Below are 44,769 nucleotides of genomic sequence, written 5' to 3'. Positions count from 1 at the left end.
CTTCGATGTGCCCGCCACCCGCACCGACCCCGACGGCGCCACCTACACCTTCACCCACGACACCGAACTCCGCCTCACCCAGGTCACCAACCCCCTGGGCGAGCAGTGGCGTTACGCGTACGACGGCGCCGGCCGCCTCATCGCCGAAACCGACTTCAACGGCCGGACTTTCACTTACACGCACGACGCAACGGGTCGCCTGACATCCCGCACCAACGGCGCAGGGGAAACCCTCACCTACACACGCGACACGCTAGGCCGCTGTGTCGCCACGCGCACGGCGGACGGTACAGAGACCACATTCACCTACGACGAGGCCGGCCGCCTGACGCAGGCAGCCAACCCGGATACGGACCTGTGCCACACCTACGACGCGCGAGGTCGAGTGCTGACCGAGACGGTCAACGGCCGTACGACAACGTATGGGTACGACGCGGCGGGTAACCGCTCCGAGCGGATTACGCCGAGCGGCCTGCGGTCGGAATGGACGTACGACGCGACCGGTCGCCCCGTGACACTCACCACGGCGGACAACTCCCTGCGCTTCGCGTACGACGCGGCGGGCCGCGAGACCTCGCGCACCTTCGGCGAGAACGTAAGCCTGGCCCAGACCTGGGACTCCCTGGATCGCCTCACGGCCCAGTCCCTCATCCGTGCCCCCGGCACCGCCGAGGTGTTGCTCCAACACCGCGCCTATACCTACCGCGCGGATGACTACTTGACCGAAATCCGCGAGCTGACGTCCGGCACCCGCCGCTTCGACCTCGACCCGGTCGGCCGTGTCAGGGCCGTCCACGCCCACGGCTGGACCGAGACCTACGTCTACGACAGCGCGGGCAACCTCACCCACGCCACCGCCCCCGACCACGAGGCCCCCGGCGAACGCCAGTTCACCGGCACGATCATCCACCGCGCCGGCCGCACCACCTACGAACACGACGCCCAAGGCCGCCTCGTCCGCCGCACCCGCAAACTCCTCAACGGCCAGACCCGCACCTGGACCTACACCTGGAACACCGAAGACCGCCTCACCCACGCCACCACCCCGGGCGGCGAACACTGGCACTACACCTACGACCCGCTCGGCCGCCGCACCACCAAACAACGCCTCACCGAGGACGGCACACCCGCCGACCAGATCCGCTTCACCTGGGACGCCACCCGCCTGGCCGAACAGACCACAACGGACGGCGCCACAACAACCTGGGACTACGCCCCGGAAACCCACCAGCCTCTCACCCAAACCGAGCACCACACTCCGCCGGAGCCGATGGACGACACCTCATCCATCCTCCAATCGGAGTACGACACCCGCTTCCACGCCATCATCACCGACGTCGTCGGCACCCCCACCGAACTCATCACCCCCGACGGCACCCTCGCCTGGCAACACCGCACCACACTCTGGGGCACCCCACTCCCCACCCCACCCGACGCGACGGACTGCCCCCTCCGCTTCCCCGGCCAATACGCCGACCCCGAAACCGGCCTCCACTACAACTACTTCCGCCACTACGACCCCGAAACCGCCCGCTACACCACCCCCGACCCCCTCGGCCTCGAACCCGCACCCAACCACCACGCCTACGTCCACAACCCCCACACGTGGGTCGACCCGCTGGGGCTCGCGGGCGGCAGCAATGCTCCGCTCAATCTGGGTGAGGGGTATCGAGGAAGACTCGACCAGATCAAAGAGGGCCCACGGGGTACCGACTTCGAAATCCATGTTTACGATAAGCGAGGACGAGAGGTCGGCCTGTTCGGAAGCGATGGCTTTTTCAACAAGCATGGAACGAAAGCCGCCGATGTCGTTGTACCGGAGCGAGTGGAAGATGCGCTGAAAGGCACAGCGGTTAGATTCATGCGAAAAACAGGGCGCATCGGCGATAAGGGAACTGAGGACATATCCGGGGATAAGTGGAAACGCCCACGTCTCTCCTCGGACGGAACAGGATGCAAGAAATGAAGTTCGTGAAAGTGGAATGGGATTCAGAATTCTCTGGATTCAGCATCGATCCCACCGCATACCAGGAAGCCCTCCCTGACCTCCTTGAACTGCTGCCGCCAGGTGCGCGCGGCTTCGCCTCCGAATCAGGGCACTATGACTTCGGCAGCCTTCGATGCGTCAAGGATCTGCAACTGTCGGAGATCTCCACTCCGGCGAACAAGAGCGATGTGTTGTCCATTCAGTTCGCACCGAATCAATGGAAGCACGAGGAGGGGCTACTGATCAGATACTTCAATGTCACCCGCTTTGAGCTGGACTTCAAGCGGAAGGCTGACTGGATGCACGACGAAGCGGTACTCATGGACGAAGTACTGCCGCGCGACGGTCGCTGCTCTCACGAGATCGAATTGACCGACTCTCGCATCTATGTCGAATGCGAGGACATGACGGCGATCTGGGGTTGACGTAGGGCGCTCCCGACGGAGTGGTAGCCGCCGGTGAGCACGATTGGCGCCGCGGCGGCCGTGAGCGTCGCGTCCTGCCCCCGCTCCCTCGCCCCCGGGCTCAACCGGAATTAACCGCACCCCAGGCGTACCGGCGTGATTCACTGCCGACGGACGCACACCGAACCACCGACGAAGGGGAGTCGCCCGTGCCGCATGAGATCGATCCGTCCTTCCTCGCGCTGCCGCTGCGCGCGCTCGCTGACGCGGCGCTCGCGCGCGCTCGCGCGCTGGGGGCCGATCACGCCGACTTCCGTTTTGAGCGGGTGCGCAGTGCCGCCTGGCGGCTGCGCGACGGTAAGCCCGCGGGGTCCTCGGACACCACCGACCTGGGGTACGCGGTGCGGGTGGTGCACGGCGGGAGTTGGGGGTTCGCGTCGGGGGTGGACCTGAGCATGGACGCGGCGGCGCGGGTGGCCTCGCAGGCGGTGGCGATGGCGAAGCTGTCGGGGAAGGTGATCCAGGCTTCGGGGTCCGAGGAGCGGGTGGAGCTGGCGGACGAGCCGGTGCACGCGGACCGGACCTGGGTCTCGTCCTACGAGATCAACCCCTTCGATGTGCCGGACGCCGACAAGACCGGGCTGCTCACCGACTGGAGCGAGCGGCTGCTGAGGGCCGACGGGGTCGCGCACGCGGACGCGTCGCTGCTGACCGTGCAGGAGAACAAGTTCTACGCGGACACCGCGGGCACCACGACCACCCAGCAGCGCGTCCGCGTGCACCCGCAGCTCACCGCGGTGGCGGTGGACCCGGACAGCGGCGAGTTCGACTCGATGCGCACCCTCGCCCCGCCGGTCGGGCGCGGCTGGGAGTATCTGACCGGGGCGGGCGGCTGGGACTGGGACGCGGAGCTGGCCGAGATCCCGGAGCTGCTGGCGGAGAAGATGCGCGCGCCGTCGGTCGAGGCGGGGGCGTACGACCTGGTGATCGACCCGTCGAATCTGTGGCTGACCATCCATGAGTCGATCGGTCACGCGACCGAGCTGGACCGCGCGCTCGGCTACGAGGCGGCGTACGCGGGCACCTCGTTCGCCACGTTCGACCAGCTGGGCAAGCTCAAGTACGGCTCCGAGATCATGAACGTGACGGGCGACCGGACCGCCGAGCACGGGCTGGCCACCATCGGCTACGACGACGAGGGCGTGGCCGCGCAGTCCTGGGGCCTGGTCAGCGACGGCACGCTGGTCGGGTATCAGCTGGACCGCAGGATCGCCAGGCTGACCGGCTTCGAGCGGTCCAACGGGTGCGCCTTCGCCGACTCCCCCGGCCATGTGCCGGTCCAGCGGATGGCGAACGTATCGCTTCAGCCCGCGCCGGGCGGGCCCTCGACCGAGGAGCTGATCGGCGGCGTGGAGCGGGGGCTGTATCTGGTGGGCGACCGCTCCTGGTCCATCGACATGCAGCGCTACAACTTCCAGTTCACCGCGCAGCGGGCGTTCCGGATCGAGAACGGGCGGCTGGCGGGCCAGGTGCGGGACTTCGCGTACCAGGCCACCACCACCGACTTCTGGGGCTCGATGGCCGCGGTGGGCGGCCCGCAGACGTATGTCCTGGGTGGCGCCTTCAACTGCGGCAAGGCCCAGCCGGGCCAGGTCGCCGCCGTCTCGCACGGCTGCCCGTCCGCCCTGTTCAGGAACGTCAACATTTTGAACACCACGCAGGAGGCGGGTGCATGAGCGGCGTGAACAAGCCCCACGAGATCGTCGAGCGGGCCCTGGAGCTGTCCCGGGCGGACGGCTGTGTGGTGATCGCCAACGAGCGCTCCACCGCCAATCTGCGCTGGGCGGGCAACGCCCTGACGACCAATGGCGTGACCCGCGGCCGCACGCTCACGGTCGTGGCCACGGTCGACGGCGGCCAGGGCGCCGCCTCCGGTGTGGTGTCCCGGTCGGCCGTCACCGCCGAGGACCTGGAGTCGCTGGTGCGGGCCGCCGAGGCCGCCGCCCGGGAGACCGGGCCGGCCGAGGACGCCCAGCCGCTGGTGGAGGCGGCCGGCGAGGCGGCCGTCTCGGCCGCCTACACCGACGCGCCCGACGAGACGTCGTCGGAGGTGTTCGCGGCCTTCGCGCCGGCCCTCGGCGAGTCCTTCGCGCAGGCGCGCGCGGGCGGCCGGGAGCTGTACGGGTTCGCCAACCACGAGGTCGTCACCAGCTATCTGGGCACCTCCACCGGGCTGCGGCTGCGCCACGACCAGCCGACCGGCACGCTGGAGATCAACGCCAAGTCCCCGGACCGCACCCGCTCGGCCTGGGCCGGTCGGGCGACGCGGGACTTCAAGGACGTGGACCCGGGCGCGATCGACGCCGAGCTGGCCCGGCGGCTGGGGTGGGCGCAGCGGAAGATCGACCTCCCGGCCGGGCGGTACGAGACGCTGCTGCCCCCGACGGCGGTCGCCGATCTGCTGATCTACCAGTTCTGGTCCTCGGCGGCGCGGGACGCGGCGGAGGGCCGCACGGTCTTCTCCAAGCCGGGCGGCGGCACGCGGGTCGGCGAGAAGCTGACCGAGCTGCCCCTGACGCTGCGCAGCGACCCGGCGGCGCCCGGTCTCGAGGCGGCGCCGTTCGTGATCACGCACTCCTCCGGGGACGACGCGTCGGTGTTCGACAACGGGCTGCCGCTGACCGCGACCGACTGGATCCGGGACGGTGTGCTCAACCAGCTGATCACCACGCGCCACACGGCGGGCCTGACGGATCTGCCGGTGGCCCCCGGGATCGACAATCTGATCCTGGACGGCGGCGGGCCGCGCTCGCTGGAGGAGATGGTGGCGGCTACCGAGCGGGGGTTGTTGCTGACCTGCCTGTGGTACATCCGCGAGGTCGACCCGGCCACGCTGCTGCTCACCGGGCTGACCCGGGACGGGGTCTATCTCGTGGAGCGTGGTGAGGTCGTCGGCGAGGTGAACAACTTCCGGTTCAACGAGTCGCCGGTGAGCCTGCTGTCCCGGGCCACCGAGGCGGGCCGCACCGAGCGGACGCTGCCCCGCGAGTGGGGCGACTGGTTCACCCGTGCCGCGACGCCCGCGCTGCGGGTCCCGGACTTCAATATGAGCTCCGTCAGCAAGGGCGTGTGATCCGGCCGTACGAATCGGCCGAATAGACTGGTCCACGCCCATTCACCATCCATCGATTCCCGACTACTACCAGGAACGCCATGACACGCCTCGGCGAATCCGTCGCCCGCGCCAGCGCACTGCTCACCGCAGACCTCTCCTCCGACACGACCGTGGAGAAGCTGCTCGAGGAGACGGGCTCCCGGCGCTATCTGGACCTGACGGACCTGTCGGCGAAGGAGCAGGCCGAGCTGATCGCGGCGCGTACGGTCGAGATCCTGCCGGGCGTGGACCGGCTGGCCGAGCGGATCGAGGAGCGCCGGACGGCGGGCCGGGGCCTGCGGCTCAAGCTGGGCATCGACCCGACGGCCGCCGATGTGCACCTCGGCCACGCCGTGCCGGTGATCATCCTCAGCCGCTTCCAGCGGATGGGGCACGACGTCACCCTGCTCATCGGTGACTTCACCGCCAAGATCGGCGACCCCACCGGGCGTACGGCCGAGCGGCCGCCGCTCACCGACGAGGACATCGCCCGGAATCTGGCGGGCTACCGGGACCAGGTCCGGCCCTTCTTCGACTTCGAGAAGGTCAGCTTCCGGCAGAACAGCGAGTGGCTGGCGCCGTACACCTTCCCGGAGCTGCTGGGGCTGCTCGCCCAGGTGCCGGCGTCCCAGCTGCTCCAGCGCGACGACTTCCGCAACCGGCTGGCCGAGGGCTCCGGGCTGACCATGGCGGAGCTGCTCTACCCGATCGCCCAGGGTCTTGACTCGGTCGCGCTGGAGTGCGATGTCGAGCTGGGCGGCGCGGACCAGCTGCTCAATCTCCAGATGGGCCGCAAGCTGATGGAGCTGCGCGGGCAGAAGCCGCAGCTGGTCGTCACCATGCCGCTGATCGAGGGCACGGACGGCACGGGCGCCAAGATGTCCAAGTCCAAGGGCAACTACATCCCGCTGTCGGCGACCGCCGAGGACGTCTTCGGCAAGATCATGTCGATCCCGGACCGGCTGATGGCTCCGTACCTGCGGGCCTGGACGGAGTGGACCGACAGCGAGATCGACCTCGCCAAGGGGCGGCTGGAGGACCGGTCGCTGCACCCGATGGACCTGAAGAAGGTGCTGGCGGGCGAGGTGGTGGCGGCGCTGTACGGCCTCACGGCGGCGATGGCGGCGCGCGCCGGGTTTGTGGCGCAGTTCTCGAAGAAGTCCTTCACGGACGTCGGGACGCTGCCGGAGGTCGACGCGGCGGAGCACGGTGCCGAGTCGGTCGCGAACGTGCTGAGCAAGGTGCTCGGGTTCCAGCCGAGCGCCTCGGCGGCCCGGCGGGTCGCCAAGCAGAACGGGCTGCGCCTGGTCGTCGAGACCGAGGGCGGGCAGGAGTCCGCGGTGCTCACCGAGGCGCAGGCGGTGCGGCCGCTGGCCGAGGTGGCGGCGGAGGTCCTGGCGGGCGCCGGGCTCACGGCCGATTCGGGCAGCGTGTACCTCAAGGCGGGGCGGAAGATCGCCCGGCTGCGGGGGCTGTAGCGCGCCACGGGCCTGAGGCTGCGGGCCTGAGCTGCGGGGCTGAGCTGCGGGGCTGAGTTACGGGTCTGAGTTACTGCCTCAGGCCCGTTCCCGCCGTTTCCGGTCACCGCGGATCGCGGCGTACATCGGCGTGCCCAGCGCGACGATCAGCACCGCTCCGGCGAGCTGGAGGATGTGCCGTACCCAGTCGACGCCCGAGGTGTGCCGGACCCCCAGCCAGCCGGCCACCGCGTTGCCCAGGATGGCGCCCCCGATGCCGAAGATCGTCGTCAGCCAGAGCGGGATGTGCTGTCTGCCGGGCAGGATGCCCCTGGCGAGCACCCCGAGCACCAGGCCTACGATGATCGCCCACAGCCAGTTCATGGTCGCCTCCTCCTGCCAGCTTGCGGGAGATGGAGCTGCGACGCATTCCGTAGTCCGCCGTACGCGATACGGCGTAGCGATATCACCCCTCACGAGGGTGCCCCACTCGCGTACCCCCTGGGCGCCGGGCGTAACGTTGGGTACGTCCGGAAGCGGGGAGTTCCGGTCTGGCGATCGGGTGGTGGAACGTGATGCGGAAGCACAGCGAAACCGAGGTCTTCCGGATCACCGGGGCCCGGCAGGGGCTGGCCGACGATGTGCGGGGCCGGCAGCGGCGCTACATCATCTCGATGTCGGTACGGACTCTGTCCGTCGTGCTGGCCGCGGTGCTGTGGAACGTGGAGCGGCATGTGGCCATCGTGGCCCTGGTGCTCGGTGCGGTGCTGCCGTACATCGCCGTGGTGATAGCGAACGCGGGCCGGGAGAACGCCCCGTCGCTCCCCGGGACCTTCATCCCCGTGCCGCAGCGCCCGATGCTCATCTCCGGCCAGGAGAACGGGCGTTCCAAGTCGGGCCAGGCGGAAGCCTCTTCGGAAGACGCCGGAGCGCCCTCCGAAGATGGACGCTCCGAGCCCGGCTGACCTGCCACGATTCCGTAAGCTCAAGAAAACCTCAGATCAATCGCGCGGTTCCGGTGCACTGGGCCCCATCCCTCGTGACATACTTCGTACGCGCTCCGCATCCCCCGTCGGAGCGATGGACCGACGCCGGGCGGCTCCCCCCGTGGCTGCCCGGCGTCGCCATGTCCAGCGCGGCTTCCGTAGAGTTTGCGGTGTGAACACTCCCGAGTCCGCCTCCGAGCCCGACGCCGTCATCTGCTCCGCGAAGGGTTGCCGTGCCCCCGCCGTGTGGGTGCTGGCCTGGAACAACCCGAAGATCCACACGCCGGAGCGGCGCAAGACCTGGCTGGCCTGCGAGGAGCACCGCGGCTATCTGTCCGACTTCCTCGGGGTACGCGGCTTCCTCAAGGACGTGGTGTCCCTGGAGGAGTGGGCGTCAGCCGCCGATCGCTGACATCGGGCGGTCGGGCTGGAGGAACGAGGGGTCGTCCAGACCGGATCCGGCCTTCTTGCCCCACATCGCCAGCCGCCAGAGCCGGGCGATCTCCTCATCCGGCGCGCCGGAGCGCAGCGCGCCGCGCAGGTCGGACTCCTCGCGGGCGAACAGGCAGGTGCGCACCTGTCCGTCGGCGGTGAGCCGGGTGCGGTCGCAGGCGCGGCAGAAGGGGCGGGTCACCGAGGCGATGACCCCGACGCGGGCCGGGCCGCCGTCGACCAGCCAGCGCTCGGCGGGGGCGGAGCCGCGCTCCCCTTCGCCTTCGGGGGTGAGTTCGAAGCGGGTGCGCAGACTCGCCAGGATGTCCCCGGCGGTGATCATGCCGTCGCGCTTCCAGCCGTGCTGGGCGTCCAGCGGCATCTGCTCGATGAAGCGCAGCTCGTAGCCGTGTCCGATGGCCCAGGCGAGCAGGTCGGGGGCCTCGTCGTCATTGAGCCCGGGCATCAGCACGGCGTTGACCTTGACCGGGGTGAGCCCGGCGGCGCGGGCGGCCTCCAGGCCGCGCAGGACGTCGGCGTGGCGCTTGCGCCGGGTCATGGTCTGGAAGACCTCGGGGCGCAGGGTGTCCAGCGAGACATTGACCCGGTCCAGGCCGGCGCCGCGCAGGGCGGCCGCGGTGCGCTCCAGGCCGATGCCGTTGGTGGTGAGCGACATCCGGGGGCGCGGGTCGAGGGCGGCGCAACGCTCGACGATGGAGACCAGCCCGGGGCGCAGCAGCGGCTCGCCGCCGGTGAAGCGGACCTCGGTGACCCCGAGGTCCGCGACGGCTATCCGGATCAGCCGGACGATCTCGTCGTCGGTGAGCAGGTCCGGCTTGGCGAGCCACTGAAGGCCCTCTTCCGGCATGCAGTAGGTGCAGCGCAGATTGCATCGGTCGGTGAGCGATACGCGCAGGTCCGTGGCGATACGACCGTACGTGTCGATCAGCATGGCGGCCCCTCCGCGGACTGGTGCCCGATCTCGCGTCTTCTCTACGCTTCGGTCAATTCTCCCGCAGCGTACGCGACGCCTGTGACATTCAGGGTTTCGTGAATCTCACCGCGCCATCGGGCCGGTCCGCGGCGGGGCCGCAGCCGGGCGGGGTGTCAGTGCGCGCCGTGGCCGGTGAGCGAGCGCACCTCCAGCTCGGCGTACTTGGCCTTGTCCGGCTCCTCCTTGGACAGCAGGGACCCCAGCCAGCCGAGCAGGAAGCCCAGCGGGATGGAGATCAGTCCCGGGTTCTCCAGCGGGAACCAGTAGAAGTCGGCGTGCTTGAACATGGAGGTCTCCTTGCCGGAGACGACCGGCGAGAAGAGCACCAGGACGACCGAGGAGACCAGCCCGCCGTAGATGGACCACAGCGCGCCCTGGGTGGTGAAGCGCTTCCAGAACAGGCTGTAGAGGATCGTCGGCAGGTTGGCGGACGCGGCGACCGCGAAGGCCAGCGCCACGAGTCCGGCGACATTGAGGTCGCGGGCGAAGACCCCGAGCACGACGGCGACGATGCCGATGCCGACGGTCGCCCAGCGCGCGGCCCTGACCTCCTCCTGCTGTGTGGCCTGGCCCTTGCGGATGACGTTGGCGTACAGGTCGTGCGCGAAGGAGGACGAGGAGGCGAGGGTGAGCCCGGCGACGACGGCGAGGATCGTCGCGAACGCCACCGCGGAGATCACGGCGAGCAGCACCGGGCCGCCGAGTTCCTCGGCGAGCAGCGGCGCGGCGGTGTTCCCGGCCTTGTTCGATGTCGTGATGTCGTTCCGGTCGAGCAGCGCGGCGGCGCCGAAGCCCAGCGCGATGGTCATCAGATAGAACGCGCCGATGATGCCGATCGCCCAGTTCACCGACGTACGGGCGGCCTTGGCCGTGGGGACGGTGTAGAAGCGGATGAGGATGTGCGGCAGGCCCGCGGTGCCCAGCACCAGGGCGATGCCGAGGGAGATGAAGTCGAGCTTGGTGGTGGGGGTGAGCCCGTACTTGAGGCCGGGCTCCAGGAACGCGTGACCGATGCCGCTGTTCTTCGCCGCCTCGCCCAGCAGGTCGGACACGTTGAAGTCGAACTTGAGCAGCACCAGGAAGGTCATCAGCAGGGCGCCCGCGATCAGCATGACGGCCTTGACCATCTGCACCCAGGTGGTGCCCTTCATGCCGCCGATGGTCACGTAGAGGATCATCACCACGCCGACCAGGACGACGATGAGGACCTTCCCCGCCTCGTTGGTGATGCCCAGCAGCAGGGAGACCAGCACGCCCGCGCCCGCCATCTGGGCCAGCAGGTAGAAGATCGACACGACGATGGTGGAGACGCCCGCGGCGGTGCGGACCGGGCGCTGGCGCATCCGGTAGGCGAGCACATCGCCCATCGTGTAGCGGCCGGTGTTGCGCAGCGGCTCGGCGACCAGCAGGAGGGCGACCAGCCAGGCGACGAGGAAGCCGATCGAGTACAGGAATCCGTCGTAGCCGGCGAGCGCGATGGCGCCGGCGATGCCGAGGAAGGACGCGGCGGACATGTAGTCGCCGGAGATGGCCAGGCCGTTCTGGAAGCCGCTGAAGGAGCGGCCGCCGGCGTAGAAGTCGTTGGCGTCCTTGGTCTGGCGGCCTGCCCACACGGTGATGCCGAGGGTCGCGAGGACGAAGACCGAGAACAGTGTGATGATCAGCGGCCGGTTGTCGGACGCGCTGTCGACCGCGAGCTGATGGATGCTCATGCGCCACCGTCCAGAGTTGACTTGATCGCCGCCGACTGCGGGTCGAGCTTGGCGGCGGCGTGCCGGGAGTACCACCAGGCGATGAGGAAGGTGGTCAGGAACTGGGCGAGGCCGAACACCAGAGCGATGTTGACGTTGCCGGCCACCTTGGTGTCCATGAAGCCGTCCGCGTAGTTGGACAGCAGCACGTACAGCAGGTACCAGGTGACGAACGCGATGGTGAGCGGAAAGGCGAACGAGCGGTGGGTGCGGCGCAGTTCGCCGAACTCCGCACTCGCTTGCACCTCGAGATACGGGGGATCTTCTTGCTGTCGCTGATCGTCAGGGCGATCGCTGGCCGGCGCGGTGTCCACGGTCTCTCCCGGTGACTGGCGTTCTGACGGGACGTAAGTACGGTGGTTCTCGTGATCCAGATCACGCATGGTAGGGGGAGGCCGGGCCGTTCGACAGAGGCTGGTAGTTGAAAGGGAGGAATAAGCCGATGGAGTGTTTGACTCCGGGTACTGTGGCGCGATTTCCTCCGGAATGCCTTGATGAGGCCCTTGATCAACGATAGTTTCGCTCGTCATGTACCCGCCTACGCGCGACTCGCGCCGGGCGGTCTGTACGGATGATGTGGAGACCCCATGGCTCATCGCAGACCGGCACATCCGGGCATCAGACGACGGCGCGCCCTGGCGGCGGTGCCGGCCGGGCTGGCGCTCACCGCGTCCCTCGTCCTGCTCCCCCAGGCGGCCTCGGCCATCCCCCGGGGCGCGCCCACCTCTTCGGCCACGGCCGACGGCCCGTCGCTGTCGTACGTGGTCAACACCGCCACCGACCAGGGCACCGTCGGCAAGGTGGAGAAGGCGATCACCGCCGCTCACGGCTCGGTGGTGGCCACCTATGACCGAATAGGAGTCATCGTCGCCCGTTCGGCTGACCCCGATTTCGCCAAGACGATCCGTCAGGTGCGCGGCGTCCAGTCCGCGGGCGCGTCCCGCACCGCGCCGCTGACCGCCGCCGCCACCACCGAGGTCGGCCAACCCGAGAAGGTGGCGGCGCCCCGTACCTCGGAGACCGCCGCGGCGAAGGCGCGGGCCGCCGGGCAGGAGCCGCTGGAGTCCCTCCAGTGGGACATCCCCGCCATCAAGGCCGACCAGGCCGCCAAGGTCAACCCGGGCAGCCGCAAGGTCACCGTCGCGGTCATCGACACCGGCGTGGACGACACCCACCCCGACCTGGCCCCCAACTTCTCGCGCGCCCAGTCGGCCAGCTGCGTCGGCGGCGTGGCCGACACCAGCCCCGGTGCCTGGCGCCCGTGGGACCCGGCCGAGGACTACCACGGCACGCATGTGGCCGGGGAGATCGCCGCCGCGCGCAACGGCGTGGGCGTGGCCGGGGTCGCCCCCGGGGTGAAGGTCTCCGCCATCAAGGTCAGCGAGCCGACGACGAGCCTGTTCTACGCGGAGAGCGTGGTGTGCGCCTTCGTCTTCGCCGCCGACCACGGCGTCGAGGTGACGAACAACAGCTACTACGTGGACCCGTGGAAGTACAACTGCGTGGCCGACCCGGACCAGAAGGCGATCGTCGACGCGGTCGGCAGGGCCACGGCGTACGCGCAGCGCAAGGGCGTGGTCAACGTCGCCTCGGCGGGCAACTCCAGCCAGGACCTCGCGGCCGGCTCGCTCACGGACACCAGCAGCCCCAACGACACCACCCCCGTCGAGCGCACCGTCGACCCGTCGGCCTGCCCGGACGTGCCCACCCAGCTGCCCGGCGTGGTCACGGTCGCCGCGACCGGTGTGACCTCCCTGAAGTCGTACTACTCCAACTACGGCCTGGGGCAGATCGATGTGGCGGGCCCCGGCGGCGACAAGTACCAGGTGCCCGAGCTGCCCGCCAAGGACGGCCGCATCCTGTCCACCATGCCCGGCGGCGACTACGCCTATCTCCAGGGCACCTCGATGGCCTCGCCGCATGTGGCGGGGGTCGCGGCGCTCCTGAAGAGCACGCACCCCAAGGCGAGCCCGCAGGAGATCCAGTGGCTGCTGAAGGTCCAGGCTGACAACCCGGGCTGCCCCACCGGCCCGTACGACCCGGACGGCGACGGTGACATAGACGCCACCTGCGCCGGCACCAAGCACATCAACAGCTTCTACGGCTATGGCATCGTCGACGCGCTGGACGCGGTCACCAAGTGAGCGACCGCAGCGTCACGCCCCACGCCCAAGCCCGCCCGACCATCAGAACCGGAGTACCCATGACGTCACGCTCCTCCGCCCTGCCGCCGCGCACCGCCGCCATACCGGCCGCCCTGGCGCTGACGGCCGCCCTGGCCTTCCTGCCCACGACCGCCACCGCCGCCGGCGGCTCCGGCGACGGCCCGGCCACGGCCTCGGGCGCCACGGCCGACGGCCCGTCGCTGAGCTATGTCGTCAACACCCGGCCCGGCCACGGGAACGCGGCCCGGGTGAAGAAGGCCATCGCCGAGGCCGGCGGCAGCGTGGTCATCTCGTACGACCGGATCGGCGTCATCGTCGTCCACTCCGCCAACCCCGACTTCGCCAAGACCATCCGCACCGTGCGCGGCGTGGCCTCCGCGGGCTCCACCCGCACCGCCCCGCTGTCGGCCCAGTCCACCACCGACATGGGCGCGCCGCAGATGCTGACCGAGAAGCAGCAGAAGGCCGTCGCCGCGCGGGCCGCCACCGGGCAGGACCCGCTGGAGCCGCTCCAGTGGGACCTGCCCGCCATAAAGGCGGACAAGGCCCACGAGAAGAGCCTGGGCAGCCGGGACGTCACCGTGGGCGTGATCGACACCGGCGTGGACGACACCCATCCCGACCTCGCCCCCAACTTCGACCGCAAGGCGTCGGTCAACTGCGTCGGCGGCAAGCCGAACACCGCCGACGGCGCCTGGCGGCCCTCGGCCTCCGAGAGCCCGCACGGCACCCATGTCGCCGGGGAGATCGCCGCCGCGAAGAACGGCATCGGCGTCACCGGGGTGGCCCCGGGCGTCAAGGTCTCCGGCATCAAGGTGTCCACGACCGACGGCTTCTTCTACACCGAGGCCGTGGTGTGCGGCTTCGTCTGGGCCGCCGAGCACGGCGTGGACGTCACCAACAACAGCTATTACACCGACCCCTGGTACTTCAACTGCACCACCGACCCGGACCAGAAGGCCCTCGTCGACGCCGTCACCCGCGCCACGCGCTACGCGGAGCGCAAGGGCGTGGTCAATGTGGCCGCGGCGGGCAACGAGAGCTACGACCTGGCCGCCGACTCCATCACCGACCCCTCCAGCCCCAACGACACCACCCCGGGCGACCGCGAGATCGACCCGCGCACCTGCCTGGACATCCCCACCCAGCTGCCGGGCGTGGTCACCGTGGCCTCGACCGGGGCCAAGGGGCTCAAGTCCTCCTTCTCCAACTACGGTCTCGGTGTGATCGACATCGCCGCCCCCGGCGGCGACAGCACCGTGTACCAGAAGCCGGCGCCCCCGGCGGAGAGCGGGCTCATCTACAACACCCTCCCGGGCGGCAAGTACGGCTACATGGCGGGCACCTCCATGGCCTCCCCGCATGTGGCCGGCGTGGCGGCGCTCATCAAGAGCACCCACCCGCACGCCTCCGCCGGGCAGGTCAAGGCGCTGCTCAAGGCCCAGGCCGACGACACCGCCTGCCCCGAGCCGTACGACATCAACGGTGACGGCAAGGTCGACGCGGTGTGCGAGGGCAGCCCCGCGTACAACAGCTTCTACGGCGCCGGCATCGCGGACGCCCTGGACGCGGTCACCAAGTAAGGCACTGACACAATGCACGGGCCGTCGGGCGGGTTCCGCCCGGCGGCTCGTACGTATGCCCGATGCCGCGAGAGGACCGTCCGTGGAGCGCGACGACGCCTGGGGGCCGCTCCCCGCCCGCCCCCTGGCCCTGCTGGTGCCCGTGTTCCTGCTCACCGTGCTGGGCCTGCCGGTGTGGTGGGTGCTGCTGGTGGCCGGCTTCCTGGTCTTCCTCGGGGTCGCGCTCGTCGGGGAGGTGCTCGCGCTGATACCCGGGTTCGAGAAGGGCTTCTCCTCACTGATCGACTGGGCCGGGGACCGCGTGGCGGTGTGGCCCCGCTGGTGTGTGACGCTCCCCGAGCTGCTGCACGAGGGCGACGCGGACTTCTACCGGGCGCGCGTCGACAAGAAGCTCGCCGAGTGGACCCGAAAGGAAGCGGACGCCCGTGCCGCCAAGAAGCCCCCGCCGCCCGGCCCGTACGACGTCGAGCTGCGCTGCTTCCGCGGCGTCGGCGCCGAGTACGTCGTCCGGGCGGCCCGCGAGCTGGGCTGGGAGCTGAGCCACGACCGGCACTCGGACCCGGCGAGCGTGGTCAGGCTGCGCCGGCTGCCGGTCGCGGAGTGACGGGCCCCGGCCGGGGGCCCGACAGTGCGTCAGTGGCGCTGCGAGGGCCCCGCATTGGGCCCTGCCGGGGCGAAGTGTCCGCGGCGGCCCGTATCCTCATGAACCATGCTCGATGACCGCATGGCAGCCGCACCACGGTTCGCACCGCCGCCCTCCCCGTGGCCGGCCGACTATCCGGAGGGATACGCGGTCGTCGACGTCGAGACGACCGGCCTCGCCCGCGACGACCGGATCGTGTCCGCCGCGGTCTACCAGCTGGACGCGCGGGGCGCGGTGCAGGACCACTGGTACACCCTGGTCAACCCGCAGCGGGACCCGGGCCCGGTGTGGATCCACGGCCTGACCGCCGATGTGCTGGCCGGCGCCCCGCTCTTCGCGGACATCGCGGGCGAGCTGGCCGGGCGCCTGGACGGCCGGGTGCTGGTCGCGCACAACGCGGTGTTCGACTGGTCGATGCTCGCCCGGGAGTACGCGCGCGCCAAGAGCGCCGCGCCGGTGCGGCAGCGGCTGTGCACCATCGCGCTCTCCAAGGAGCTGGGCCTGCCGCTGCCCAACCACAAGCTGGAGTCCCTGGCCGCGCATTACGGAGTGGTCCAGCAGCGCGCCCACCACGCCCTGGACGACGCGCGGGTGCTCGCCGAGACCTTCCAGCCGAGTCTGCACACGGCCGCCGCGGGCGGGCTGCGGCTGCCCCTGCTGGCCTGCCAGCCGCTGGCCGAGTGGTCCGACACCCCCCGGGCGGCGATCGGCTACCAGCGCTCGTACCGCCAGACGGGCTGGCGCCCCAGCCGCAAGCGCCCGGCCTGCCCGTACCCCAACCCGGGGCGCTACGAGCCGGGCGGGCAGCTCGTCCAGGGCATGCGGGTGGCGTTCTCCGGCGACACCTCGATCGACCGGGAGCTGCTGGAGGATCAGGCGACCGAGGCCGGGCTGCACGTGGCCACCAGCGTCTCCCGGCTCACCAGCCTGCTGGTCACCAACGACCCGGAGTCCTTCACCTCCAAGCTCACCAAGGCCCGGTCGTTCTCCACCCCGGTCATCGACGAGGCGGCCTTCACCCAGCTGCTGCGGGATGTGGCCCCCGCACCAAACAGGTGAAGTCGGCCCAACACGCCCGCCCGCCGCTCCCCCGCCGCGCCCCGCAGCCCGCACCCTGTGCCCCATGGCACGTTGCGAGGTCTGCGGAAACGACTACCACATGACATTCGAGGTGCACGCGCAGGGCGCGGTGCACGTCTTCGACTGCTTCTCCTGCGCCATCCACCGCATGGCGCCGATCTGCGAGCACTGCCGGTGCCAGATCATCGGCCAGGGCGTGGAGGTGGACGGCCACTTCTACTGCGGCGCCCACTGCTCCCGGGCGGAAGGGAGGGTGGGGATCATCGACCGCGTCTGAGCGATCGGACATCCGTCCGGGATCGGCCCTCCGGTGCCCCAGCGGCCGGGGGGCGATCCACGGCGAGTACTGTCGAGGACGTGTACCGCTTCCTGTTGTCCCGGCAGTGGGTGATCCTCACTCTCGTGGGGCTCGTCCTGATCCCGGTCATGATCCGACTGGGCTTCTGGCAGCTCCACCGACATGAGCACCGGGTCGCACAGAACCAGCTGATCGCGGACAACCTGGACGCGCGGGCCGTCCCCGTGGACCGGCTCACCGGGCCCGGACACACCGTCGCCTACGACGACATGTGGCGCACCGTGACCGCCAAGGGCCGGTACGACTCCCGGCACGAGGTGGTCGTGCGCCAGCGGACCGCCTCCGACGAGCAGTCCATCGGCTACTACGTGCTCACCCCGCTCGTCATGGACGACGGCCGGGCCGTCGTGGTCAACCGCGGCTGGATCGCGGCGGGCAACGACCTCACCCGCTTCCCCAAGGTGCCCGCCGCCCCCTCCGGCGAGGTCACCGTCACCGGCCGCCTCAAGCGCGACGAGACGACCGGGAACAGCGGCATCAAGGACAAGCAGGGGCTGCCCGACCGCCAGGTCATGCTGATCAACAGCGGGCAGCTGGCGGAGTCCCTGTCCCAGCCCGTCCTCGGCGGCTATGTCGAGCTGACCAAGTCCTCCCCGAAGGGCAGCGGCCAGCCCGAGTCGGTCCCGGAGCCGGATCACAGCGGCATCGGCCCGCATATGGCGTATGCGATCCAGTGGTGGCTGTTCTCGGCCGGCGTGCCCATCGGCTGGGTGATCCTGGTCCGCCGCGAGCTGCGCGACCGGGCGGCCGCGCGGGCCGCCGAGTCCCGGTCCGAGCCCGAGCCCGAGCCCGAGCCCGCCGGGGTCTGACCGGTCCCGGCCGCGCCCGGGGCGGGCCGCCCTTACGTCGCCGAGGGCACCACGGCAGACTGAACCCATGGATCTTGGACTCAAAGACCGGGTGTACATCCTCACCGGAGCCAGCCGCGGGCTGGGTCTCGCGGCCGCCCGTGAGCTGGTCGCCGACGGCGCGAAGGTCGTGATCACCGGTCGCGACGAGAAAGCGACGGCGGAGATCGCCGCCGAGCTGGGCCCGAACGCCCTCGGCGTCGCGGCGGACAACGCCGACCCGGCCACGGCCGAGCGCCTGATCGCCACGGCCCGCGAACGCTTCGGCGGCTTCGACGGCGTCCTCATCAGCGTCGGCGGTCCCCCGGCCGGCCTGACGGCGAACATCACCGACGCCCAGTGGCAGGCGGCCTTCGACTCCGTCTTCCTCGGCGCGGTCCGCATGGCCCGCACCGCCTCCGCCGAGCTGCCGTCCGGGGGCGTGATCGGCTTCGTCCTCTCCGGCTCCGTGTACGAGCCGATCCCCGGCCTGACCGTCTCCAACGGGCTGCGGCCGGGCCTGGCGGGCTTCGCGAAGTCCCTCGCCTCGGAGGTCGGCCCGCAGGGCATCCGGGTCGTCGGCCTGCTGCCGGCGCGGATCGACACCGACCGGGTCCGCGAGCTGGACGGGCTGTCCGGCGACGCGGACGCGGCCCGGGCGCACAACAGCGAGCAGATCCCGCTGCGGCGCTACGGCACCCCGGAGGAGTTCGGCCGGGCGGCGGCGTTCCTCCTCTCGCCCGCGGCGTCGTATCTGACCGGCATCATGCTCCCGGTGGACGGCGGCGCCCTGCACGGCTTCTGAGCGGCGCCCGGCGGGACTTTTCCCCACCCCGCCCCTGGACCCCGGGGTCTGGGGCGGAGTGGGGCAGGGCCCGCTGATCCGTCGGACAGGGGCTAACCGCCCCGGTCCCCGCGCAGGCTCTGGACCGTGCGCTCCAGTTCGGCGACGCGGTCGGCGAGGCGGCGGTTCTTGCGGTGCAGGTCCAGGAACACATTGACCTTGGTGCGCAGCAGCCAGGGGTCGAAGGGCTTGGTCACGAAGTCGGCGGCGCCGATCGCGTATCCCCGGTAGGCGTAGTCGGAGTCCGCGTCGTCCCCGGTCAACAGGATGATCGGGACGTCTTTGGTCTGGTCGAGGCGCTTGATGTTGGCGGCCGTCTCGAAGCCGTCCATGCCCGGCATCAGGACGTCGAGGAGGACGGCGGCGAAGTCCTGCCGCAGCATGGCCTTCAGCGCCTCCTCGCCGGAGTGGGCGCGGACCAGCCGCAGATCGAGCGGGCCGAGGACGGCTTCCAGCGCGATCAGGTTCTCTTCCATGTCGTCGACGATCAGAATCGCCGTCTTCTCGGACGCGACGCCGCTCATCTCTCCCCCCGCTCCGGTGGCCCGGTGCCCTCGCCCTCGCCCCCGGCCCCGGCACGGGCCGCGGCGGCGGTGGTCCCGCCGGGCGGGCCGTTCTGCGGATCCAGCAGCTCGCAGACGGCCGACAGCAGCCGGTCGACGTCCACGGGCTTGGGGACGTAGTCGTTGGCGCCGCTGTCGATGGCCTTCTCCCGGTCGCCCGGCATGGCCTTGGCGGTGAGGGCGATGATCGGCAGATCGGCGAGCCGGGGGGTGCCGCGGATGGCCCGGATCGTCTCGTAGCCGTCCATCTCCGGCATCATGACGTCCATCAGGACCAAGGAGACATCGGGGCTGCGGTGCAGGACCTCCAGGCCCTCGCGGCCGTTCTCCGCGTATTTCACGGTCATGCCGACCCGGCCCAGCACATGGGTCAGCGCGAAGACGTTGCGGATGTCGTCGTCGACGATGAGGATGCGCCGCCCGTTCAGCACGCGGCGGGGGCGGCCGGCCTGCCACTCGCTGAGCCGGGTGGTCTCCGGCCAGCCCTCGTCGCGGCCGTCGCCGCCGGTCGGGAGCGCGGTGCCGGTCAGGGTGCTGTCGTCGCCGAACACCCCGCTGGGCGCGTGGTCGGCGACGTCCGGCAGCTGCTCGTCCGGCGCGGGGAGCGCGGCCGGGACGGTGGAGCCGGTGGCCCGGGGGTCGGACGGGTCGGGCGCCGGGACGACTCCGGCGTAGTGCGAGGGGACGTAGAGGGTGAACCGGGAGCCGACGTCGACCTCGCTCTCGGCGACGATCCGGCCGCCCAGCATGCCGGCGATCTCCCGGCTGATGGACAGGCCGAGCCCGGTGCCGCCGTACTTGCGGCTGGTGGTGCCGTCGGACTGCTGGAACGCCTCGAAGATCACGGACAGCTTCTCGGGCGGGATGCCGATGCCGGTGTCGGTGACGGAGAAGGCCACGACGGCGTCCGCGGTCCGCAGCGTCTCCTCCCTGAACCTCCCCGCGGGCGCCCGCTCGACGCGCAGCTTCACCCCTCCCGAGGAGGTGAACTTCAGGGCGTTGGAGAGCAGGTTGCGCAGGATCTGCTGGACCCGCTGCTCGTCGGAGAACATCTCGCGCGGCACGTCCTCGCCGACCGTGATCTCGAAGGACAGGCCCCGGTCGGTGGCCAGCGGACGGAAGGTGGCGTTGACGTAGTCCAGCAGCTTGACCAGCGGCAGCTTCCTGGGGCGTACGTCCATCCGGCCCGCCTCGATCTTCGACAGATCGAGGATGTCGTTGATCAGCTGGAGCAGGTCGGAGCCGGAGCGGTGGATGGTGGCGGCGAACTGCTCCTCCTGGGCCGACAGCCGCCCGTCGGGGTTGTCGGCCAGCAGCCGGGCCAGGATGAGCAGCGAGTTGAGCGGGGTGCGCAGCTCGTGCGACATGTTGGCCAGGAACTCGGACTTGTACTGCGAGGCGGTGGCCAGCAGCGCGGCCTTCTCCTCCAGCTCCGCGTTGGAGCGCTGGAGCTCGTTGGAGCGCTGGCGCAGCTCGGTGGTGAGCCGCTGGGACTCCGACAGCAGGGACTCGGTGCGGGCGTTGGCGATGATGGTGTTGATCGAGACGCCGATGGTGTTGACGAACTGGTCGATGAAGGCCAGGTGGACCTCGCTGAAGCGGCTGAAGGAGGCCAGCTCGATCACTCCGAGCACCTGGTCCTCGTACCGGATCGGCAGGATGACGACGCTGGCGGGGAGCGCGGAGCCGAGCCCGGAGTCGATGCTGATGAAGTTCGGCGGCACATCGGTGATCAGGATGCGCTTCTTCTCGATGGCCGCCTGGGCGATCAGCCCGCGGCCCGCCGATCCGCTCCGCGGCAGCGGTCCCTTCTCCGGGTTGACGCCGTATCCGGCGATGAACTGGAGGCCCTCGCCCGGCTTGGCCCCGGGCTCGGTGAGGAAGAAGGCCCCGAACTGGGCGTTGACCAGCGGGGTGAGCTCGCGCAGGATCAGGTCGGCGACGTCGACCAGATCGCGGTGGCCCTGCATCAGGGAGGCGATGCGGGCGAGGTTGGACTCCAGCCAGTCCTTGGCGCGAGTGGTCTCGCGCAGGTTGGTCACCATGAGGTTGACGTTGTGCTTGAGCGCGGCGACCTCGCCCTGCGCCTCGACCGACACGGAGCCGGTCATGTCGCCCTGGGCGACGGCGGAGGCGACCTCGGCGATGGCCCGCACCTGGGTGGTCAGGTTCAGGGCGAGCTCGTTGACGTTGGTGGTCAGCCGCTTCCAGGTGCCGTAGACAGCCTCGACACGGGCCTGGCCGCCCAGCCGGCCCTCGCTGCCGACCTCGCGGGCGACCCGGGTGACCTCGGAGGAGAACGAGGAGAGGGTGTCGACCATCGTGTTGATGGTGGTCTTCAGCTCCAGGATCTCCCCGCGCGCGTCCACGTCGATCTTCTTGGACAGATCGCCCTGGGCGACCGCGGTGGCGACCTGGGCGATGTTGCGGACCTGCGAGGTCAGGTTGGACGCCATGAAGTTGACGTTGTCGGTGAGGTCCTTCCACACGCCGGAGACGCCGGGCACCTGGGCCCGGCCGCCGAGCTGGCCCTCGGTGCCGACCTCGCGGGCAACCCGGGTGACCTCGTCGGCGAACGCCCGCAACTGCTCGACCATGGTGTTCACGGTGTCCTTCAGCTCGAGGATCTCGCCCCGGGCATCCACCGTGATCTTCTTCGACAGATCGCCGTTGGCGACCGCCGTGGTCACCTGGGCGATGTTGCGGACCTGCGAGGTCAGGTTCAGCGCCATGAAGTTGACGTTCTCGGTGAGCTCTTTCCAGACCCCCGAGACGCCGCGGACCTGGGCCTGGCCGCCCAGGTTGCCCTCGGTGCCCACCTCGCGGGCCACCCGGGTCACCTCGTCCCCGAACGCGGAGAGCCGGTCCACCATCGTGTTGATCGTCGACTTCAGCTCCAGGATCTCGCCCTTGGCCTCCACCGTGATCGTCTTGCCCAGGTCTCCCTCGGCCACGGCGGTGGCGACCTGGGCGATGTTGCGGACCTGCGAGGTCAGGTTGTCCGCCATGAAGTTGACGTTCTCGGTGAGGTCCCTCCAGACCCCCGAGACCCCGCGGACCTGGGCCCGGCCGCCCAGCTCCCCCTCGGTGCCCACCTCACGGGCCACCCGCGTGACCTCGTCCGCGAACGCGGAGAGCTGATCGACCATCGTGTTCACGGTCAGCTTCAGCCGAAGGATCTCGCCCCGGGCGTCCACGGTGATCTTCTGCGAGAGGTCGCCGTTGGCCACCGCCGTGGTCACCTGGGCGATGTTGCGCACCTGGGAGGTCAGGTTGGACGCCATGAAGTTGACGTTGTCCGTCAGGTCCTTCCACACCCCCGAGACCCCCCGGACCTGGGCCCGGCCGCCCAGCTCCCCCTCGGTGCCCACCTCACGGGCCACCCGGGTCACCTCGTCCGCGAACGCCGACAGCTGATCGACCATCGTGTTCACGGTCAGCTTCAGCTCCAGCAGCTCCCCGGTGGCCTCGACGGTCACCTGCCGGGTGAGGTCGCCGCGGGCGACCGCCGTGGTCACCGCGGCGATGTCCCGCACCTGGGCCGTCAGCCGGGACGCCATGGCGTTGACGGCCTCGGTGACCTCGCGCCAGTCACCGGACAGCCCCTGGACCTTGGCCCGGACGCCGAGCCGGCCCTCGGTGCCGACCTCGCGGGCGACGCGGGTGAGCTCGCCGGTGAACAGCGACAGCTGGTCCACCGTGCGGTTGACGCCACGCCCGAGCCGGCGCAGATCGCCGCGCAGCTGGCGGTTGCCGTCGTGCAGGTCCACGCGCTTGGTCAGATCGCCGGAGGCGACCGCGTCCAGCACCTGGGTGGCGTTGGAGACCGGGCCGACGAGCGCGTCGAGCAGCTGATTCGCCGCGTCCACGCTCGTCGCCCAGGCCCCTTGGCCGGGGCTGGCCGTGATCCGCTCGTCGAGTCTGCCCTGCCGGACCACCTCGCGGCGGACCCGTTCGAGCTCCGACGCCAGATGGGCGTTCCGGGCCACGAGTTGATTGAACGCTCCGGCCATCTCGCCGAGCGTGCCTTCCTCCGAGCCGTTGGCGCGTACGGAGAAGTCCCCGTCGCACAACGCCTCCATCGCGCCCAGCAGGGATCGCAGCCCTGCGGCGCTCACCCGCTCCTCGCCCGGCGCGGAGCCGGGGGGTTCGGGTCGGATGTCCACGGGAGTCGGGTCATTTGCCATGACATCGTCTCTTAAAGATCGATTCGCACACCTGTGCCTGTCATAATATGGCACCTACATGACCCAATTGTCACAAATTGCCAGGAGCGGCTGGTGGGAGCCTTGCTTCCTCTTTCGCGGGAGTCCGTCTCGCGGACCACGCTGCCCGGAACCGTAGGGGCGCCGGCCGCGGCGCGCGCCTTCGTGCGCACCACGCTCACCGGGCCTGGAGCGGCGGCGGCCCTGGGGCCGAGCCCCCTCCGCGACCGGCTGACCGAGGACGCGGTGCTGCTGGTGAGCGAGCTGGTCACCAACGCCGTGCTGCACGCGGGCACCGAGATCGAGGTCATCTGCCGGCTCCAGGCCGGGCACCCGGGCGTCGTCGTCGAGGTGACGGACCTGCACCCGGCCAGTGCGGTGTACGGCGGCCAGGACACCGGGCGCCGCGGCCGCGGCCTCCAGCTGATGGGCGCGCTCGCCGACTCCTGGGGCGTGACCTACCACCGCACCCACAAGGCGGTGTGGTTCCGGCTGGACGCGGCACAGGAGGAGCCGGGGCCCGCCGCCGTCCCGGCCGACACGGTGGGCGGCGAGGTGCGCTTCGCCAAGGCCCTCGCCCCGGCCGCGCCCGCGCGGCAGCGCGACAGCTCCGGCGGATGGGTGGACCGCGGCGGGCCCTCGTTCCTCGCGGAGGCCAGCGAACTGCTCGCCGGACAGCTCGACGAGAACATGGTCGCCGCCCTCGCCGGTCAGCTCCTGGTGCCCCGGCTCGCCGACTGGTGCGCGGTGTGGCTGAGCACCGAGGGCGAGCGGCTGCGGCTCTGCCGTGTATGGCACAGCGACGAGCGCCGGAACGACTCGCTCCGGCTGTCCCTGGAGAACCATCCGCCGCCGACCGGCCTCGACCCCTCGGGCACCCCCTGGCCCTGGCCCGAGCCCGCGGACAGCCGTGGCGCGGGCGGGGCCGCGCTGGCGTTTCCGCTGCTGGCCCAGGGCCGCAGCCATGGCGTGCTGCTGCTGGGCCGCGCGGGCGTGCCACAGCTGACCGAGGGCGTGGCCCGGCTGTCGGGCGATGTGTCCCGGCGGGTGGCCCAGGCCGTGGCCACCGCCCGCCGGTACACCCGGCAGGCGACCATCAGCCGGGCGCTCCAGCGCCGGCAGCTGCCCACCTCCCTCGCCCATATCCCGGGCGTCGAGACGGCGATCGTCTACGAGCCGCACGGCGAGGGCCAGACCGTCGGCGGCGACTTCTACGATCTGTTCCCGATGGGCGGCCGCCGCTGGTGCTTCCTGCTCGGCGACGTCTGCGGCAGCGACCCGGAGGCGATGTCGGTGACCGGCCTGGCCCGCCATCTGGTCCGGCTGCTGGCCCGCGAGGGCCACGGCGTCGAGTCGGTCCTCTGCCGGCTGAACCAGGCGCTGGTGGAGGAGGGCGCGGAGGCCGTGGCGGTCGGCGGCGAGCAGGCCCGGCCGCGCTTTCTGAGCCTGCTGTACGGGGAGCTGGAGCCGGACCCGGCCACCGGCGGCGCGCACTGCACGCTGGCCAGCGCCGGTCATCCGCTGCCGCTGCGGCTGACCGGCGACGGCTCGGTGGTCGCCGCGGGCAGCTCCCAGATGCTGCTCGGCATCGACGAGAACGCCGAGTTCCACGCCGACACCTTCGACCTGGAGCTCGGCGAGACACTGCTGTGCGTGACCGACGGCGTGACCGAGCGGCGCAGCGGCAACCGGCAGCTGGACGACGACGACGGCCTCGCCGACATCCTGCGGGGGTGCGCGGGCCTGGGCGCCAAGGCGGTGGCGGAACGGGTCCGCCGCGCCGCCCATGACTTCGGCCCCGAGCCGATCGACGACGACCTCGCGGTGCTGGTGCTCGAGGCGGTGCCGGTGCAGCGGCTCGGCCTGGCGGCCCGGCGCTGAGGGGCTCAGCCGACCCGGACGCCGGGCCGGGGCTTACTCGCCCAGGCCCGCCAGGTCGCGCAGTCGGCGGGCCTGGGCGGCCCGCTCGGCGGCGCGCTGGTCCTCGTACGTCCGCTCCCCCGCCCCGCGCAGCAGCGCCTTGGTCTCGATCACGGCGTCACGGTCCGCGGCGAGCAGCGCCGCGGCCAGGTCCCGGACCGCGGCGTCCAGCTCCGCGGCGGGCACGACCAGATTGGCCAGGCCGGTGCGCCCGGCCTCCTCGGCGTGGACGAAGCGCCCGGTCAGACAGATCTCCAGCGCCCGGGCGTAGCCCACGAGGGAGACCAGCGGATGGGTGCCGGTGAGGTCGGGGACCAGCCCGAGGCTGGTCTCGCGCATCGCGAACTGCGCGTCGTCCGCGCAGACGCGCAGATCACAGGCGAGGGCCAGCTGAAAGCCCGCGCCGATGGCATGGCCCTGGACGGCGGCGACGGAGACGAGGTCGGGCCGCCGCCACCAGGTGAACGCCTCCTGATACCCGGCGATGGCCGCGTCCAGCTCCGCGTCGGAGCGGCGGGCCAGCTCGAAGAACGACGGCTCGCCGTCGAACCCCTCGGGCGTGAACGCCTGCCGGTCGAGCCCCGCGGAGAAGGACTTGCCCTCGGCGCGCAGCACCACGACCCGTACGCTGCCCGGCAGCGCCCGCCCGGCCTCGGCCAGCGCCCGCCAGGTCGCGGGCGACTGGGCGTTGCGCTTGCCGGGGTTGGTCAGGGTCACCGTGGCGATCGCTTCGTCAACGGTGAGGTGAACGCCGTCCTTGTCCAGCAGGGTCACGGAAGCCTCCGGTGGGTGCGGTCACATGACTAAGTGACTGCACAGTAACCACCCGGCCGACGGTCCGATCAACCGGGTGGCACCGCTCACACCTACCGGTACGACGCATACGGGCGGTCAGGCCGTTGTTGCGGCCTTCTTGCCCCGCGTCGCTCCACCGCGACCACGCAGGGCCACGCCCGACTCACTGAGCATCCGGTGGACGAATCCGTAGGAACGGCCGGTCTCTTCGGCCAGCGCCCGGATGCTCGCACCGGAGTCGTACTTCTTTTTCAGGTCTGCCGCGAGCTTTTCGCGCGCGGCGCCGGTCACCCGGCTGCCCTTCTTCAGAGTCTCGGCCACCCGTGCCTCCTCATGGGAAGTGCGCTCTGGACTCTCATGATCACCCCTAGGCGGCTTCCTGGCCACCCATTCGGCAAGGTCGATAGCGGAAGGATTCCCTGAATTCATGGGGTGATCGCCGCCGGAATTAGAGATTCCGCAGGCAGCCGCGCCCTTCAGCGGTCCACATCGTGGACGAATCACCAGGTCAGGCCGTGGGTGGGCGTAATCGCGACAGCGCACGCCGGCGCACCGCACGCCTCACGCACCGGTCGGCGGTGACGCGCCGTGGTACCAGCCGTTCTCACTCAGATGAAGGATCACGCCTAGGCCGAATGATCTATGACGAATGATCTCCGGTGATCCCCCGTGCCCGCCTGTGACCTCCGGCGAACTCCGGTGAACCCCAGCGACCGCTCGGAAGCCGGTCAGGCGAGCGCGACCAGGTCCGCGTAGTCCTCGCCCCACAGGTCCTCCACGCCGTCGGGCAGCAGGATGATCCGCTCCGGCTGGAGCGCGTCGACCGCGCCCTCGTCGTGGGTCACCAGCACCACCGCGCCCGTGAAGGTGCGCAGCGCGCCCAGGATCTCCTCACGGCTGGCCGGGTCGAGGTTGTTGGTGGGCTCGTCGAGCAGCAGGACGTTGGCCGAGGAGACCACCAGCGTGGCCAGCGCCAGCCGGGTCTTCTCGCCGCCGGACAGCACGCCCGCCGGCTTGTCGACGTCGTCACCGGAGAAGAGGAAGGACCCCAGCGTCTTGCGGATGTCCACGAGATCGAGGTCGGGGGCGGCCGAGCGCATGTTCTCCAGGACCGTGCGGTCCGGATCCAGCGTCTCGTGCTCCTGCGCGTAGTAGCCGAGCTTCAGGCCGTGTCCCGGGGTGACCTGCCCGGTGTCCGGCTTCTCGACCCCGGCCAGCAGCCGCAGCAGGGTCGTCTTGCCCGCGCCGTTGAGCCCCAGGATGACCACCCGCGAGCCCCGGTCCACGGCCAGGTTGACATCGGTGAAGATCTCCAGCGAGCCGTACGACTTGGACAGCCCCTCGGCGGCCAGCGGCGTCTTGCCGCACGGGGCGGGGTCCGGGAAGCGCAGCTTGGCGACCTTGTCGGACTGCCGCACCGCCTCGAGGCCGGAGAGCAGCTTCTCGGCGCGGCGGGCCATGTTCTGCGCGGCCACCGTCTTGGTGGCCTTGGCGCGCATCTTGTCCGCCTGGGAGTTCAGCGCCGCGGCCTTCTTCTCCGCGTTGGCCCGCTCCCGCTTGCGGCGCTTCTCGTCGGCCTCGCGCTGGGCCTGGTAGAGCTTCCAGCCCATGTTGTAGACGTCGATCACCGAGCGGTTGGCGTCCAGGTAGAAGACCTTGTTGACGACCGTCTCGACCAGGTCCACGTCGTGGGAGATGACGATGAAGCCGCCGCGGTAGGTCTTCAGGTAGTCCCGCAGCCAGATGATGGAGTCGGCGTCGAGGTGGTTGGTCGGCTCGTCCAGGAGCAGGACGTCGGAGTCCGAGAAGAGGATGCGGGCCAGCTCGACCCGGCGGCGCTGACCGCCGGAGAGCGTATGCAGCGGCTGCCCGAGCACGCGGTCCGGCAGCCCGAGGCTGGCGGCGATGGTCGCGGCCTCCGCCTCGGCGGCGTAACCGCCCTTGGTGAGGAACTCGGTCTCCAGCCGCTCATACTTCTTCATCGCGCGCTCGCGGGTGGCGCCCTTGCCGTTCGCCATCCGGTCCTCGTTCTCGCGCATCTTGCGCAGCACCGAGTCCAGCTCGCGGGCGGACAGGATGCGGTCGCGCGCCAGGACGTCGAGGTCGCCGGTGCGCGGGTCCTGGGGCAGATAGCCGACCTCGCCGGAGCGGGTGATGGTGCCGGCGGCCGGCATGCCCTCACCGGCCAGGCACTTGGTGAGGGTGGTCTTGCCCGCGCCGTTACGGCCGACGAGGCCGATGCGGTCGCCCTTGGCGACGCGGAAGGAGGCGGACTCGATGAGGATACGGGCGCCGGCACGCAACTCGATGCCAGAGGCGGTGATCACGGGAATTACTCCAGGGCAGGGGGACGGCTGGACGGACGGGCGAAAGCGGCCGACGCCGTCTAATGCACGAGGAGAATTGCCATGCGCATTAGTTTAGCGGTGCCCGCAAGCGATTTTTCCCGGCCTGTCCACCACGCGGACCGCCCCGACCGCCTCGCTGCTGTGTTGTCGCCCACACCCCTCGGGCGCCGCCCGGCCTCCTCAGGCGCCGCCCGTGTGCACCTGGAAGGCCGCGCGGCGCACCGCCTTGGCGAGCGCCGGGTCGGGGTGGGCGGCGGCCAGCGCGACCAGGACGTGCACGGTGCGGGGGTGGCCCACGGCCCGTACCTCCTCGAGCAGCGCCGGGACCGTGCCCTGCACGGCGGACTCCAGGTGGCGCACCAGCATCGGGCTCTCGCCGTGGTCGGCGACGGCGGCGGCCGTGTCCACCCACAGCCAGGTGGCCTCCTCGCGGGTGAGCACGTCCATCGCGTCCTCCGGGTCAGCCCCCTCGTGCTCGGCCAGCCACAGCAGCGCGTACGGGCGCAGCGCGGACTCGTCGACCACGGCCCGCACGGTGGGCTCGGCGGGCGCCCCGACCACGCGCAGCGCCTCGAAGGCGAGCCCGCGCAGCAGCGCGTCGTCGCCGCGCGCGGCCTCGATCAGCTCGGTCACGGCGCTGCCGACGGGGCGGGCGGCGAGCCAGGCCCGGTACTCGGCGCGGGCCGGGCCGGGGGTCAGGCCCGCGCAGCCGCGCAGCATGTCGGCGGCGGGCTGTTCGATGTTTCCGGCGGGGCTCTGGGCGGCGACGCAGATCTGCTCCAGCTTGAGCCACACCGCCCAGTTGCCGAGCGCGCTGAGCACGGCCTCGCGCTCGTCGGCCCCGTCCCTCCGGACCGCCTCGTCCGCGGCCTCCTGGGGGCCGTCGAGCACCTCGAGGGCGCCCACGGAGGCGAGCGCGTCCAGGGCCCAGTCGAGCAGCGTCTCCAGGTCGGGGGTGCCCGGCGCCGTGGCGAGCGCGATGTCCTCGGGGCCGGGGGCGGGCGGGGCGTCGTCCGGGCCGGGGGCGGGGACGGGGCCGTACGGCACCTCGCACCGCTCGGTGCGCAGCTCGGCGACGCGCTGCCTGAGCATGTCCAGGAGCGTCGCGACCTGCACCGGACCGGCCGACAGCTGAAGCAGGGACAGCAGCTGCGGCAGCGCCTCGACGACCTCGGCGACGGCCGTGGGCTCGGCCGTGAGCGGGGCCGGGCGGGCGAGGGACCAGGCGTCGAGCAGCGCGACCCAGCCGCGCAGCACCGCGCTGTCGTCGCTGTCCCAGGCGCGCAGCCGCCAGCCGGGGCGGGCGATGCCGCCGTGCAGCTCGATCAGGCCGACCAGGCGGGCCCGGTCCCAGTCCGCCCGGACCTGTTCGGGTGGGACTCCCAGCGCGGCGGCCGCCTCGGCGACCGCCTCGGCGGAGAGCACGCCCGGGGCGCCGTGCCGGCTCGCGGCCCAGCGGGAGATCAGGACGGCCCCGGCGAGTCCCGTTCGGGCCTGCCGGGCCAGCTCCGTGGGCGACGGAGTGCCCTCGGGCGGGCGGGGCGCCGGTCGGGAGCCTCGGTTCGGCACGGCCCGGTGGGCCGTGGCCATCGGCCGCTGGCGGACGAGTCGGAGCCGGGAGTCGCGCGGAGTACGGGACGTCACGGGAGCAGTCTCGCCCGTGACGGCCCGAAAGCCCAATCGGCACCCGTACGGCGGTTGCCGCCGCAGGTCGTGGCGGTCCGGCCGAGCCCGCCGAAAAACGGCCGTCCCTCACATCAGCGGCATCAGGAAGCGGCCCAGCATCTCCTCGTACCCCTCGGGGTCCGCGTTCCACATCGCGGCGTGCGGGGCTTGGCGGACCGGGTGAAGGGTGACCAGTTCCGAGTGGCGCCGCGCGAGTTCGCGCGAGGCGGACCAGGGGGCGATGGTGTCGTCGGGGCCGTGCATGACCAGCGTCGGCACCTTCAGCCGGTCCAGGTCGTCGGTCACGGCCGCGCCCGTCCCGGGCTGCCCGTCGTACGGCCCGGCCCGCCCCTCGGCGGCCCTTATCGCGAGCGGCAGCAGCGCGGAGGGGATGCGCCGGGCCGAGGCGAGCGCCCGCAGCGTGGCGTGCCGGTCGAGCACCGGCGAGTCCAGGACGAGCCCCACGATCCGGTCCCGCAGCGCGGAGTTCACGGCGACGCGCAGCGCCATGGTGGCGCCGATGGACCAGCCGTACAGAATGATCCGCTCCGCGCCGTAGCGCACCGCGTAGCGGATGGCGGCGTCCAGATCGCGCCATTCGGTGTCGCCGAGGTGTCCGATGCCGTCCTCGGGGCGGGGGGCGCCCGGGTCGCCGCGGTAGGTGATGTCGAGCACCGGGAACCGCCGCCGGTGCAGAAACGGCATCAGCGTCATGGGGTGCTCGCGGGTGGTGCCGAGGCCGTGCACGGTGATCACCCAGGACAGCCGGTCGCCGGGGACGAACCAGGCGGGCAGCGCGCCCAGTTCGCCGGGCACGTCGACGTCGGCGTGGTCGAGCCCGAGCGCGTCCCGTGGATTGCCGATGTACACCTGCGGGGTGAACCGCACCCGGGTGCCGGGGGCCAGGGTGCCGTGGGTCACCCGCTCCAGGCGGCGGACCACGCAGTCCGCGGGGTGCGGGGCGTCCTCGACGACGGGCCCGACGACGGCGTGGCAGCCCGCGCCGGCGAGGCCGTACGTGCCGGGGCGCAGCGAGGCGAGGCTGCGGGTGAGGGTGATCTGGCCGGCGTCGGTGGAGTGCACGGTGAGCGGCGGGTCGTGCGGCAGGGGCCGGTCGGGGCGTGGCTTGAGGGCAGCGTCGCTGGCGTACCGCCCGGCCGCCACCGCGGCCGCGCCGACACTGAGCATCGTGGTGGCGGCCACAACCGCCTTCGTCCGCTGGCGCATCCCTACCCAGTGTGGGCGGAGAGGGCGCCGCGGGCCAGCGGGCGTGCCCGGCCGGGTGATCGGGCATGCCTGTCAGGGGGGCCGGGACCTGCGATGTCGTGCGGTGCGCGGGGAGCCTGCCCGCTCCCGGGACGCGGCCGGGCCCGGGACGCGGCCGGGCCCGGCGGCCGCGCCCTGGCTGCCCGGGCCCGGGACTCAGCGGGTCTGGCCGTAACCGCGGAGCTTGTCCGCGGCGCGGCGCAGTTCGTCGGGCGGCAGGAGGGTCGGGGTGCGCCCGGGGACGGCGGCCGCGGTGAGCCAGACCCGGCACATCCACTCCAGCTGGGCGGTCCGGTCGTACGCCTGGTCCAGCGTGGCGCCGTAGACGACGGTGCCGTGGTTGCGCAGCAGACAGCCGCTGCGGTCTCGGAGCGCGTCGAGCATCTTCCGGGCCAACTCGTCGGTGCCGTAGAGGGCATAGCCCGCGACGCGCACCGGGCCGCCGAGCGCGCCGGTCATGTAGTGGATCGCCGGAACCTCGTCGACCAGGGTGGAGACCGCCGTGGCGTGCACCGCGTGGGTGTGGACGACGGCCGCGGCGTCGGTGTGGCGGTAGACCGCGAGGTGCATGGGCAGCTCGCTGGTGGGGGCCAGCTCGCCGAGCACCTGACGCCCCTCCAGGTCGACGCCGACCGCGTCGCCCGGGCCGAGCCGGTCGTACGGGACGCCGCTCGGGGTCACCAGCACGGTGTCGCCGACCCGGGCCGAGACATTGCCGGAGGTGCCGACGACCAGGCCGTCGGCGACCGTCCTGCGGGCCGTCTCCACCACCCGCTCCCATGCCTCCGCCACGTCCCGCGGGTCCCGGGCCTCCGCCAAGTCCTGCTGGTCCCGGGCCACCCCGGGATCCGGTCGCTCCCCGGGCCCCGTCGGCCGTACGGTCTCCGGCTCCGTCACGATGCCTCACCTCCGGGCGCCGATCATGGCAGGCGAGGCATCCTGTACGCATCAGGGAGAGGCCGGGGGATCATCGGCGCCGCCTTCGCGCAGGTGCGTCACCCCTGAGCCCACCTCAGTTCACCTCCCGTTCACCCCATGTCCTTACGGTCGTGGTGCATGCTTCGGCTGTCGCGCCGATTGCCCGGGTGTGCACCCCTTCCCCTCCCATGGGAGGGGATTTCTGACGTGGCTGCCTCGGTGGCCTCACGACGGCCAAGTTGCACCACGGAATGTAGCCAACCTGCGACGCTCCGTGTCACGAAGTTCGGGGATCGCATTCCCCCGCGAAGGAGTTCGATGGAACACATCACGCTTCTCATTGGGATCGTGATCGTCACGGCATTGGTGTTCGACTTCACGAACGGCTTCCACGACACGGCCAACGCCATGGCCACCACCATCTCCACGGGAGCTCTCAGCCCCCGGATCGCGGTCGCGATGTCGGCGGCCCTCAATCTCGTCGGCGCGTTCCTCTCCGTGGAGGTCGCCAAGACGATCTCCGGAGGGATCATCGACGAGGGCGCGGGGATCCAGCCCGAAGTGATCTTCGCGGGCCTGGTCGGCGCGATCGTCTGGAACCTGCTGACCTGGCTGGCCGGGCTGCCCTCCAGCTCCTCGCACGCCCTCTTCGGCGGCCTCATCGGCGCCACCCTGGTCTCCGTCGGCATGGACGGGGTCAACAGCGACAAGATCGTCATGAAGGTCCTGATCCCGGCCGTGGCCGCGCCGGTCGTGGCCGGCGTCGCCGCCCTGGTCGCGACCCGGCTCACCTACCGGCTGGCCCGCGACCGCGACCCCCAGGACACCGCGAAGGGCTACCGCGCCGGGCAGATCGCCTCGGCCGCGCTGGTCTCCCTCGCCCACGGCACCAACGACGCGCAGAAGACCATGGGTGTGATCACCCTGGCGCTGATCACCGGCGGCGTGATCGTCCCCGATTCCGACCCGCCGCTGTGGGTCATCGTCGCCGCGGGGCTGGCCATCGCGCTCGGTACGTACCTGGGCGGCTGGCGCATCATCCGCACCATGGGCAAGGGCATCACCGACATCCAGCCGCCGCAGGGCTTCGCCGCCCAGACCGGCGCCGCGACCGTCATCCTCGCCTCCTCCCACATCGGCTTCGCCCTCTCCACCACCCAGGTCTGCTCCGGCGCCGTGATGGGCGCGGGCGTCGGCCGCAAGGGCGGTGTGGTGCGCTGGTCCACCGCGGGCCGCATGGTCCTCGCCTGGTTGCTCACCCTGCCCGCCGCGGGCCTCGTCGCGGGCGGCGCGGCGCTGCTGGCGGACCAGGGCGACTGGGGCGTCACGACGGTCGCCGTGCTCGCGGTCGCCGCCTGCGCCGCGATCTGGGCGGCCTCGCGCCGCAAGCCCGTCGACCACACCAACGTCAACGACGTCAACGACAGCACCGACGCCGGGGCGGCGCCGGCCGAGCCGGTGGGCGTCGTCACCGCCGCCCTCCAGTCCGTGGCCCCGCCGCCCGCCGGGCCGGTCGCCCCCGCGCACGCCTCCTCCCCCTCCGCCACCCCGGCCGGCGCCTCCGCCGCCACCGGCAGCACCAGCTAAGGAAGTAACGCGATGAGCATCGACTGGGCGGCTCTCGGCCAGGTCTTCGGCGTCAGCCTCGTGGTGACCGTCGGCTTCGTGGGCGTCTTCACCCTCGGCATCCTCGGCGCCTCCCGCAAGCCCCAGCAGGCCGAGGCGGGCCAGGACACCGCCGCGGCCCCGGCGGGTGCCGGCGTCGGCGTCGGCCCCGCGCGCGCCGCCGCGTACGCCTGCTTCGCGCTGTGCGCGGCGACGGTGGCGTACGGCATCAATCTGATCGTGGCCTGACGGCCTGAACCCGCACGGCTCGGCCGTGTTCCAGCAGTAGCCGCGGCCGCCGGGCCGGGCCGCGCCGACCAGCGCGGACCCGCCCGGCGGCCGTGGCGTGTGCGGCGCGTGTGGGCCTCGGCACACTCGCGCATCCCGGGGCATTCGCGAGTTGACGGCCATTCGCGGCCCATGGTGGACTTCCCGAGCCAAACGGCGGCAGGAGAGGAAGCCGGTGAGAATCCGGCGCGGTCCCGCCACTGTCACCGGGGAGCGCTCTCCCATAGCCCGCACAAGTCACGGCCTCCGTACGGAGGCTGGAAGACCGGGAGAAGCGCGGATCCGGGAGCCAGGAGACTCTCACCGCCGGTCACGTCGAACCAGGGCGCGGACCCTGAGTGAGGACATACCGCCATGCCCGGCACCGCCATGCCGCCGACGCCGACCCGCCCGCGGCCCGAACTCCACGCCCCGACGCGCCGAGGCACGACGGCGGACTGACGATGGGTGCCGATCACGCCTCGTACGCGTGCGGCGCCGCCCTCGGCTTCCTCGGCGACCTCGCCACGGGCGATCCGCGCCGCGGCCACCCCGTGGCCGCGTTCGGGCGCGCCGCCCTGGCCGTCGAGCGGCTGCTGTGGCGCGACCACCGCGGATCCGGGGCCCTGTACGCCGCGCTGTGCGCGGGCGGCGCGGCCGCGGGGGCCGCGCTTTCGGTGCACGCCGTACGGGCCTTGGGCAGCGACTCCTCGGGTGGCCCCTCCCGCGCCGCGCACACCGTACTGACCGCCGCCGCCACCTGGGCCGTGCTCGGCGGGACCACGCTGGGCCGGGAGGCGCGCGCCGTCGGCGGCGCGCTGGCCACCGGGGACCTGGACGCCGCCCGGCGGCGGCTGCCGCACCTGTGCGGCCGGGACCCCCAGGCGCTGGACGAGCGGCAGATCGCGCGCGCGGTCGTCGAGTCGGTCGCCGAGAACACCTCGGACGCCGTCGTGGGCGCGCTGGTGTGGGGGGCCGTCGGCGGGGTGCCGGGCCTGGTCGGCTTCCGAGCCGTCAACACCCTGGACGCGATGGTCGGCCACAAGTCGCCGCGCTACCGGCGGTTCGGCTGGGCCGCGGCCCGGCTGGACGACCTCGCCGGCTGGCCCGGCGCGCGGCTCACCGCGACGCTGGCCACCCTGGCCGGGCCCGACCCGCGCGGCGCGCGGCGCGCCTGGCTGCGCGACGGCCACCGCCATCCGAGCCCCAACGCGGGCCCGGTGGAGGCCGCGTTCGCGGGCGCGCTCGGCGTACGGCTGGGCGGCACTCTCGCGTACGGCGGCCGCGTTGAGCACCGGCCGGTGCTCAACCCCGGCGGGCGGGCGGTGGAGGCCGCCGACATCGAGCGCGCGGTTCGGCTGTCGCAGCGCGTCGGCGCCCTGGCGCTCGGCGTGTCCGTCGGGGCCCGGCTGGCAGTGGGGGCGGCGCTGGGGCCGTCCCGTGCCCCACATGGCGCGCTCGCCCGCTGGGCACGGTCCTTGCGGACGGACGGACCCGGAACGGGACCTGGCAGGACGGCGCGGCCTGCGGCCGCGGGGAGGGACAGCGTATGAGCGGCATACCCGGCGGGGGCGCGACCGGGGCACAGGGCGGCGGCCTGCTCGTCGCGGGCACCACGTCGGACGCGGGCAAGAGCGTCGTCACGGCCGGGATCTGCCGATGGCTCAGCCGTAAGGGCGTCAGCGTCGCGCCGTTCAAAGCGCAGAACATGTCGCTCAACTCCTTCGTGACCCGCGACGGCGCCGAAATCGGCCGCGCCCAGGCCATGCAGGCCGCGGCCGCGCGCGTCGAACCGAGCGCGCTGATGAACCCGGTGCTCCTCAAGCCGGGCAGCGACCGCAGCAGCCAGGTGGTGCTGCTGGGCAAGCCGGTGGGCGAGCTGAGCGCGCGCGGGTACCACGCGGGGCGCCAGGAGGCGTTGCTGGGCACCGTCACCGAGTGCCTCGCCGAGTTGCGGCGCACGCACGACGCGGTGATCTGCGAGGGCGCGGGCAGCCCCGCCGAGATCAACCTGCGCCGCACCGACATCGTGAACCTGGGTCTCGCCCGGGCCGCCCGGCTGCCGGTCGTCGTGGTCGGGGACATCGACCGCGGCGGCGTCTTCGCGTCGTTCTTCGGCACGACCGCGCTGCTCTCCGAGGCCGACCAGCGGCTCGTCGCGGGCTATCTGGTGAACAAGTTCCGCGGCGATGTGACCCTGCTGGAGCCGGGCCTGGAGATGCTGCGCGGCCTGACCGGCCGCCCGACCATGGGCGTGCTGCCGTACGCGCACGGGCTCGGCATCGACGAGGAGGACGGCCTGCGTGTCTCGCTGCGCGGGACGGTGCGCGAGAGCGTCGTCGCGCCGCCGCACGGCGCGGACATCCTGCGGGTCGCGGTCGCCGCGGTGCCGCTCATGTCGAACTTCACGGATGTGGACGCGCTGGCCGCGGAGCCGGGCGTGGTCGTGCGGTTCGTGGACCGGCCGGAGGAGCTGACCGACGCCGACCTGGTGGTGCTGCCCGGCACCCGCGGGACCGTACGGGCCCTGGAGTGGCTGCGCGAACGCGGGCTGGCGGCGGCGATCGCGCGGCGGGCCGCCGAGGGTCGCCCGGTGCTGGGCATCTGCGGCGGCTTCCAGATGCTCGGCGAGCGCATCGAGGACGAGGTCGAGTCGCGGGCCGGGACGGTCGAGGGGCTGGGGCTGCTGCCCGTACGGGTGCGGTTCGCGGTGCACAAGACCCTGGCGCGGCCGGTCGGCGAGGCGCTCGGCGAGCCGGTGGAGGGCTACGAGATCCACCACGGGGTCGCCGAGTTGCCGGACGGCGCGGGCGAGCCCTTCCTGGACGGCTGCCGGGTGGGCTCGGTGTGGGGCACGCACTGGCACGGCTCGCTGGAGAGCGACGGCTTCCGGCGCGCCTTCCTGCGACGGGTCGCGGACGCGGCGGGCCGGGCGTTCGTCCCGGCGCCCGACACCCGCTTCGGGGAGCTGCGCGAGGAACAGCTGGACCGCCTGGGCGACCTGATCGAGGAACACGCGGACACGGACGCGCTGCTGCGGCTCATCGAGAACGGCGTCCCGGAGGGACTGCCGTTCGTCCCACCGGGCGCACCACCGTTCCCGCGGGAGCCCCGGTGACCCCCACAACAGCCACCAAGCCCCCCACCGTACGCACCGCCCCCGCCACCGCCGCGGGCCCGGCTACGCCGGGCACGACGCTCGACCGCCGACGCCGACCGGGGACCCGCGGGCCCGCCCCCGAATCGGGAAAGGGTGGGGCGGAGAACAGACCCCAGGCCACCCGCACCACTGGCCCCGCCAGAGGCACAACCAGCCCCAACCCGGGCACCCCCCACGTCGCTGGAGGCCTCCCCCGCAGCGCCTGCCCGGCCTCGCCGAGTTCGGCGCTCGGCCGCCGTCGTCAACGGCCGGTCGCAACCGGCCTCCATGGCCCGGGGGCCCGGGGGCTCGCCCCCGGATCGGGAAGGGGCGGGGAGGGGAACAAAGCGCAGATCACCCCCACCACTGACCACGACAGCGGCCCTGCCTCGCCGGCCACGGCGCCCGGCCACCGACGCCAACGGCCGGTCGCGACCGGCCCCCACGGCCCGGGGGCCCGGGGGCCCGCCCCCGGATCGGGAAGGGGCGGGGAGGGGAACAAACCCCGGGCCACCCGCCTCCGCCTCCGCCAACGCCCACACCGCCATCGCCCCCTCACCGCAGGAGGAACCCCCGTATGACCGCCGCCCCCTACCCCTTCACCGCGCTCGTCGGGATGGCCGACCTGCGGCTGGCGCTTCTGCTCAACGCCGTGTCACCGGCCGTGGGCGGGGTGCTGGTGCGGGGCGAGAAGGGCACCGCGAAGTCGACGGCGGTGCGGGCGCTGGCCGCCCTGCTGCCCGGCATCGACGTGGTGCCCGGCTGCCGCTTCTCCTGCGACCCCGCCGCGCCCGACCCACGCTGCCCGGACGGCCCGCACGAGCCGGGCAGCGGCACCCTCCGGCCCGCCCGGATGGTCGAGCTGCCGGTCGGCGCCTCCGAGGACAGGCTGGTCGGGGCGCTGGACATCGAGCGGGCTCTCTCAGACGGAGTGAAGGCGTTCGAGCCGGGCCTGCTGGCCGACGCACACCGCGGCGTGCTCTACGTCGACGAGGTCAACCTGCTGCACGACCACCTGATCGACCTGCTGCTCGACGCGGCGGCCATGGGCGCCTCCTATGTGGAGCGCGAGGGCGTCTCCGTACGGCACGCGGCGCGCTTTCTGCTGGTGGGCACCATGAACCCCGAAGAGGGCGAGCTGCGGCCCCAGTTGCTGGACCGCTTCGGCCTCACGGTAGAGGTCGCGGCGTCGCGGGACACCGACGAGCGGGTCGAGGTGGTGCGGCGGCGGCTGGCGTACGACGAGGATCCGGCCGCCTTCGCCGTGCGCTGGGCCGACGAGGAGGGCGCGCTGCGCGAGCGCGTCGCGGCGGCGCGCGCCCTGCTGCCGCACGTGCGCCTGGGCGACGGCGCGCTGCGGCAGATCGCGGCGGTGTGCGCGGCGTTCGAGGTGGACGGGATGCGCGCGGACATCGTGACGGCGCGGACGGCGACGGCGCTGGCTGCGTGGGCGGGGCGTACGGAGGTGACCACCGAGGACGTGCGGCAGGCCGCGCTGCTGTCGCTGCCGCACCGGCGCCGGCGGGCGCCGTTCGACGCGCCGGGGCTGGACGAGGACAAGCTCGACGAGGTGCTGCGCGAGTCCGGCGGCGCGGACGACGACCCGGATCCGGACCCGGGCGACGGGCCCGAGGGGCAGGAAGGACCGGACGGACCAGACGAGGGACCGGGCGGACCGGGCGGGCCGGGCGGCGGACAGCCGCCGCAGGGCGCGCCGGAGCAGGCGCCGCCGCAGACCGGGCCCTCCGTCCCGGAACAGCGCACGGGCTCCGACGGTCCGGAGGCCGCGGCCGAGACGCCCGGTGCCAACGCCGCCGGGCCCGGCGGCGAACGCGCCGCCGTCGGCGCCGCCGAGCCGTTCCGGACGCGGCGGCTCGACGTGCCGGGGCTCGGCGAGGGCGCGGCGGGGCGGCGGTCGCGCGCCCGCACCGCCCACGGCCGCACCACCGGCGCCCGCCGCCCGCGCGGGACGCTGGCCAAGCTGCACCTGTCGGCGACCGTACGGGCCGCCGCCCCGCACCAGCGCGCACGCGGACGCCAGGGCCCGGGTCTCGTCGTGCGCCGTGACGACCTGCGGGAGGCGGTGCGCGAGGGGCGCGAGGGCAACCTGGTGCTGTTCGTGGTGGACGCCTCGGGGTCGATGGCCGCGCGGAAGCGCATGAGCGCCGTCAAGGGCGCTGTGCTGTCGCTGCTGTTGGACGCGTACCAGCGGCGGGACAAGGTCGGCCTGATCACCTTCCGGGGAGCGGAGGCCGCCCTGACGCTGCCGCCCACCTCGTCGGTGGACGCGGGCGCGGCCCGGCTGGAGAGGCTGCCGACCGGTGGGCGCACCCCGCTGGCCGCCGGGCTGCTGAAGGCCCGCGAGGTGCTGCGGATCGAGCGGCTGCGAGACCCGTCACGCCGTCCGCTGCTGGTCGTGGTGACGGACGGGCGGGCCACGGGCGGACCGGACCCGGTGGCCAGGGCCGGGCGCGCGGCGCGGCTGCTGGCCGACGACGGGGTCGCCTCGGTGGTGGTGGACTGCGAGTCGGGACCCGTCCGGCTGGGCCTGGCGGGCGCGCTGGCCCGCGAGCTGCGCGGCACGCCGGTGACGCTCGACGAACTGCGCGCGGACAGCATGACCGCGCTGGTGCGCGACGCCCGCACCGCACCCGATACACGAACCGCACGAACCGCACGAACCGCACGAAAGACATGGAGGGCCGCCTGATGCCGCAGGGACAACCGACCGTCGTGCCCGACGACGGGCTGACCACCCGGCAGCGCCGCAACCGGCCGCTGGTGCTTGTGCACACGGGCGTCGGCAAGGGGAAGTCGACGGCCGCGTTCGGACTGGCGCTGCGGGCGTGGAACCAAGGATGGCCGGTCGGTGTATTTCAGTTTGTGAAGTCGGCGAAGTGGCGGGTCGGCGAGGAGCGGGCGCTGCGCGTCCTCGGCGAGTCGGGAGAAGGGGGGACGGTCGCATGGCACAAGATGGGCGAGGGCTGGTCGTGGCTCCAGCGCGGTCAGCAGGACGCCATCTCCAGCGAGGAGGCGGCGCGCGAGGGGTGGGAGCAGGTCAAGCGGGATCTCGCGGCGGAGACATACCGGCTGTATGTGCTGGACGAGTTCGCGTACCCCATGCACTGGGGCTGGGTGGACACCGAGGAGGTCGTCTCGGTACTGCGCGACCGGCCCGGGACCCAGCACGTGGTCATCACGGGGCGTAACGCACCGGAGCCGCTGCTGGACTTCGCGGATCTGGTCACCGACATGTCCAAGGTCAAGCACCCGATGGACGCCGGTCAGAAGGGGCAGCGGGGCATCGAGTGGTGAGGGTTCACATGGGAGACGGTCAATGGTGAGGGCTCAGTGGTGAGCGTGCCGCGCCTGGTCATCGCCGCGCCCGCCTCCGGCAGCGGCAAGACCACGGTGGCCATGGGCCTGATGGCCGCCTTCGCGGAGCGCGGTCTCGATGTGTCGCCGCACAAGGTCGGCCCGGACTACATCGACCCCGGCTATCACGCCCTGGCCGTCTCGTCCCCGGCCCGCCCCGGGCGTGCGGTGCGCCCGGGGCGGAATCTGGACGCGTATCTGTGCGGGCCGGAGCGGATCGCCCCGCTGTTTCTGCACGGGGCGGCCGGTTGTGACCTGGCGGTCGTCGAGGGCGTGATGGGGCTGTACGACGGGGCGGCCGGGCAGGGCGAGCTGGCGTCGACGGCGCATGTGGCGAAGCTGCTGCGCGCGCCGGTGGTGCTGGTCGTCGACGCCTCGTCGCAGTCCCGCTCGGTGGCGGCGCTGGTGCACGGCTTCGCGTCCTGGGACCCCGAGGTGCGGGTGGCCGGGGTGATCCTCAACAAGGTGGGCTCGGACCGCCACGAGGAGCTGCTGCGCGAGGCGCTGGGCGAGTCGGGGGTGCCGGTGCTCGGCGCGCTGCGGAGGGTGCGCGCGGTGCGCGCCCCGAGCCGCCACCTCGGGCTGGTGCCGGTGGCCGAGCGGCGGGCCGAGGCGGTCGAGTCCGTGGCCGCGCTGGCCGAGCGGGTGCGCGAGGGCTGTGACCTCGAGGGCCTGCTGGCCCTGGCGCGCAGCGCGCCCCCGCTTGCGGATCCGCCCTGGGACCCGGAGCGGGAGACCGCTCCCGCGCGCGGCGGCGCGGAGGCGGCCGCTGGCGGGGCGCGGCCGGTCGTCGCGCTGGCGGGTGGGGCGGCCTTCACCTTCTCGTACGCGGAGCACGCCGAGTTGCTCACCGCGGCGGGTGCGGAGGTGGTGCCCTTCGACCCGCTGCGGGACGAGCGCCTCCCGCCCGGCACCGCGGGCCTGGTGATCGGCGGCGGCTTCCCGGAGGTGTACGCACCGGAGCTGTCGGCGAACGAGCCGCTGCGCGGGGCGGTGGCGGAGCTCGCGGCGGCGGGAGCGCCCATGGCCGCCGAGTGCGCGGGGCTGCTGTATCTGGCGCGCTCGCTGGACGGCGAGCCGATGTGCGGGGTGCTCCCCGCGGAGGCGCGCATGTCGGAGCGGCTGACGCTGGGGTACCGCGAGGCGGTGGCGATCGGGGACAGCGCGCTCGCCGCCGCGGGGACCCGGGTCCGCGGGCATGAGTTCCACCGCACCGCGGTGGAGCCGGGCACGGGTCCGGAGCCCGCGTGGGGGCTGGTCCGCCCGGAGCGCCGGGTGGAGGGGTTCGTCCAAGGCGGTGTGCATGCGTCGTATCTGCATGTGCACTGGGCGGCGATGCCGGAGGCGGCGGTCCGGTTCCTCGCCGGTTGCGCGCCGCGGAGCGGGTGAGGGGGCGGGAATTGCGGCAGGAAGTGGCGAGCGTGACCCGCTCCCCCGGCCACCGCTGGGCTGAGGCGCCCCCAGCGGCACGCCCGCGGCTTGTCGTCGGGGTCGGTGCCGGGCGCGGCGTGTCCGTCGGGGAGGTGGCCGGGCTCATCCGGCGGACGCTGGCCGGGGCGGGGCTTTCGGAGGGCGCGGTCGTGGAGTTGGCCACGGTCGAGGCCAAGGCCGCCGAGCCGGGGCTGGTCGCCGCCGCGGCCCGGCTCGGCGTGCCGCTGCGGGGCTACGGGGCCGCGGCGCTGGCCTCCGTCGTGGTGCCGGGCCCGTCGGGGGCCGTGCTGTCCGCCGTGGGGACGCCGAGCGTCGCCGAGGCGGCGGCCCTGCTCGCCGCGGGGCCGGGGGGCGAACTGCTCGTGGCCAAGCGGAAGTCGGAGCCGCGCGGCCGTCCCGCGCGTGCCACCTGCGCCGTCGCGCTCCGCCCGGGCGCGGCGGTCAAACACCCGCGGGGCGGGTAGGGATGACCTGCCTTCACACCGCCCGACCGACCTCAGTAACGTCTCGGGTCGGGATCCCAACCCCCGCATCGCACTGTGCCACCCGCACCACCAGCACCAAGGAGACCTCGTGACGACCCCGCCCGCGCTGCTCATCGCTGGCATCGGCACCCGTGACGAGAGGCGCACCGACGCCTTTCGCGACTTCGTACGGGAGTTGGGCGCCTACAATCCCGGCCTGCCCGTCGCGGGCGGACTGACCGGCCAGGGCAGATTTCCGCTGGGCGACGCGGTGGCCGGACTCGCCGAGGAAGGCGTGACCCGGTTCGCCGTCGTGCCGCTGACGTTGATCCCCACCGAGCGCGCGGAGCAGGACCTCACCGCCGCGCTGGACCGTGAGCTGGAGCTGCGCCCCGGCTCGTCGTTCGTCCGCGCCCGCCCGCTCGGCCCGCACCCCCGGCTGCTGACCATGCTGGAGCGCCGCCTGGACGAGGCGCTGGGCGACCGCCCCCGCTCCCCGTCCGACCGGGCGGAGACCACCGTCCTGCTGGTGGGCTCCGGCTCTGTCTTCCCCGAAGCCAACGCCGAGGTGCACCGGGCCGCCCGGCTGCTGTGGGAGGGCCGCGGCTTCGCCGGTGTGGAGACGGCCTTTGTCTCGCTGGCCGCGCCGGATGTGGCCTCGGGCCTGGACCGCTGTGCGCTGCTGGGGGCGCGGCGGATTGTGTTGCTGCCGTACTTCCTGTTCGCGGGGGTGTCGCTGGACCGGGCCCAGCAGCAGGCGGAGGGATGGTCGCTGGCCCACCCGGACATCGAGCTGCTGACCGCCGATGTGCCGGGTCCCGCGGAGGAGCTGGCGAAGCTGGTCATGGAGCGCTACCGGGAGGTGGCCGGGGAGCAGCTCACGGAGGAAGCCGCAGGGGAGGCCGGAGACGAGGCCAAGGAGCAGACCGGGGACGCGGCAGGCTGCCCGGCCGGCGTTCCCTCGCAGGAGAGCCGTCGAGCCGGCTCCCCCGTCGATGTCCGCTGAACAGCCCGACGTGTCCCCCGGGTTCGACCCGCGCCATCTGCGTCACCACGGTGACGCGGAGGTGCGGGGCTCCGGCCCCGAGCTGACGGACCTCGCGGTCAATGTCCGGGCCGACACGCCTCCCGGCTGGCTCAAGGCCCGGCTGGCCGCCACGCTCGACGGCCTCGCCGCCTACCCGGACGGCCGCGCGGCGCGTCGCGCGGTCGCCGAGCGCCATGGTGTGCCGGAGGCGCGGGTGCTGCTGACGGCGGGCGCGGCGGAGGCGTTCGTGCTGCTCGCACGGGCCCTCCCGGTGCGGCGCCCGGTCGTGGTGCACCCGCAGTTCACCGAGCCGGAGGCCGCGCTGCGGGACGCCGGGCACCGGGTGGAGCGGGTGGTGCTGGACGAGCGGGACGGCTTCCGGCTGGACCCGGGCGCGGTGCCGCACGAGGCGGATCTGGTGGTGGTCGGCAACCCCACCAACCCGACGTCCGTGCTGCACCCGGCCGCCGCGGTGGCCGCCCTGGCCCGCCCGGGGCGGACGCTGGTGGTGGACGAGGCGTTCATGGACGCGGTGCCCGGCGAGCGGGAGTCGCTCGCCGCCCGCACCGATGTGCCCGGTCTTGTCGTGCTGCGCAGCCTCACCAAGACCTGGGGGCTGGCGGGGCTGCGGATCGGCTATCTGCTCGCGGAGCCGGATACGGTCACGGCGCTGGAGCGGGCGCAGCCGCTGTGGCCGGTGTCCTCCCCGGCCCTGGCGGCGGCTGAGGCGTGCAGCGCGCCCGCCGCGCTCACCGAGGCGGCGCGCGCGGCGGACACCATCGCCGCCGACCGGGCTCATCTGGCCGCCCGGCTGGCCGAGTTCGAGGACGTCCGGGTGTGCGCTCCGGCCGCCGGACCCTTCCTGCTGATCCACCTGCCGGAGGCCACCGCGGTCCGCGCCCGCCTGCGCGAGTTCGGTTTCGCGGTGCGGCGCGGTGACACCTTTCCTGGCCTGGGCCCGGACTGGCTGCGGCTCGCGGTCCGCGACCCGGCCACGACCGACAGCTTCATCACCGCCCTGGCGAAGGCCCTGGCCGACTGAAGGCCCTGGCCGACCGCAGACCGGCCGACCGCTGACCGGCGCGGGGCGTCGCGCGGCGGGTGGCCCGCCGCGCG

37 protein-coding genes and 1 riboswitch are annotated in these 44,769 nt (G+C 72.5%); of the genes, 25 read left to right on the top strand and 12 right to left on the bottom strand.

Annotation, left to right across the window (positions count from 1 at the left end):
• The 5 genes from ABTY62_RS46125 to tyrS all read left to right on the top strand — a co-directional run.
• Positions 1–1,966: RHS repeat-associated core domain-containing protein (locus ABTY62_RS46125; protein ID WP_352135390.1), on the top strand; the 1,966-nt coding region annotated here is incomplete at its 5' end.
• On the top strand, positions 1,963–2,412 hold the full coding sequence (locus tag ABTY62_RS46120) for a hypothetical protein (RefSeq protein WP_352135389.1): 450 nt from the start codon (positions 1,963–1,965) through the stop codon (positions 2,410–2,412). The genes ABTY62_RS46125 and ABTY62_RS46120, both read left to right, overlap by 4 nt.
• A gap of 188 nt (positions 2,413–2,600) precedes the next feature.
• Positions 2,601–4,127 carry a TldD/PmbA family protein gene (locus tag ABTY62_RS46115; RefSeq protein ID WP_352135388.1) on the top strand — a complete coding sequence of 509 codons (1,527 nt, stop codon included), beginning with the start codon at positions 2,601–2,603 and terminating at the stop codon, positions 4,125–4,127.
• Positions 4,124–5,524: a metallopeptidase TldD-related protein gene (locus ABTY62_RS46110; RefSeq protein ID WP_352135387.1), complete on the top strand. Its 1,401-nt coding sequence runs from the start codon at positions 4,124–4,126 to the stop codon at positions 5,522–5,524. The genes ABTY62_RS46115 and ABTY62_RS46110 overlap by 4 nt, the downstream gene beginning before the upstream one ends.
• 80 nt (positions 5,525–5,604) lie before the next feature.
• The gene (gene tyrS, locus ABTY62_RS46105; RefSeq protein WP_352135386.1) at positions 5,605–7,023 is read left to right on the top strand and encodes a tyrosine--tRNA ligase; all 1,419 of its coding nucleotides are present in this window, start codon (positions 5,605–5,607) and stop codon (positions 7,021–7,023) included.
• Positions 7,024–7,101: 78 nt separating this feature from the next.
• Here tyrS and ABTY62_RS46100 read toward each other — a convergent pair whose 3' ends face one another.
• Positions 7,102–7,386 carry a GlsB/YeaQ/YmgE family stress response membrane protein gene (locus ABTY62_RS46100; protein WP_352135385.1) on the bottom strand — a complete coding sequence of 95 codons (285 nt, stop codon included), beginning with the start codon at positions 7,384–7,386 and terminating at the stop codon, positions 7,102–7,104.
• Between the two features lie 191 nt (positions 7,387–7,577).
• Between ABTY62_RS46100 and ABTY62_RS46095 the strand changes: the two genes are divergently transcribed.
• Positions 7,578–7,967, top strand: a complete 390-nt coding sequence (locus tag ABTY62_RS46095) for a DUF3099 domain-containing protein (protein WP_352135384.1) — start codon at positions 7,578–7,580, stop codon at positions 7,965–7,967.
• A gap of 193 nt (positions 7,968–8,160) precedes the next feature.
• Positions 8,161–8,400 (top strand): hypothetical protein, encoded by a 240-nt coding sequence (locus ABTY62_RS46090; protein ID WP_352135383.1) that lies wholly within the window; start codon positions 8,161–8,163, stop codon positions 8,398–8,400.
• Here the strand turns inward: ABTY62_RS46090 and moaA are convergent.
• From moaA to ABTY62_RS46075, 3 genes are all read right to left on the bottom strand, one after another.
• A complete protein-coding gene (gene moaA / locus ABTY62_RS46085) occupies positions 8,383–9,372 on the bottom strand; it encodes a GTP 3',8-cyclase MoaA (RefSeq protein ID WP_352135382.1) in 990 nt (329 codons plus the stop codon). The genes ABTY62_RS46090 and moaA overlap by 18 nt on opposite strands.
• Before the next feature lie 155 nt (positions 9,373–9,527).
• Complete coding sequence (locus ABTY62_RS46080; RefSeq protein ID WP_352135381.1) at positions 9,528–11,126, bottom strand: monocarboxylic acid transporter; 1,599 nt, start codon at positions 11,124–11,126, stop codon at positions 9,528–9,530.
• The gene (locus tag ABTY62_RS46075; protein WP_502997657.1) at positions 11,123–11,479 is read right to left on the bottom strand and encodes a DUF485 domain-containing protein; all 357 of its coding nucleotides are present in this window, start codon (positions 11,477–11,479) and stop codon (positions 11,123–11,125) included. Before ABTY62_RS46075 ends, ABTY62_RS46080 begins: the two co-directional genes overlap by 4 nt.
• Positions 11,480–11,752: 273 nt before the next feature.
• On the opposite strand from ABTY62_RS46075, the gene ABTY62_RS46070 reads away from it, so the two are divergent.
• The 7 genes from ABTY62_RS46070 to ABTY62_RS46040 all read left to right on the top strand — a co-directional run bounded on the left by ABTY62_RS46070 (position 11,753) and on the right by ABTY62_RS46040 (position 18,626).
• Positions 11,753–13,309, top strand: a complete 1,557-nt coding sequence (locus ABTY62_RS46070; RefSeq protein ID WP_352135379.1) for a S8 family serine peptidase — start codon at positions 11,753–11,755, stop codon at positions 13,307–13,309.
• Positions 13,310–13,368: 59 nt separating this feature from the next.
• On the top strand, positions 13,369–14,913 hold the full coding sequence (locus ABTY62_RS46065; protein WP_352135378.1) for a S8 family peptidase: 1,545 nt from the start codon (positions 13,369–13,371) through the stop codon (positions 14,911–14,913).
• Between the two features lie 82 nt (positions 14,914–14,995).
• Complete coding sequence (locus ABTY62_RS46060) at positions 14,996–15,517, top strand: hypothetical protein (RefSeq protein WP_352135377.1); 522 nt, start codon at positions 14,996–14,998, stop codon at positions 15,515–15,517.
• Positions 15,518–15,622: 105 nt separating this feature from the next.
• Positions 15,623–16,615 carry a DEDDh family exonuclease gene (locus ABTY62_RS46055; protein WP_352135376.1) on the top strand — a complete coding sequence of 331 codons (993 nt, stop codon included), beginning with the start codon at positions 15,623–15,625 and terminating at the stop codon, positions 16,613–16,615.
• Positions 16,616–16,679: 64 nt separating this feature from the next.
• Positions 16,680–16,913 carry a metallothionein gene (locus ABTY62_RS46050; protein WP_076971072.1) on the top strand — a complete coding sequence of 78 codons (234 nt, stop codon included), beginning with the start codon at positions 16,680–16,682 and terminating at the stop codon, positions 16,911–16,913.
• Positions 16,914–16,993: 80 nt separating this feature from the next.
• Complete coding sequence (locus ABTY62_RS46045; RefSeq protein ID WP_352135375.1) at positions 16,994–17,803, top strand: SURF1 family cytochrome oxidase biogenesis protein; 810 nt, start codon at positions 16,994–16,996, stop codon at positions 17,801–17,803.
• Positions 17,804–17,870: 67 nt separating this feature from the next.
• Positions 17,871–18,626: an SDR family oxidoreductase gene (locus ABTY62_RS46040; protein WP_352135374.1), complete on the top strand. Its 756-nt coding sequence runs from the start codon at positions 17,871–17,873 to the stop codon at positions 18,624–18,626.
• Between the two features lie 92 nt (positions 18,627–18,718).
• Here ABTY62_RS46040 and ABTY62_RS46035 read toward each other — a convergent pair whose 3' ends face one another.
• Complete coding sequence (locus tag ABTY62_RS46035; protein ID WP_352135373.1) at positions 18,719–19,189, bottom strand: response regulator; 471 nt, start codon at positions 19,187–19,189, stop codon at positions 18,719–18,721.
• Positions 19,186–23,415, bottom strand: coding sequence for a HAMP domain-containing protein (locus ABTY62_RS46030; RefSeq protein ID WP_352135372.1), 4,230 nt, complete (start codon positions 23,413–23,415; stop codon positions 19,186–19,188). The genes ABTY62_RS46035 and ABTY62_RS46030 overlap by 4 nt, the downstream gene beginning before the upstream one ends.
• Positions 23,416–23,508: 93 nt before the next feature.
• Between ABTY62_RS46030 and ABTY62_RS46025 the strand changes: the two genes are divergently transcribed.
• Positions 23,509–25,314: a SpoIIE family protein phosphatase gene (locus ABTY62_RS46025; RefSeq protein ID WP_352135371.1), complete on the top strand. Its 1,806-nt coding sequence runs from the start codon at positions 23,509–23,511 to the stop codon at positions 25,312–25,314.
• A 33-nt stretch (positions 25,315–25,347) separates the two neighbouring features.
• Here ABTY62_RS46025 and ABTY62_RS46020 read toward each other — a convergent pair whose 3' ends face one another.
• The 6 genes from ABTY62_RS46020 to ABTY62_RS45995 all read right to left on the bottom strand — a co-directional run bounded on the left by ABTY62_RS46020 (position 25,348) and on the right by ABTY62_RS45995 (position 32,246).
• Positions 25,348–26,127: an enoyl-CoA hydratase/isomerase family protein gene (locus ABTY62_RS46020; RefSeq protein WP_352135370.1), complete on the bottom strand. Its 780-nt coding sequence runs from the start codon at positions 26,125–26,127 to the stop codon at positions 25,348–25,350.
• 117 nt (positions 26,128–26,244) lie between these two features.
• The gene (locus tag ABTY62_RS46015) at positions 26,245–26,469 is read right to left on the bottom strand and encodes a helix-turn-helix domain-containing protein (RefSeq protein WP_179285460.1); all 225 of its coding nucleotides are present in this window, start codon (positions 26,467–26,469) and stop codon (positions 26,245–26,247) included.
• Positions 26,470–26,876: 407 nt separating this feature from the next.
• Positions 26,877–28,475 carry a ribosomal protection-like ABC-F family protein gene (gene abc-f / locus ABTY62_RS46010; RefSeq protein WP_352135369.1) on the bottom strand — a complete coding sequence of 533 codons (1,599 nt, stop codon included), beginning with the start codon at positions 28,473–28,475 and terminating at the stop codon, positions 26,877–26,879.
• 201 nt (positions 28,476–28,676) lie between these two features.
• Positions 28,677–30,140, bottom strand: a complete 1,464-nt coding sequence (locus tag ABTY62_RS46005) for a hypothetical protein (protein ID WP_352135368.1) — start codon at positions 30,138–30,140, stop codon at positions 28,677–28,679.
• Positions 30,141–30,248: 108 nt separating this feature from the next.
• Positions 30,249–31,388, bottom strand: coding sequence for an alpha/beta hydrolase (locus tag ABTY62_RS46000; protein ID WP_352135367.1), 1,140 nt, complete (start codon positions 31,386–31,388; stop codon positions 30,249–30,251).
• A 195-nt stretch (positions 31,389–31,583) separates the two neighbouring features.
• Entirely contained in the window at positions 31,584–32,246 is a 663-nt protein-coding gene (locus ABTY62_RS45995; RefSeq protein WP_352135391.1) for a class II aldolase/adducin family protein, read from the bottom strand.
• Between the two features lie 417 nt (positions 32,247–32,663).
• Here ABTY62_RS45995 and ABTY62_RS45990 point away from each other — a divergent pair, with 417 nt between their 5' ends.
• From ABTY62_RS45990 to cobC, 10 genes are all read left to right on the top strand, one after another.
• Complete coding sequence (locus tag ABTY62_RS45990) at positions 32,664–33,932, top strand: inorganic phosphate transporter (protein ID WP_352135366.1); 1,269 nt, start codon at positions 32,664–32,666, stop codon at positions 33,930–33,932.
• Positions 33,933–33,944: 12 nt separating this feature from the next.
• Entirely contained in the window at positions 33,945–34,199 is a 255-nt protein-coding gene (locus ABTY62_RS45985) for a hypothetical protein (RefSeq protein ID WP_352135365.1), read from the top strand.
• A gap of 158 nt (positions 34,200–34,357) precedes the next feature.
• Positions 34,358–34,557, top strand: a riboswitch (cobalamin riboswitch).
• A gap of 124 nt (positions 34,558–34,681) precedes the next feature.
• On the top strand, positions 34,682–35,770 hold the full coding sequence (locus ABTY62_RS45980) for a cobalamin biosynthesis protein (protein WP_352135364.1): 1,089 nt from the start codon (positions 34,682–34,684) through the stop codon (positions 35,768–35,770).
• Positions 35,767–37,335 carry a cobyric acid synthase gene (locus ABTY62_RS45975; protein ID WP_352135363.1) on the top strand — a complete coding sequence of 523 codons (1,569 nt, stop codon included), beginning with the start codon at positions 35,767–35,769 and terminating at the stop codon, positions 37,333–37,335. Before ABTY62_RS45980 ends, ABTY62_RS45975 begins: the two co-directional genes overlap by 4 nt.
• Positions 37,336–37,933: 598 nt before the next feature.
• Entirely contained in the window at positions 37,934–40,066 is a 2,133-nt protein-coding gene (locus ABTY62_RS45970; RefSeq protein ID WP_352135362.1) for a putative cobaltochelatase, read from the top strand.
• Positions 40,066–40,671, top strand: coding sequence for a cob(I)yrinic acid a,c-diamide adenosyltransferase (gene cobO / locus ABTY62_RS45965; RefSeq protein WP_352135361.1), 606 nt, complete (start codon positions 40,066–40,068; stop codon positions 40,669–40,671). Before ABTY62_RS45970 ends, cobO begins: the two co-directional genes overlap by 1 nt.
• Positions 40,672–40,707: 36 nt before the next feature.
• Positions 40,708–42,120, top strand: coding sequence for a cobyrinic acid a,c-diamide synthase CobB (locus ABTY62_RS45960; RefSeq protein WP_352135360.1), 1,413 nt, complete (start codon positions 40,708–40,710; stop codon positions 42,118–42,120).
• A 32-nt stretch (positions 42,121–42,152) separates the two neighbouring features.
• Positions 42,153–42,626, top strand: a complete 474-nt coding sequence (locus tag ABTY62_RS45955) for a cobalamin biosynthesis protein (RefSeq protein WP_502997656.1) — start codon at positions 42,153–42,155, stop codon at positions 42,624–42,626.
• A 109-nt stretch (positions 42,627–42,735) separates the two neighbouring features.
• A complete protein-coding gene (locus ABTY62_RS45950; protein WP_352135359.1) occupies positions 42,736–43,632 on the top strand; it encodes a sirohydrochlorin chelatase in 897 nt (298 codons plus the stop codon).
• Positions 43,622–44,695 (top strand): Rv2231c family histidinol phosphate aminotransferase CobC, encoded by a 1,074-nt coding sequence (gene cobC, locus ABTY62_RS45945; protein WP_352135358.1) that lies wholly within the window; start codon positions 43,622–43,624, stop codon positions 44,693–44,695. Before ABTY62_RS45950 ends, cobC begins: the two co-directional genes overlap by 11 nt.
• Positions 44,696–44,769 lie beyond the last annotated feature (74 nt).

The sequence above is a fragment of the Streptomyces sp. NPDC097640 genome (assembly GCF_040302705.1).
Classification (GTDB): domain Bacteria; phylum Actinomycetota; class Actinomycetes; order Streptomycetales; family Streptomycetaceae; genus Streptomyces.
Note: the sequence above shows the minus strand (reverse complement) of the source record. Positions and strands in the feature narration are given on the sequence as shown.

Excerpts from the sequence above, each read along its gene's own strand:
- ABTY62_RS46120 (WP_352135389.1), top strand. The coding sequence starts at position 1,963 with ATGAAGTTCGTGAAAGTGGAATGGGATTCAGAATTCTCTGGATTCAGC.
- ABTY62_RS46110 (WP_352135387.1), top strand. The coding sequence starts at position 4,124 with ATGAGCGGCGTGAACAAGCCCCACGAGATCGTCGAGCGGGCCCTGGAG.
- tyrS (WP_352135386.1), top strand. The coding sequence starts at position 5,605 with ATGACACGCCTCGGCGAATCCGTCGCCCGCGCCAGCGCACTGCTCACC.
- ABTY62_RS46100 (WP_352135385.1), bottom strand. The coding sequence starts at position 7,386 with ATGAACTGGCTGTGGGCGATCATCGTAGGCCTGGTGCTCGGGGTGCTC.
- ABTY62_RS46095 (WP_352135384.1), top strand. The coding sequence starts at position 7,578 with ATGCGGAAGCACAGCGAAACCGAGGTCTTCCGGATCACCGGGGCCCGG.
- moaA (WP_352135382.1), bottom strand. The coding sequence starts at position 9,372 with ATGCTGATCGACACGTACGGTCGTATCGCCACGGACCTGCGCGTATCG.
- ABTY62_RS46080 (WP_352135381.1), bottom strand. The coding sequence starts at position 11,126 with ATGAGCATCCATCAGCTCGCGGTCGACAGCGCGTCCGACAACCGGCCG.
- ABTY62_RS46070 (WP_352135379.1), top strand. The coding sequence starts at position 11,753 with ATGGCTCATCGCAGACCGGCACATCCGGGCATCAGACGACGGCGCGCC.
- ABTY62_RS46065 (WP_352135378.1), top strand. The coding sequence starts at position 13,369 with ATGACGTCACGCTCCTCCGCCCTGCCGCCGCGCACCGCCGCCATACCG.
- ABTY62_RS46055 (WP_352135376.1), top strand. The coding sequence starts at position 15,623 with ATGCTCGATGACCGCATGGCAGCCGCACCACGGTTCGCACCGCCGCCC.
- ABTY62_RS46050 (WP_076971072.1), top strand. The coding sequence starts at position 16,680 with ATGGCACGTTGCGAGGTCTGCGGAAACGACTACCACATGACATTCGAG.
- ABTY62_RS46040 (WP_352135374.1), top strand. The coding sequence starts at position 17,871 with ATGGATCTTGGACTCAAAGACCGGGTGTACATCCTCACCGGAGCCAGC.
- ABTY62_RS46035 (WP_352135373.1), bottom strand. The coding sequence starts at position 19,189 with ATGAGCGGCGTCGCGTCCGAGAAGACGGCGATTCTGATCGTCGACGAC.
- ABTY62_RS46030 (WP_352135372.1), bottom strand. The coding sequence starts at position 23,415 with ATGGCAAATGACCCGACTCCCGTGGACATCCGACCCGAACCCCCCGGC.
- ABTY62_RS46000 (WP_352135367.1), bottom strand. The coding sequence starts at position 31,388 with ATGCGCCAGCGGACGAAGGCGGTTGTGGCCGCCACCACGATGCTCAGT.
- ABTY62_RS45990 (WP_352135366.1), top strand. The coding sequence starts at position 32,664 with ATGGAACACATCACGCTTCTCATTGGGATCGTGATCGTCACGGCATTG.
- ABTY62_RS45985 (WP_352135365.1), top strand. The coding sequence starts at position 33,945 with ATGAGCATCGACTGGGCGGCTCTCGGCCAGGTCTTCGGCGTCAGCCTC.
- ABTY62_RS45980 (WP_352135364.1), top strand. The coding sequence starts at position 34,682 with ATGGGTGCCGATCACGCCTCGTACGCGTGCGGCGCCGCCCTCGGCTTC.
- ABTY62_RS45975 (WP_352135363.1), top strand. The coding sequence starts at position 35,767 with ATGAGCGGCATACCCGGCGGGGGCGCGACCGGGGCACAGGGCGGCGGC.
- ABTY62_RS45970 (WP_352135362.1), top strand. The coding sequence starts at position 37,934 with ATGACCGCCGCCCCCTACCCCTTCACCGCGCTCGTCGGGATGGCCGAC.
- cobO (WP_352135361.1), top strand. The coding sequence starts at position 40,066 with ATGCCGCAGGGACAACCGACCGTCGTGCCCGACGACGGGCTGACCACC.
- cobC (WP_352135358.1), top strand. The coding sequence starts at position 43,622 with ATGTCCGCTGAACAGCCCGACGTGTCCCCCGGGTTCGACCCGCGCCAT.